Raw genomic sequence first — 57,671 nt, 5'->3', positions numbered from 1 at the left:
GGGATGCGCTGGAACAAATGGCAATAGAGGGTAGTTATGGCTATCGAATTAGAGATGTTATGGAACATATTATACATAACTATGATAGAGCTTTTCGCATTGAGGAGCTTGCGGAAATAGCGAATATGAGTGCACCGTCGCTTCATAGACACTTCAAAGAAATCACCGCTATGAGTCCGATTCAGTTTCAAAAAAAAATTGAGACTGCAGGAAGCAAGGCGCCTCTTATTGTCTGAGTCAACAGATGCCGCTGATGTTTTGGTGAAATAATGAGAAAAGTAGTACTTATTCAAATGGAAATTACTAGATACACTTACTAGGCTTAGATCGGACTCTGTTAGATGTAATTCAATAGATCATGTCGATGCAATCGGAATAAATTTTCTAATTGAGAGAAGTTATCCGATGATTGATCATCTGTCTCAAGCCAATTACGCCAGTTACCATCTGGATTTTGCTTGATAAAGTAGTTTATTTCAAATCCTTTATTTAGAACTGGAATAAGAATAGATTGCTTCATTAGCTCAATTCCTTTCACACAGCAACTTCAACTCTCGAATGAACCAGATGCACGTGTAGGACACAAAACGGCGGATTCCTCAATCTTTGGTTATAAGACACATATTGCAATGAATGAAGAACGTATCATTACGGCTGCTATCGTTACAACAGGTGAAAAAAATGATGGGAAGCAATTGCAAACCTTGATTACTAAAAGCCAAGAAGCAGGCATGGAGTCCGACGGGTGCTATTAATTATCATCTTTCACAATATTTTGGCGAAATGATATTGGAATAAATAAACAGCCTTAGCCGGTTGGGCAAGGCTGTTAGACTGTAGGCAAACTAGTGTTTACTAGTTTAGCCAGTATCCTAGATTTTGTTAATTTAATCATATTAATAGTATGACTACTCTTAACTAATCATTAACATGACGATGACGCAGCGTTAACACAATAAAATTATAGTAGTTGTGTAGACGTTTAGACAAATGCAAGGGAAGGAGAATATTTTGAACAGCTTAAGAATGAGTTTGAAATTACATCCCAACATGACTTATTAATGATTAAAATCTGTTTATTTACATATTTAATTTCATTATCATACAATAAAAAAGGTGGTATGAAATTTTTAAGAGAACGATCACTCAAGCTTGTTATCCCCATATTTTTGGTTTTCCTTTAGTTACTCTCCCTCTCCATTATTTATATCACATTTATTGTTTCCCTCGCTACATATGGAATTAGAATTTGGTATCCCCTTGATTATTGGGAAGGTTTTTTGGGGGGCATTCAAGCAGAGTATGCTAATTTTCCTAAATATGCTTTTTACTTTATTGTTGGTATTTTAGCATATAAATACAAATGGTTTAGTAATTATCCTAAGAAAAAGGGATTGATATGGTTATGTGTCGGTATCGTTTTATTTGTAGCATCAATTGCTGGAAAGGGCATGTTTGATGTTGCAATGGCATCTGGAGGGAACAATTTGAATGCTTTGATTTGGTCAATTTGGGACAACTTTCTTTGTACATCTTTAACGATTGGACTAATGGTGTTATTTAGAGAAAAATTCAATGTTACTAATAAGTGGCTTGGCTTATTATCGCAGAATACGTTTTCTGAATACTCCTTTATTTATTAAAGTTAGCATTCAACTTATATTGGCTGTTATTTTAAGTTTTCTTGTTAGTCATTGGAGCAGAATGTTGATTAGATGGGTAAAAGGCACAGTATTCAATAAGAGAATTAATATTAAAGGAAATATTGGAGGAACATATGAACAAAAATAATCAAGAATTGCATGTTGTAATTGGTAGAGGTGCACTAGGTAAGGCTGTGATACAAGAACTTAATGGGAAAGGAAAGAAAGTGAGAAACATTGTAACGACTAAAGATGGCTGGTCTCATCCGAATGTTGAGACGATAGTAGCCGATGTATCAAACATTGAACAAGCTAAACATTCATTTGAAAATGCAGATATAATTTATCAGTGTTCTCAACCATCTTATACAAAATGGCCAGAATTATTTCCAGATCTTATCAAGGGGGTTATAGAAGGTGCAGCTTTTAATAATGCTAAGTTGGTCGTAGGGGATAATTTGTATATGTATGGTGAAGTTTTGGCACCCATGCATGAGAGACTACCCTATAACGCTACTACCAGGAAAGGTAGTGTGAGAGCTAAAGTAGCAGAAAATCTTATAGCGGCACATACTGCTGGGAAAGTAAAAGTAAGTATTGGACGTGCTTCAGATTTTTTTGGTCCACATGTGCTCAATTCTGCGGTCGGAGAACGCGTGTTTAATAAACTGGTGACTGGAAAAAAAGTAGTATACGCGGGGGATCTGGATGCATTACATACCTATTCGTTCATTGAGGATTTTGGAAAAGCACTAGTGATATTAGGGGAAAACGAGGAAGCACTTGGAGAAGTATGGCATATTCCAAATGCTAAAACTGTAACGACACGAGAGTTTTTGGAATTGGCATTCAATACGATTAAGAAGTCACCGAAGCTTAGCACAATGGGGATTGGAATGATGAGATTTGGTGGGTTATTTATACCGGAAGCAAAAGAAAGCATCGAAATGTTGTATCAGTTCAATAAATCTTTTGTAGTAGATAGTTCAAAATTTGTTAAACAGTTTGGCGATATTTCAACACCACTTGATGAAGCAATTTTCAAAACGGTTGAGTGGTATTTACAACGTCATTACTAATGGAAGATCAATTGAACAGTTAGACTTATAAATTTAATAAATAGAAAGAGAGGAAAACATATGTTTAGACCAGTAGCAATTGTTGGATATGGATGTATTTTTCCACAGCTACTCGTAAAGTATCCTAGAGTCCTTGCTAACAATCGGATAATCACAGGATCCAATCAGCTCTGGGAAGCCGATATCAAGTATGGCTGGATCGATGGAGAACATCGTTTTTTCTTCATCATGTGTATCATAGATGTGTTTGACCGTGCCATCATTGCTTACCATATCGGATTGACATGTGAAGCCAAACACTTGGTTCAAATCATGCAGGAAGCGCTGAAGAAGCGAATGCTCATTAGCAAGGAAGACAAGCCTGTTATACACTCTGACAATGGCCCACAGTTCATTAGCCATCTATTTGAAAAGGCTAGTGTCTCTAACGGAATGATCCATGAGCGCATCCCACCAAAGACACCAAATAGTAATGCACACATCGAATCCTTTCATTCTATATTGGAGTTGGAGTATTACCGACGCAATGAATTTGAGACTTATCCGCAAACGTACATGATTGTGACTGCATTTATTCAATATTACAATCAAAGACGAATCCACGGTAGCATCTATGATCTATCTCCCTATGAATATAATATATGGATACGATAGAGATGCAGCCATTGAACCATTAGTTTTTATATTCCATCTGTAATTTTTTAGGAGAAATATTGTATTCCTTTTTGAACAGTCTATAAAAACTAGAATAATCAAGAAAACCACATTTCAAAGCTATATTTTCTATAGAAATTTGATTCTCTTTAATCATAGTTACTGCATAAGCTAGACGTTTTAGTGATACATAACGGTAAAACGATAGGCTCATGTTTTTGGTGAAATAATGAGAAAAGTAGTACTTGTTTAAATGGAAATGACTAGATATACTAACTAAGCTTAGATCGGACTCTGTCAGATGTAATTCAATATGTTCTAGTATTGATAAGAACCTTTGGTCTAGTTTATTATTGTTGTTGAGGCTTGGTTTACTACTAGCCGGATCGAAGATAATTTCAATACATTGAAATAATAAGTAATTTGTTGAGAAGGAAAAAATATCTTTATCCATCTTTACTTTACTATTTAGCTCTTGAAGTAACGTAACAATATGTTGAAACTTTTTGGAATGTAGATGTAACACATAAGAATCCTGTGTCTTGTGATAAACAATATTTTCTTTCATAGATGGTGAGCTAGCAAGAAAGTCATCCAATAAATGCTCGCTAATGCTAACAATAATTCGCTCATAGCTAGAAAAATTTTTAACAGTAGCTTGATGAACGGCATAAGGAGGGATAACGACAACATCACCTTTCTTGAGTGAATAGGTCTTACCCTCACAGAAAAATTCACAATCCCCCTCTAAAAATACAAGTAGCTCCATTACATCATGTCGATGCAATCGGAATAAATTTTCTAATTGAGAGAAATTATCCGATGATTGATCATCTGTTTCAAGCCAATTACGCCAGTTATCATCTGGATTTTGCTTGCTAAAGTAGTTTATTTCAAACCCTTTATTTAGAACTGGAATAAGAATAGATTGCTTCATTAGCTCGTTTCCTTTCATTCAGCAACATTTACAATATTTTTAGCAATATGCGTCAATTTTTTTCGATAAATTGTTGTTATGATAACAGTATACAGCAAAGTAGACTTAGATAACGAAGTAATGCAGGAAGTTTAATCGGCATCGAAGATAAAGTGAACTTGGGAAGTGCGGGACACATGTGCCAATAACGTACATTTATTTGTCATAAGTGAGAGTTAAATGGAAACCATAGGTATAACAGCTAGCAGAAGACAAGCAATAGATTGATCTAGAGGTTATTTATAGGGGAAAATTTTTTGTTACTGAGAAGCATTTCTGGAAGCTACAAAAAAGTTTTGGGAGGCGTAAACGATGGGAGTTAACGTAAAACAACCTGATTTGGAAGTTAAATCGAAGAATATCATTGAAGTTGATGGATTGAAATTTAAAGATCTGAATAATGATGGGAAGCTAGATCCATATGAAGATTGGCGTTTAAGTCCGCAAGAACGTGCGGAAAATCTAGTCTCCTTAATGAATATCGATGAAAAGGTCGGTATGATGCTTATTAATACTCGTCAGATGGGACTTACTCAAAAAGATAAAAGTATGACAAGTTATAATGGTGTGTTAGATGAAGGTATTGTGGAAAAGGGCGAAAGTATTTTTGCTATTACTAAAGTAATGGGCACGACGCATACGATCGAAAAAATGAATTTGCGACATTTCATCTTGAGAGATAACTGGAGTCCAGCTCAAATGGCGGAATGGGTTAATGCAATGAATGAATTAAGTGAGGGAACGCGTCTTGGTATTCCTTGCTTGATCGCTTCAAATTCAAGAAACGAAAATACAGAATTCATCTTTGGTATGAATGATGCAGCTGGGATTTTTTCCACATGGCCAGGAACTTTAGGACTTGCAGCAGCGGCGAAAGGTGATATTAAAAATGGCGGTGATGCATCGCTTATTAGTCAATTTGCTCAAATTGCACATGATGAATGGGATGCTACTGGAATAAGAAAAGGCTATATGTATATGGCTGATACCGTTACAGATCCTAGATGGCAACGTACATATGGTACGTTTGGTGAAGATCCAGAGTTTATTGCTGATGCCATCGGTCGTATTATCGATGCTTTTCAAGGTGAGAGATTAGGTAAGCATAGTATTGCGATGACAACAAAGCATTTCCCAGGCGGAGGCGCAAGGGAAAATGGATTTGACCCTCATTATAAAGAAGGAAAGTGGAATCTATATCCAACACCAGGTAGCTTGGAAAAGTATCATTTACCACCATTCCAAGCAGCGGTAGATCATGGTACATCATCGATTATGCCGTATTACTCTATGCCTAGCATCAAAAAGAGTATGGTGCAACAATTTGAGGGAGAAGATATCCCTTACGAAGAGGTTGGTTTTACATTCAATCATTATTTCCTTAATCATATACTTAGAGAGAAGATGGGCTTCAAAGGCTATGTAAATAGCGATAGTGGTATTACGAGCAAAATGAGCTGGGGTGTTGAAGAACTAAGCGAGGCGGAGCGTTTTGCTAAAGCAATCAATGCTGGTACAGATATGGTTGCGGATACGAATGATATTGAAAATCTAAAAATAGCGATCAACAGCGGATGGATCAGTGAAAAACGTATCGATCAAGCCAATGTACGATTACTTACGGAAATGTTTGCTCTAGGACTATTTGATGATCGTACGTATGTGTCAACGGAAGGTGCTGCATCAACAGTGAATAATCCAGCTAACTGGGAAGCCGCTTATGAAGCACATAAAAAATCAGTAACCATTCTTAAAAATCAACAGGAGACATTACCTTTAACAGCTGAAAAAATGGCAGGTAAGAAGGTTTATGTGGAGGTGTTCCACAAAGATGCAGCACGAGCAACTTCTTATACTGAAAAAGCAAGGAAGGAATGTCAAGAACTTGGACAATTCAATTTAACCCTTAACTATGAAGAAGCCGATGTTGCTATGTTGTTCTTGAATCCTCAATCGGGTGCTTACTTTAATGCAACACCAGGGCTCTTGGAGCTTGAAATATGCGAGGACAAAACTGAAACTGCGTTAGATGGTTCTTCGTATCAAGAAACTACTTTGCTTCGTATGGAACATCTTAAGGAAATTGCAGAAAATATTCAAAAACGCGGCGGAAAAGCAATTATTAGTGTCAATGTTACATTGCCGTGGATTGTTGGAGATGTAGAGCCTTTGGCAGATGCATTGATCGCTGGATATGATACCTTCTATAAGGCACAGTTTGAGGTTATGGCGGGCAATAGCCAACCAGTAGGTGTGCTGCCGTTGACATTGCCAGCGAGCGAAGCAGTTATTGCCGTTGATGCCAATGGAGACTGTATATCGAGAAATGATGTAGCCGGCTATGACAAGGACAAATATATGCCTGAAGGATTACGTTATGCATATGAGGATAGTGATGGTAACATCTATACACTTGGTCACGGACTAACTTATTAAGAACAAAAAGCTCTGTAATAACAGTAAGAGGTCTCTCGAATTTCGAGAGACCTCTTTGCATTTACCACGATCCATTCCGCTTCAGCACTTTTTCTACCTTTTGCAAATGTGCCTGCATCAGCTTGCTAGCAAGCTTTACATTTTGAGCAACGATCGCCTCAAAAATAGCTCGATGCTCGTTCAGCAGCAATGTACTAGACGATTTATCCTCAAAAAACCACAGCTGTCTGGTTTTGCCCATTGTCGCAGTAAGTTTGCTCGTTAGTGAGCTCATTAATGTATTGAGCAGTTCATTATGTGAAGCAGCCGCAATCGCTAGATGAAAATCAATATCTGCTTGTTCGCTCATTTGAGTATGATCAAGCTCCACAGCCTGCTCCATCGACGATATAATATGCTGTAGCTTTGCTACATCCTCATCGCTACGATGCTCAGCAGCCAACGATGCTGAACCGCTTTCTAGCCAAATCCGAACTTCTAAAATTTCTTTTATATCATCTGCTTCCTCAAAAGGATCGCGTGAGCTACCTTGTAAAGTAGGGAGTACCTTGCTGACAAATGTACCGCCACCATGCTTAACCTCTATCCATCCCATTGCCTTTAATGCACTAGTCGCTTCACGTATCGTCGAGCGACCTACTCCGAAGGAGGTGCTTAAGTCTACGACTGACGGTAATTTTTGGCCTGGCTGCAGGCTGCCATCCTCGATTTGTGATAGGATTACGCGTTGAACAATTTCATGTCCTTTTTCTGTTTCTACCTTTATCGATTGCATAGCTTTCCTCCAAAAAAATTGTATTGACTATACTGTACAACGTAATTAAGCTATAATCAACACAAAGTCATCAGATGACCTGTCTACTTTAATGATGGAGGGATTGTTCAATGTTGAATGAAGCTATAGGTAAGCAGTTGCGAGAAATTGTCGGAGACAAGTATTTTAGAACGGATCAAGAGGCGTTAGTCGCTCATTCTTATGATGGTACGCCAATGCTGCAGGGATTGCCTGATGGGGTTATCTATCCAGAAACGACAGAACAAGTATGTGCAATTATGAAAATTGCCAGCAATCATCTTATCCCTATTATAACAAGGGGATCAGGTACTAATCTTTGTGGAGGTACTACACCATCACAAGGTGGAATCGTTATGGTTATGCACAGGATGAACAAAATCATTGAAGTAGATATGGAAAACTTAACGGCAACGGTTCAGCCGGGCATCATTACTGGACAGTTTATTACACATGTTGAAGCGATGGGACTGTTCTATCCACCAGATCCTAGCAGTATGAAAATTTCAACAATTGGCGGCAATATAGCCGAATGCTCAGGTGGACTGCGCGGACTGAAATACGGTACGACGAAGGATTATGTGCTAGGCTTAACCGCAGTATTACCGAATGGCTCTGTTATTCATACAGGTGGAAAGCTGACGAAGGATGTCGCTGGCTATGATTTAACTAAGCTGCTTGTTGGCTCCGAGGGAACGCTTGCTGTTATTACGGAAGCTATTCTCAAGCTCATACCACAGCCGAAAACGAAAAAAACGATGATTGCGATGTATAAAGATATTTATGGTGCGGCTCGTACTGTTTCTAGCATTATTAAGCAGCAAATTATTCCGGCAACATTGGAAATATTGGACAATACGACGATTCGTGTCGTAGATGATTTTGCCAAAATCGGATTGCCGCTGGATATGGCAGCAATACTTATTATAGAACAAGACGGTGAGCCAGAAATGGTCGAGCGTGATATTGAACAAATCTTTAACATCTGTAAGGTAGAGCAGGCGGATCGGATTGAAATTGCTGCAAATCGCGAGGAAGCAGAGAAGCTACTAACGGCACGCCGTAGTGCATTTACTGCACTTGCTCGCTTGCGTCCGACGACCATTCTTGAGGATGCGACTGTGCCACGCTCCAAAATTGCCGATATGGTGCTTCGAACAAATGCTATAGCGCAAAAATATAATGTAAATATTGCGACGTTTGGACATGCTGGAGATGGAAATTTGCATCCTACGGCAACGACAGATGCACGCGATCATGAAGAGGTGCATCGTGTTGAGCAGGCATTTGCCGAAATCTTCGAAGCTGCGATTGAGCTAGGCGGGACAATTACAGGGGAACATGGCGTCGGTGTTGTGAAAGCACCTTATTTGGAATGGAAGGTTGGAGCAGCAGGGATTGAAGTAATGAAAGGGATTAAAGTAGCGTTCGATCCGCTAGGTATATTGAATCCTGGTAAAGTATTTGCCAAGGAAACGAAGAAGAGAGTGGTGGTCCAACATGGCTAGTACACTAGGTAAACCTAATATCGAGCATTCCAATCCGCTAGCTCGCACACTTTTAGAAAAGCTCGATTATGATCAGCTTACCAATTGTATGCGCTGCGGCTTCTGTTTGCCTGCTTGTCCGACGTTTAAGGAAACGGGGATGGAGCCAGCATCACCACGTGGTAGAATTGCGTTAATGAAGGCAGCTGTTGATGGACTAATGGTGCCCGATCAGCAGTTTGAGGATCAGATGAATTTATGCTTAGGCTGTCGTGCTTGTGAACCGGCATGTCCTGCTGATGTTAAATATGGTCAATTAATTGAGCAAACGAAAGAAGCAATAGAGGAGCATGCGACGCATTCCCTACCTGTAAAAATAATGCGTAAAACATTGTTTAGAGCTGTGTTTCCGAAGCGTGGAGCTTTGAAGCTACTCGGGGGCTCGCTTGCACTTTATGAAAAGTCAGGGCTGCAAAAGGTTGTTCGGAAGACCGGGATGATGAAGCTATTTCCAGATCATTTGGCAGAGATGGAAAGCATTTTACCAGCAGCTAGCGCCAAAGGTGTAGTAGAACGATTAGGTACGTTTTATCCGGCCAAAGGTGAAGCGATTGCCAAGGTTGCGATGTTCCGTGGCTGTATTATGGATGTAATGTTTGCCGATACGAATGTTAATACGGTTGAGCTATTGGCTGCGGCTGGCTTTGATGTATATATTCCAGAGAGTCAAGTATGCTGTGGTGCACTTCATGCCCATAGCGGTGAAATGAATGATGCTAAAGAGCTGGCTGCAGTCAATATTGATGTATTTAAGGCGCTTGATGTCGATTATATTGTATCTAATGCAGGGGGTTGCGGTGCATTGTTGGTTGAGTATGATCATCTGATGAAGGAGGATCAGAACTATAAGGAATCTGCAGCATGGTTTGCTACTCGTGTCATTGATGTAAGTACATTAGTCGTTGAAAAGGGAAGGATTCCACAATTTGACCAGAAGCAAGCAGCAGACCGTTCAGATAAAGTAACGGTAACCTATCAAGATTCCTGTCATTTGCGCAATGTGATGAAGGGGGCGAGCGCTCCTCGGACGTTGATGAAGGGAATTGCTAATGCTGAGTATATCGAAATGGTAGATGCAGATAGCTGTTGCGGTTCAGCAGGGGTATATAATGTGGTGCAGCCGGAAATGGCAGGAGCGATATTGGAGCATAAAATGGAGCATGCCAACCAAACATCCGCTAGCTATATGCTAACGAGCAATCCTGGTTGTTTATTGCAAATGAAGCTTGGCATTGAAAAGCATAAGCCCGAGCAACCAATGAAAGCGATGCATATTGTTGACTTTTTACATGAACGAATGATACTCTCAAAATAGTTAGAAAATTTTGTGTGATTTTTCTTTTGAATGACCTCTATGAGGTTAATAATAACTAGAGTAGGTAGATTATGAGTCTAAATGACAACATCCTAATTAAAATTCGCGAAATGCGAGATAGTCTTACGCCAGTAGAACGAATGGTTGGGGACTATATACTGGGAAATACTGAGGAAATTCCTCACCTATCGATTAAAGAGCTTGCTCAAAGCAGTAAAACGAGCGATGCATCTGTGCTCAGATTTTGTAAAACGATGGGGTATAGTGGCTACCGAAATTTTATTGTGAGCATATCTGCTTCTCTAGGTTCTCGCGATGAGGATCCAAAGGCTCAATATACGGATATTCAGCCAGGCGATGATCTGTCGACAATTATTTCAAATATATCTCTCAATAACTGCAAGTCTATTGAAGATACGCTTAGCGTAATTGATCGTAAAGAAATTGCCCGAGCTGTAGATTTATTATGTCATAGTAAGCGCATCGTGTTTTTTGGTGCAGGTGCTTCTGGATTAATATGCAAAGATGGGGAACAGAAATTTACGCGAATTAACAAAATGTGTCATGCTTATACCGATAGTCACAGTCAGCTTACTGCAGCAACGCTACTAGAGAAGGATGATGTTGCCATTTTCATCTCTAATTCGGGTATAACGGTTGAAATTATTGATGCTTTAGAGATCGCGCTCAAAAACAAAGCAAAATGTATTGCTATTACTAAATATAATAAAAGTCCGTTAGCTGAACAAGCAGATATTGTACTCAGCATTTCGACACCCGAAATTACGATACGTAGTGGCGCTATGGGCTCACGTATTGCGATGCTCACTATTATTGATATATTGTTTGCTGGTGTTGCAAGTGCAGAATACGAGCATGTTAAAAAATATTTAACGAAAACGCATAATATATTAACGAAAAAGCTGAGATATTAGATGAATATCTTCGGCACAATGAATAGGGATGCCCCAAAAGTTGGTTATTAACTAACTTTTGGGGTGTTTTTTATTTAGTTTTATGAACCCTATTGTAAGCGCTTTATAAACGATGTATAATAATGCTTATGAAACTTTATTGGAATAAAACATCGAAATATTAAATCTTATTGAAATTTTATTTCAAAAACTATTGACTAGATGTAAGCGCTGTATTAATGTGTATCTATAAGGTATGTGAATAAATCTAACATTCCTCGTAAGAACAATTTCATAATTAACTAACATGAGGAGGATGAATATGAATGATTACTTTGCGGGATTGACGACAGAAGCAGTTAATCCAGAAACATTCATCATTGATGATTGTACGACAGAGCAAATGGTACAGCTAATGAATGTGCAAGATGCTATGGTGCCCGCAGCTGTAGCCAAGGAAATTCCGCATATTGCAAGGGCGGTAGATATTCTACATCATAAATTATCTAATGATGGCAGAATGTTTTACATAGGAGCTGGCACTTCGGGGAGATTAGGTGTACTAGACGCCTCCGAATGTCCTCCGACCTTTGGCACTGACCCTAGCTTAGTTCAGGGGTATATCGCAGGCGGTGATGTTGCATTGCGACAAGCTGTTGAAGGATGTGAAGATGACGCTGAAGAAGGTATCGCTTTAATCGAAAGTATTGGGGTGACGGAAAAGGATGCAGTAATCGGAATTTCGGCAAGTGGTAGTGCGAATTTTGTTATTGCAGCTTTAACGAGGGCAAAGGAGCTTGGAGCGGCAACAATTGGTGTTTGCAACAACAAGGATTCCAAGTTTGAACCGATTGTCGATGTTTGTATCTCACCTGTAGTAGGGGCAGAAGTAATAAGTGGCTCTACTCGATTAAAGGCTGGTACCGCCCAGAAGCTAGTGCTTAATATGCTAACTACGTGTACGATGGTCAAATTAGGTAAAACTTATAATAACCTAATGGTTGACCTGAAGGCGAGCAATATTAAGCTAGTCGATCGTTCTGTTCGCATCATTATGAATGCAACGGATGTAGATTCATCAATCGCCAGAGTTGCACTGGAAAAGGCATCTATGAATTGTAAGCTAGCAATAATGATGATTAAGACGGGGTTAGATGCAGTTAAAGCAGAGAAAGCGCTCAACGAAAATGAAGGACGCTTGAAACAAGCGATGAAATCCCTCAGTAAGAGCGGTGAAAGTGAGAAAGCTATTTTGTAATTAAAAATCGAGGGGGTACTATCTATGAATAAGAAATTTCGCGTAATGACTCTATTTTTGGCAGTAATAATGGTTGTTTCACTATTGGCGGCTTGCGGAAGTAAAGGGAACAACGCACCTGCTCCAACTGATTCTAACAAAGGCAACACGACAGACAATGCTGGAAAAACAGAAGAGCTGGAAAAGGATACAATTGTTGCATTATTACCACCAGCATCAGCTAACTACCAAGCTCGCTTTGGTGATATGGAAAAAGAATTCAATGCATTATATCCACATCTTACATTAAAAATCGAACCATCAAGCTGGGAAGATATGACACAAAAACTTGATACTCAAGTTAATGCTGGTTCTCCACCAGATATCGCATGGGTTGGTTCAGCTGGACTTTCTAAATATGCTGCTCTTGGTATGTTGTTAGATGTTAACAATGCTTTATCTGCAGAGATGAAAGCGGATTATGATGAAATTCCTTTGAAAAGTTTCCAACTTGGTGATGCACAGTACGGCGTGCCTGCATACATGGCTGTTCACTCCATTGGTGGTAACAAGCAGTTTCTAGAGGAAGCTAACATTGATTGGAAATCCGTTCAACAAAATGGTTGGACATTTGATGAATTCCGTGAAGCGATCAAAGCTGGTGTAGTGAAAGATGCTAAAGGCGACACTACTCGTTATGGTTTTGTCTTCGCAACAGCTGGTGTAACTTCTAAAGACTATTTGAGCATTATGGCTAAATCTGCAGGCCTTCCTGAATATTTTGATGAAAACTTGAAGTTCTCTTACACAAGTAAAAATTTCTTAGGTCTTCTAGAAGCGATTCGTACAATGGTTGATGACGGTTCAATGCCAAAAGAGCTAAGCTCTATCGATGCTGGTAAACGTTGGAATATGTTCCTAACTGGTCAAACAATGATTACTGGTAAAGGTCTAGCAAGCTTTGAAAACTCTGCACGTTTGAACAATGAAAAAATTAAAGCTAATGACGGTTCTGCAGTAGCTGAATCTATCGAAGCAGAATATGTTCCACTTCCTGTACCATCATTTAACGGTGCTGACTACATTCCGACTACTATTGTTGATGGTTACATCGCATTACGTGGTAAAAAGGAACCAACGGATGAGCACACTAAAAATATCGCTTTAGCTATGTACTACCTATCTTCTGGTTCTGTAGCTGCAAACTATAGCAATGAATTGTTCTTGACTCCAGTTACTGAAACAGGTAGAAATGGTGAAGTTCTAGAAGTGTACCCTCGTAGCGAAGCTAACGTTACAGCAGACGGAATTATGATGTCTAAAGCAGTTGCTGCACGTACAGACATTCCTACTGATCTTGCTGCTGAAGCAATCAAAATCGAAACTGAGGTTATCATTCCGAAATTACAAGGACTACTAGCAAACGAAATTACACCACAACAAATGTTTGATGCTGTTAAAGCTGCTGCAATCAAATCCTTCGGTGAAGATGGAGTAGTTGTAGACTAATCTATCGTAGCTTAGGATGCTAGTAATAAGAGCTGTACGTCAAAGCATGTACAGCTCTTATTATAAATACGAAGAAGTGTTATTGATCTAAGAAGAGAGGTGCGACCTAATGAATCAAACATTACCGAGAAGAAAGAAATTGAAAGTCGAAAGTGATTCAGGATGGGGATATGCTTTTATCGCAGTAGCACTTATTGCATTTGCTTTGTTTACCGCATATCCAGTCATCAATGCGTTCATTATTAGTTTGCAGGATTACAAACCACTCGGGTCCACTTATGTAGGCTTAGAGAATTTCAAAGAGTCCTTAATAGATGGACTTTTTTGGAAGGCACTTAAAAACACAGGGATTTACACATTATTAACCGTTCCATTAAATATCTTTTTGTCATTTGCAATAGCAGTATTAATTCTTCCATTCAAGAAAAGAACACAAACTATATTTAAAGCGATTTATTATTTGCCGGCAGTAGCATCAGGCGTAGCACTTGCAGTAGTATGGCTTTGGATTTTTGATCCTATGAAATCAGGTATTGCCAATCAAATTGTTATGTTTTTTGGTCTAGAGAATCAGAACTGGCTTGGTTCCAGTGCAACAGCAATGTTATCACTTGTAATAATGTCGTGGTTATCTAGTCACGGTACAGCCATTATTATTTACCTAGCTGCACTACTTGGTATAGACAACAGTTATTATGAAGCAGCTGAGATTGACGGTGCAAACTTCTTGCAAAAGCTATGGTTTATCGTCATTCCTTTCCTTAAGCCAACAACGCTCTTCTTACTAGTTACAGGTATGATTGGATCTTTCCAAGTGTTCCAAAACGCTTATCTAATGACAGGCGGTGGACCAGACCATGCAACGACAATGGTAGGATTGTTAATATTTAACAACGCGTTCACATATTTCGAATTTGGTGAGGCAGCAGCACAATCTCTAATGCTTGCAGCAATTATTGGAATTATTTCATTCATTCAATTTAAGTACTTAGGCAAAGACATCGAATACTAGGAAAAGGGGTGAAATAGATGGCTTTATTCAACAGCAACTTTAGAAGCAAATGGCAGTTATTTTTACGTAATGGTCTTATTATTACGTTTCTAGGCCTGTTTGCGCTTGCAACCATTTTCCCTATTTATTTTATGGTTATTTCATCCTTTGGTGATCCAATAGAAGCTGGTGCGATGAGTTACTCCATTTTCCCGGGCAAAATATCGTTTGAATCGTATAAATTCTTTTTTAATTTTAATGATCATACCTATGATTGGTTGTTAAATTCACTAATTGTAGCAGCTTGTATAACTATTTCGAACGTTTTGTTCGCTACATTGGCTGGTTATGCCTTTGCAAAAATGAAATTTAAAGGTAGAAACGTTCTATTCGCAATTTTACTAGGATCTATGATGATTCCTGGACAAGTAACGCAAGTACCACTATATATTTTGATCGTTAATGTTTTCGAATTACAAAATACGTATGAAGCATTAATTATGCCGAGTATCGTAACGGTATACAATATTTTCTTAGTTAAACAGTTTATGTCCTCTATTCCTAAGGAAGTTATCGAGGCAGCTAAAATCGAAGGATGTTCTCAACCAAAGATTTTCTACTACATCATCCTTCCACTATCCAAAACAGTTATGGCTGTTTTGGCAATCCTTACGTTTATGGCAGCTTGGAATGATTTCTTCTGGCCATTCCTAGTAACTCAAACGATGGATATGCAAACGATTCAGGTCGGCTTGAAAAATTTCCGCTTTGCGAATACAACATACTTCGCGCCAATGATGGCAGGTGCAACGATTTCAGCAGTTCCAATGTTTATTCTATTCTTCAGCTTGCAAAAATACTTCCTTGAAGGGGTAACAGTTGGAGCGGTGAAAGGCTAATGGACAATCAATCAAAAGCAGATGTGAAATACGTAGTTGGCCTAATGTCTGGTACATCGGTAGACGGTATTGATGCAGCGGTAATCGAAGTGGCTCCAGCCGATGAGGGAGACCGAGCAATAGCCGTTCGTTTACTAGCCTTTGAAAACACCCCATTTCCTGAAAGCGTTAGAAATCAAATATTTGAGCTGTTTCATCAAGCAAACGCTACCATTGATAAAGTAGGTGCGATGGATATGTGGCTTGGAGAATTATATGCTGATGCCGCATTATCTGTTATTAAGCAAAGTGGGCTTCAGCCTTCGCAAATTGCTGCAATAGGCTCCCATGGTCAAACGATATATCACGCACCAGAGGCGCATTGGGTGGATGGATACAACTTGCACTGCACTGTACAAATTGGTGATGGTGCTGTTATTGCAAATCGTACAGCCATCGCTACCGTAACCGACTTCCGCGTTGCAGATATGGCAATGGGAGGACAGGGGGCTCCATTAGTACCTTTTACGGAGTATTTATTGTATACGAATGAAGCGCAAACATTGCTTTTACAAAATATTGGTGGGATCGGCAATATAACGGTTTTACCAGCAAATGCATTACCCAGTGATGTGTTTGCCTTTGATACAGGTCCAGGCAATATGATTATTGATGGGATTATATCAGAGTTATTCGAACCGATGACAATGGATGTAGGTGGGGAAATTGCTGCTCAAGGTACGGTTATTGATGAGCTGCTGTGCTGGCTCAAAGAGGATGAGTATTATACGCAGGTGCTACCGAAATCAACAGGTAGAGAACGATTCGGCAAGCAATATGTTGCGAAAATATTAGCAATGATGAAGGCTAATGACTGGAAATCGGCTGATGTTATTGCGACAGCTACATACTTGACGGCATGGAGTATCGCTGATAGCTATGAGCGCTATATTGCTCCGAAGCATCGTGCTCAGCAACTACTTATTGGCGGCGGTGGTAGCTATAATAGCACGTTACTACGTAATTTAAAACAATTGTTTGCACCGTATCAGGTGGAAGTACTAACGCAGGAAGATATCGGTGGAAACAGTGATGCTAAGGAAGCGATTGCCTTTGCTTTACTTGCTTATTACACGATGGAAGGGTTAGCGAATAATATTCCACAAGTAACGGGGGCATCAGCACCTGTTGTTATGGGGAAGATTTCTTTGCCGCATCATCGCCCAACGACAGGAGGCTAGCAACATGCAAATAAGACCTTTTATTGAAGAAGATAGCTCTGCGGTAGTAGAGCTTTGGAATAAAGAAGCAACGAAATATAACTATAAGCGATTTACCGAGCTTACGTTTCGTGAAGTCTTTATCGATCATAACTATTACGATGAAGACTGTATGTGGGTAGGTTGTTATGGTGAGAATATAGTCGGCTTTGCAGCAGGATGTAGTGGAGATGACCTTCCACTTGGTGATGTTGCCGGCTATATTACTATGGTTATCGTTGATAGTGATATAGCTGAAGCGAAGCATTATGAAGCTTTACTAGAATGCTTAGAGGAAAGATTTATCGCGCTGGGGAAGAAACAAAGTGAGGTTTTATTTTTCAATCCAGTGAAGCTCAAATGGAATATTCCTAGTAACCCAAGTCACGAGCATAACAATGCACCTGGTATAAGTAAGGATAATCCGTTATATGATCGCTTACTAGCACGAGGTTATGTCGATCGAGCAACGCAATGTGGGATGTATTTACCACTCGGTAACTTCACTATTCCTGAGGATATTGTAGAAAAAGAAAAAAAGGCAATAGGGTTAGGGTATCATATTACATTATTTAACCCTTCTGTTCATACTAACTTGGAGCTTTTATTGAGTGAATTGCAAAACCCTCAATGGGAAAAAGACGTTATATATTATGCGAAGCAGGATGTCCCGATCGTAATAGCTGTTCAAGGAACCGAATGCGTTGGATTCGCAGGGCCTATTATCCGTGAGGATAATGGTCGAGCATTTTTCAGTGGGATTGGCATTCATCCAGAGCATGAGGGATGTGGTCTAGGTAGTATACTTTTTTTCCATATGGTTAAAGCTTTTCAGCATGCAGACTGTCATTATATTTCATTGTTTACGGGAAGCAATAATCCCGCCATTCGAATTTATCAAAAAGCAGGTTTTACTGTAGAAAAGGAATTTTCTATACTGCGGAAGGAGCTTAAACATGAGTGAGAAACTAACGATTTTAGCAATTGGAGCACATGTCGGTGATGTCGAGCTTGCGTCAGGCGGCGTACTTGCTAGTCATAGCTTAAAAGGAGATCATATCGTAACGTTAGCTTTAACTGCTGGTGAACGTGGTGTTCCAGCTGGACAGGATATGAAGGAATATCGCGGGCAAAAGTTTCAGGAAGCTGAGCAATTTGCGACCATGCTTGGCGGGGAAGCGGTAGTATTTGATTATTGCGATGGCGAGGTTCCTGATACTCAGCAAATTCGTATGGAGGTTTGTGATGTTATACGTCGCGTAAAGCCGAACATTATTATTACACATTGGAAAAATAGTATGCACAAGGATCATGCACTTACACATCATATCGTCAATGATGCACGATTTTTCGCAAGCTTGCCGACTTTTGAACGAGAGTATGCTGCACATTTCGCAGCAAGATTGTATTACTCCGAAAACTGGGAGGATGCTGTAGAGTACGTCCCTTACGTTTATGTGGATTTTGATCAAGCGGCATATGATCTATGGATTGATGCGCTTAGCAAGCACTGGTTCGTAACGAATAGCAAATCATTTAAGTATATGGATTACTATAAAGCATTAGCGGTTGTACGTGGCTGTGAAGCGAGAAAAACGTATGCCGAAGCGTTTATGGTAGCTCCAGAAACGATGAAGGTTAGACAGACTAGTCTTTGGTAGCTGTTCGCACAATGATATCTATTAGAGGGAGTGTTTCTTGTATTCATATAAGAGATATTCCCTCATTTTATACCTTTTCATAACGAGAAGCCTAATTGGAAGCTATGAAAAGTTTAAGGAGGCAGCGAATTATGGTGTTAAATGGAATAGATTCTATTTTGAATTATCGTCATTTATTTGAAGGTAAGCGTGTAGGGCTAATTACTGCACCAACAGGGCTTACAAGGGATTTTGAATCGACGATTACGATTTTACATGAAAACTTTCAGCTTGCTGCTATGTTTTCTCCAGAGCATGGTGTAAGAGGTGATCTCGATGCAGGTGCTTTAGTTGATACGTATATTGATCCCTTTACAGGGGTTCCTGTTTATAGCTTATATCGTAAAGACTCTAAGCGCTTAACAGCTGAAATGCTAGAGGAAGTAGACATTATCGTCTATGATATTCAAGATGTTGGCGTGCGCTATTATACATTTATTTATACGATGCTGTATGCGCTAGAGGATTGTGCGAAGGCAGGTATACCATTTGTTGTACTCGATCGTGTTAATCCGTTGAATGGTACAACCGTTGAAGGCAATATTTTGCAGCCTGGCTTCAAATCGTTTGTCGGTAATTATGAGCTAGCTGTTCGCTATGGTTTAACTGCAGGTGAAGTAGCGACGCTGGCTAATGATCAAATGAACTGGAACGCTACGTTGCATGTTGTTCGTCTGGAAGGCTGGGAACGTAGCATGTCCTTCCCACAAACAGGCTTAACATGGGTTCATCCTTCCTTAGGGATGCCTCGCTACGAAACGGCGTTATTATATGTAGGAACTTGTTTATTTGAAGGTACGAATTGCTCGGAGGGCCGTGGTACGACATTTCCATTTGAGATGATCGGTGCTCCATATATTAGAGATCAGCAATTAGCAGATGAGTTGAACGCAAAAGGTCTCGCAGGGGTTCGCTTCCGCCCTGTACATTTTAAGCCTAGTGCATCCAAGCATTCAGGCGAGCTATGCGGTGGTGTACAAATTTACATTACAGATATCGAGGCGATTAAGCCACTTGATGTTGGCGTTACGATGCTATTTACGATTAGAGATTTATATGAGCAGTTTTCATTTTTACCGCCTGTAAAGGAAGGCTCGCGTCCATTTATAGATTTACTCGGTGGGGATAACATCTATCGTAGGGAGCATGTTCAAGTGCAGGAGCTGCTTGAGCAATTTGCCGAAGAAAGCAAACAATTCGCGCAAATGAAGCAGCAATACCATTTATACAAATAGAGGATGGAGTGAGAACTGATGAAAACAATCGAGCAGATGACTTTACGTGAAAAAATCGGACAAATGATTGTTACGGGCTTTCCATCGACAGAAATGTCACAAGAGATGCAGGAAGTAATTGAGCACTATAAAGTAGGGAATGTCATTCTATTTTCACATAATATTGAAAATAAATTTCAGCTAGGTGAACTTGTAGCACAATTACAGCAATCATTCACGAAACATACTGATATTCCTGGCTTTATTACGATTGACCAAGAAGGCGGACGAGTGACACGGATGCCGAAGGATGCGACCAATGTTGCTGGTGCGATGGCGATTGCTTCATCTGGGAGACCGGAAAATGCATATGCTGCAGGTCAGATAACGGCTCGTGAGCTGAAGGCATTAGGCATTAACTTTAACCTTGCACCTGTTATGGATATTAATAATAATCCGCTCAATCCTGTCATTAATGTTCGTTCCTATGGTGATAGTGTAGAAACTGTACAGCAATATGGAATTGCGATGATGAAAGGGCTGCTTGACGGCGGCGTAATGTCATCCTTAAAGCATTTCCCAGGACATGGCGATACGAATGTAGATTCCCATATCGGACTCCCTACCATTGATAAGTCACTTGAAGAGCTGGAGCTGTTGGAGCTACGTCCATTTGTAGCGGCGATTGAGCAAGGCGCACAAGCGATTATGAGTGCTCATATTTTGTTCCCGCAAATTGAAAAGTCTGGATTACCTGGCACGATGTCGTATACGATTATTACTGAGTTATTGAAGGAAAAGCTGGGCTTTAAAGGGCTAGTTGTATCTGATTGCTTAGAGATGGATGCGATTAAACGGTACTATGGTACAGCACAAGGAGCGTTAGGTGCAATTAAAGCAGGGATTGATCTAATCTTTATTAGCCATTCTGCTTCAATTGTGAAGGATGCTGTTCATCTCATTGAAGCCGCTATAGCAGCAGATGAGCTGGAAGAAGCAGTTATTGATGCAGCTGTTAGTAAAATATTAGCTTATAAAGCTCAGTATTGCGAGGTCGAGGCTCTAAAATTTACTATTGTAGGCTGTGATGTACATCGCCGCGCCAATGAATTGATGCGCACGGAAACGATTAGTGTTGTTAAAGGTGAAATCGAGCAGGTTCGAGCTGGAGATGAGCAAGTATTGATGATTGGTACTTATTCGTATCGCAGTGATATGGCGTCGAGTAGTGTCAATAAGGATGATAGCTTCGCCCAGCATTTGGGAGAGCATTTTGATGTCGCCTATGAAATTATTGATATTGATCCGAGTGTTGAGCAAATTGCGGCCGTACTAAGTAAAGCCGAGCGCTATAACCATATTGTTATCGGGCTATTTAACGGCCGTGAAAATAAAGGGCAGCTGGAGCTCGTGAAGCGAATGATCGCATCAGGCAGTAAAGTAACAGCTATTACACTCGGCAGACCATATGATTTATCGTTAATTGATGGTTCATTTACTGGAATTGCAGCATTCGAATATTCGGTTAATGCCTTCCGTTCAATTATTCCTATATTAAGTGGTGAACATCAGCCAACTGCACAAATAACGATTCAGCTGTAGAGCAATTGGATAATAAGGAGAAATGAAATATGGCATATGTCGTTGGGATTGATGGAGGCGGTACGAAAACAGCTGTGACGATCGCGGATGAAGCCGGTGACATTGCATTAGCATTTACTGTGGGAGCGATTAATATTAATGGTGGTGATCGAGCAGCTATTACAGCATCGTTCGTAGCGATGTTCGAGCAAATAAAAGGTTGCTGTAGCTCGCTCGAAAATATTGCACATATTTGTATTGGCGCTGCTGGTGTCAGTAATCCAATCGTTACAAGCTTTCTTGAGCATAATGTACGTGATAATGGATATGCTGGTCAGATAACGATAACTGGTGATCAAGAAACGGCATTATATGGTGCGCAAAATGCGATGCAAGGAATTATTGTTATTGCAGGCACAGGTTCTATTTGCTTTGGTGTAAATGAGCAGGGGGAAAGGCATCGGACAGGTGGCTTTGGTCATCTCATTGATGATGAAGGCAGTGGTTATAGCATTGGGCGTGATCTACTATCTACATTAGTACAGGCTGAGGATGGGAGAATAGCTGGAACGATCATTCCAGCTCTTGTCTATGAGCAGCTAGGGATGCGAACGGTGCAGGAAATTATCGGCTTTGTCTATGATAAGCAAACGACGAAAAAGGATATTGCGAAGCTAGCACCGCTTATGACGCTTGCATGTGAACAGAGAGATCAGTATGCGCTTGAACTTGCCGAGCGCTGTGCCAATTCCTTATATGAGCTGATCGTTCCTGTTATTGAACGATTGAAGCTAACCGATAGTCCAATCGCGATTGCGGGTAGTGTACTGCACAAGTCTTCTTTTGTACGTGAGGCATTAGCGCGAAAGCTGGCTCAAAGCTATCCGTCAGTGAAGCTAATGATGCCGATTAAGGATGCGGCGTATGGTGCAGTATTAATGGCAATGGGCAAGAGGTAGTTCAAAAAGCGGGCTTTGATAACGATGATTGGTTTCGTAGTGTATTCGACGTCGCATCTGAAACGAACTTGGAAAGTACGGTTCGCATGTACCAACCACGTACATTTGCGCTTCCGCCTTTCTCAAGTAACGCTTCACCTGCTCGGTTCTGAAAGCCCGCATTTTGAACCTTCATTGAAAGTTTCGGGCATGTCCGCTCGTGTACTTGCACCGTACACATTGCTGGGTATGATCACGATGAATATGCTACTGTAGCATATTCGACGTCGCATCTGAAGCGAACTTGGAAAGTATAGCGTAAGCTTCCGATGTATGTTTCTTGCAGAAACATTGTAGGTTCGCGTATACGCAATCATGTACACTTGCGTACACGCCTTTCTCAAGTAACGCATCAATAAGCAGGGGGTGTTCCTATACGGGAACACCCCCTGCTTATTATATTGCTCAACGATTAGAAACGATCGGATATATAGAAGGTCGCATTTTGCTTAGGGAATAATGCTTGTAAAATACGAGAAGCTTCATCTCCAACAATAACTTCCTCATTTCCATCATTAGCTGCCTCATAACCCCAAATAATATAAGATATTAATTGAATCTCATCGACGACAAACGGTATATACGTAGCGTCCTGCGCGCTTACTTGAGAAATGGTTAGCTTTTGCTGCTCATAATCCAAATAAATATGCTCATCGGCGCTATATAGATCAAGATGAAGCGATTGCGTCACAGTATGCTCATTACGCTGAAGTCTAGCTTCTAATTCAGGCTGTAGCTTATTGAATGTAGAAGCGAAGCTGATTTTTTTCCACATAGCGATGTCGATCATATGCTCCGTTGCCGCCTGCTCCTTGAAATAAGCAGTAATGCGATGATCTTCAGCAAGCATCGAGAAAATTTGCTGTGCCTGAGGGCTTCGCTGGCATAATGCTAGTAATAAATCTACAACATCTTCTTCAGCTTCTGGTAGATAAGCAAATTCATGAATGAAAAGGCTATCTTTATTTGCCTTTTCCAGAATGCCATATGCAACAATGTGGTTGTCTTTACGAATCAGTAAGCAATCATTATTTTTCCAAAGCGGCCATTTAATTAGATCATCCCAATACGCTTCATCACGAATAACGGTATAGGTGCGCTCATTATTAAATTGCTCGTAGATAGCACGCAAATCGTCTAAGTAAGCAGGATCAAATGGAATGATGTCTAAGCTAGCATTGCTCGGAGCTATTGCTGGACGTGTGATAGAATACGCTTTTTCGGGAATTAGCTTCCAGCCAACCTTTTCATAAAAGGTATGAATGCTTGCGAGCAACAGGGTAAGATCATAATCTTCATTTTTCATCCAATCCGTTTGAGCATTGAGTATTAAGTGGGCTAGTCCCATGCCGCGAAAGTTAGGGTTTGTGCCAACGCTACCCATCGCTCCAATCTTTAGACTAGCGTTTCCGACACGAATATGAAGCGGGAAAATTTGTACACTTGAGGCAACCGTACCATTAACGGTGGCAAACCAAGTCGTAGCGGCATCGTATGACGAATCGAAATCCATTCTTTCTTGAAAAAAAGCACGACCTACCGAAAAAACATCACCTAGTATATCGTAAATAGACTCAAGCTGCTCCCGCGTAGGGCTTTGCGAAACAATAATTTCTTGCTTTGATGTCGTCATCTGTTATGTCCTCCTATAAAAATGAATGTAGATAAAGTATGCTATCTTGGAGTCATTATAATATAAAGGATGTCATATTGTAATATAAACCTTGAAAATAATTACCTTAATTACTATAATTATTATGAAAACAATTTTCTGATCGTAAAGGGGAGTGTAATAGTTGATGGCATCAATTGAAAGTCATAACCATTATGTGATCGGAATTGATATTGGCGGGACGAAGACTCTAGTAGCTCTTGTAAATAGAGCTGGAAGCATTTTGAATCAGATAGAATTCAGAACGTTGCCTGAAAACGGTGCAGATGATACGATTGAAAAAATTCATGAGGCGGTTCGTTCATTGATTGGTGATATTCCTCAGGATGGTCAGTTAAAAGGGATTGGCATTGTCTCGGCTGGTGTAATTGACTCAGAGCGCAAGACCATTGTCTATGCTGCAAATCTTGGATGGAGTAATAAGGACGTAGGCTCTGAGCTTGAGAAAAGCTTTAATGTACCTGTTATACTAGGTAATGATGCTAATTTGGCGGCTGTTGCAGAATATGTGTGGGGTACGAACAAGAGCGTTAAAGATTTAATATATATTACGGTTAGTACAGGAATCGGAGCTGGCATTGTTAGTGACGGTCGGCTAGTGCAAGGAGTTACTGATAGCGCAGGCGAGTTTGGTCATATTATGATTGATCTTAACGGTGCTAAATGTGGCTGTGGTAATGTTGGTTGTCTTGAAAATTATTGCTCTGGTACAGCGATTGCTCGTATTGCTAACGAGCGATTGCCAGCGAAGGACAGCGCTTGGACGAGTAAAGATGTACTAGATGCTGCGAATGCAGGTAATAATGACGCACTCGACATCGTGAAAACTGCGGGCTTCTACTTAGGCAATGGAATTGTGACGTTGATTCATCTATTTAATGTTTCGCAAATTATATTAGGTGGCGGCGTAATGAGCAGCGACAATATTATTTATGAGGAAGCAAAGAAGATTATTGCCGAGCGTTGTCTGCCGGAAATGTATAAGCAGGTAGAAGTACGACGTACTGAGCTTGGTAAAGAAATAGGTGTGCTTGGAGCAGCTGGATTATTTTACATGGATTCAACAAGTTAATTGAGCATTATGCTTACGGAGCAACTTTTTGTTGGTATAGAAGTAACAAAGAAAGAAGACAAAAAGTTTTAGCGTATGCTTTCGATGCTACTTTTTGTTAGCAGGACGTACTTCAAAGTAGATAAAAAAAAGTTTTAGGAGGAGTTGCCTTGAGCTTAATGCAAGCACTAAGGGAGCAGTTCGACCAGATGTCACCAAAGGAAAAAAAACTTGTTAGTTTTTTGCTTGAGCAGCCAAGAGAAGCTGTGCAAATGTCAATTACAGAGCTAGCAAAATTATCGGGAAGCAGTACTTCAACAATTTCCAGATTTTGTCGCTCGTTTCATGCAGAAAATTTTACAGAGTTTAAGGTTAAGCTGGCGATGGAGCTATCCGAGGAGTCTATGACTAGTACATATCAGGATATTGTTGCAGGGCAGTCGCTAGATCATATTGTATCTGCAATTACAGCTAACAATGTTCGATCGGTTTCGGATACAGCGAATCTGCTTGATTATGGACAGCTGCGAGGGGCGATTGCTGCCTTGCATCATGCTAAGCGGATTGATCTTTATGGTGTAGCTACCTCGGGTGTCGTCGCCGAGGATTTCTATCAAAAGCTAATACGAATTGGTAAAGCGGCAGCTGTGTTTTCAGATCCACATATGCAGCAAACGTCTGCAGCGTCACTCGGTCGTGGAGATGTAGCGATTGGATTCTCTTATTCCGGAGAAACATCTGAAACAATCGAAGCGATCATTAGTGCTGCTGAGCAAGGAGCGACTACAATTTCAATTACGAATTATGATGCGAATAGATTAGCGGATATTGCTGAAATCAGCTTATTTATCTCATCCTCTGAGGCAGGCATGCGTCGGGGAGATATGGCTTCGCGAATGGCCCAGTTGCATCTCGTTGATATACTCTTTGTTGGACTTGTTAGTGAATATTTTGATATATATGTACCACGATTAGAACGTTCTTATCAGAACGTAAAACGATTTACCGACAAAAAAGGAGGAAATTAATAATGAAAATTTTAACGTTTAATACAGAAGAGCAAATTAACGAAGTAGGGGCAGCTATTATTGCAAGTGTTGTACAAACTAAGGCTGCGGCGGTGTTAGGCTTAGCGACAGGCGGTACACCAGTTGGCATTTATAAGCAATTAGTAGAAACGCATCAGCGTGGACTAGTCAGCTTCAAAGATGTAACGACATTTAACCTTGACGAATACGTTGGTGTTGCTCCAACTCATCACCAAAGCTATAACCACTATATGAACGAAAACTTATTCAATTATGTTGATATTGACGCTACACGTACAAATATTCCATTAGGGCAAGCGAGTGATTTACAGGAGGAATGTCGTCGTTATGAGCAAGCGATTGAGACGGCTGGCAGCATCGATATTCAGTTGCTTGGTCTAGGGCATAACGGTCATATTGGCTTCAATGAGCCCGCAGCTAATTTATCAAGTAACACGCATGTTGTTGAGTTAGCTGAAGCGACAAAGGTTGCTAATGCGCGTTTCTTTACAGATGAGGAAGAAGTACCGAGTTTAGCGATTACGATGGGCGTTGGTACGATTTTGAAAGCGAAAATGCTGCTACTAGTTGTGAAAGGTGAAGATAAGGCGAAAATTGTTAAGCGTGCGCTAACGGGCCCGATTACGACAGATTGCCCGGCCTCATTGCTACAAACTCATCCTAATCTAGTTGTTCTATTGGATACTGCTGCAGGGAGTTTACTATAATGAACAGCGTTTGTATTAAAAATGTGAATGTTGTATTGCCACATACTGTACATGAAAATAGCTGGGTGCTCGTGGAGGAAGGTCGCATTGCCGCTGTTGGAGCAGCGGATGCAACGCCTCCAGCATATCAAGTAGCTACTCGTGTGCTTGATGGCGACGGTGGTTATGCTGTTGCTGGCTTTATTGATATTCACGTACATGGCGGTGCAAGCGGGGACTTTATGACTGCGAAGGAAGAGGAGCTTCATACGATTACTCGCTTTCATATGGAGCACGGAACAACGACGATGCTAGCGACAACGGTTACTGCGTCGCGTGATGAATTGACGGAAGTGATTGATACGGTTGCTGAGTATCAGCGTAAGCCAATGCCATATGCTCAGCTTATCGGTGTTCATCTTGAAGGTCCATTTGTTAATCCGCAATGGAAGGGTGCGCAAAATGAGAACTTTATGGTCACACCACAGTTAGAGTGGCTCAATCAGTGGGCTGAGCAGTATCCCGGTATTGTAAAGATGCAGACATTAGCGCCTGAGCTAGAAGGGGCTATACCATATATTGCTGCACTGAAAGAACAAGGGATTGTTGCGGCTTGTGGTCATACGGATGCATTATATGAAGAGATCGAGCATGCAGCCCGACATGGCTTAACGCATGCTGTGCATACATTCAATGCAATGCGTGCGCTGCATCATAGAGAGCCGGGTACGGTTGGAGCTGTGATGCTGAACACAAGCATTACAGCTGAAGTTATTGCAGATGGACAGCATGTTCATCCAGCGGCTATTAAACTATTAGTACAAGCTAAAGGTGCCGATCACGTTGTACTTGTTACAGATGCAATGGCGGCAGCAGGTATGCCTGATGGTGAATATCTACTTGGCATATTACCTGTTATCGTAGAGGGCGGTATTGCTCGCTTGAAGGAAGGCGGCAGCTTAGCAGGCAGTACGCTCACGATGATTAAAGGCTTCCAATATCTTATACAAGAGGTTGGCGTATCGATAGCGGAAGCTAGTCGGATTGCAAGCCTCAATCCAGCTCGTGTGATCGGAATAGATGAGCAATATGGTAGTCTTGAAGTAGGTAAGCGTGCGGATCTATTGCTGCTTGATAAGGAGCTGGCGATGAAATCGGTCTATATTGCTGGAGAGCAGACTTTGATAACGAAGTGATACAGGATGGTTACTAGGCATCATAAGATAATTATTATAATATAATGAATAAGGAAAACTAATCTTCTTATTGTGCAAAAAACACAATGCTAGAAGATATAGGTTTCCTTTTTTTTATTGTTAGCTATATTAGTTTATATAGATTCTAGCGGCTTTTTCTAAAGAAAGGCGGATTAATTAGATCAATATCACTCCAGTACACGTATATATGCAATAGATTCATCATTACTAATGAAGAGGTGTATATAGGATGGCAGAGTATCAAATGTCTAGTCTAATAGGAAAGAACGTTCAGCTTGATAGAGGTGGACCAGAGTCTAGAGTAGGGCTTGTATTAGCAGTCGGGGACGATTACTTGGTGTTGTTAACTGTAAATGAGGGAATCGTTTATTACTATCTTGATCATATCAAAAGTATTACACTTGTAAAGAATGAATCCTCACAGGATGTGATAAAGCCAGTATCTCGACTGAACTTTGTAAAAACTGGAACGATGAAAGATGTCTTTCAATCGATGAAGTACAATCGAATTCAAATCAACCGTGGCGGTCCTGAAAGCGTCAAAGGTGTATTAACTGAAGTTTACGATGATTATATTACGATCGTATTAAAGGACGAAGTTCTTCTAATCCTCTACTCTCATATAAAAAGTTGCAGCTTCATTAGCGCGGAGAGTTCGGAAGAAAGCAACAAAGATAGCAACAAAGATAGCAACAAAGATAACAACAAAGATAACAAGCAAGATAGTAACAATGCGAGCAAGGGTAGCGACAACCAAAAAGATAATAAAAATGGCAATCAAAAATCTAGAAATAATAACAAGAATAAAGCTAGCAAATATAATAATAAAGTGAAAAAGTAACTATGTAGAAACCAGACAAGTTTTGTTTAGCTTCGTCTGGTTTTTTTATTACATTCAATTCTAAAGTAAGACTGTAATACATATTTAACGCAATTGTTGAAATGAATTGGTTTATTACACTCTATTTTGTGTACAATAGCAATATCACATCTAAAGGAGCGTGCAATATGCAATCAATTACAGGAAAAGTAGCATTAATTACAGGAGCAGGACGAGGTATTGGACGGGCAACAGCAATCGCTTTTGCACAAGAGGGGGTTCACGTAGGTCTTGTTGGGCGTACGCTGGAAAATTTACAACAAGTAGCCCAGGAGCTTCAGCAATATGATGTAAAGGTAGCGATAGCTGCGGCAAATGTTGCGGATTTGGACTCAATAACTTCAGCGGTTCAGTCGATCAGAGATGAGCTTGGTGCAATTGATATATTAGTAAACAATGCGGGAATTTCAAAATTCGGGGGCTTTATGGATTTAACGCCAGAAGAATGGACTAATATTATTGATGTGAATGTAAAGGGTGTATACTACACAACACGCGCTGTATTGCCTGAAATGATCGAGCGCAACAGTGGCGATATTATTAATATTTCATCAACAGCAGGTCAACGAGGCGCACCAATTACTAGTGCATATACAGCTTCCAAAGCAGCCGTTATCGGGTTAAGTGAGTCATTAATGTTAGAAGTACGTAAGAAAAATATTCGTGTGACGACATTAACGCCAAGTACAGTTGCAACGGACATGGCTGTTGAATTGAATTTAACAGACGGCAATCCAGAAAAAGTGATGCAGCCTGAAGATTTGGCAGACTTAATGGTTGCCCAGCTTAAGCTTCATCCGCGTGTTCTATTAAAGCATGCTGGTCTTTGGTCCACGAACCCTTAATCGTAGCGGTTAGGTAATTTTGTACGTCATTAATAACAATCATTTATAAGTTAGGGGATATGCCCGTAGTCAGTTTTATAATGACTATGGGCATATCCCCTTTATTTGGCATTCATTTCGAAGTGAAGGGCTATACGTCTCAAATTGGCAGTAAGTGATGATAATGAAAACGGTTTACAATTGATGGTTAAGTCGATATAATAAAGATATGAACGCGTGTTCATAATAATTTGTAATAGATTATCTAGCTTGTGAATGACATATTCATATAAAAAACTACGATAGATCACATTGAGGAGGCACTTCATGAGTAAACAGCGAGTAATCGTCACTGGAGGCAGTGGCTTAGCGGGAAAATGGATATTGAAGCATTTTGTTGAACAAAATTATGAAGTTATTAATTTAGATATAAAAGCTCCCGACGAGCAGATCTGCCGGACAATTATTACAGATCTAACGGATTTGGGACAGGTTCATAATGTTCTTTCACAATATGCAGGTGGACATCGGGAAAAAGTAGCTGGCATCGTTCATTTTGCTGCAATCCCACAAGCGTATACACATCCGAACGAGGTGTGCTACCGCAATAATGTGATGACTACATACAATATTCTTGAAGCGGCAGCAAATTATAATATCGATAAAGTTGTTATTGCATCAAGTGAGTCCTCGTATGGTATTTGCTTTGCAAGTGAATTTTTTGAGCCGAACTATTTACCGATGGATGAACAGCATCCTCAGTTGCCAGAGGATAGCTATGGATTATCGAAAATTGTAAATGAAGTAGCAGCAGAAACATTTCATCGTCGTAGCGGAATGCAAGTGGTTAGCTTCCGTCTAGGAAATATTTTAGTACCCGAGCGTTACGCGGCTGTGAAGGCACGCTTTGATCATCCAGAGGATCGCCTCCGCATTTTGTGGAGCTATATTGATGCAAGAGATGTAGCATCTGCTTGTCAATTAGCGATCGAGACCGATGGACTCGGAGCAGTTGCTTTGAATCTAGCTGCAGATGACATCTCTTCAGATCAGCCAACTGCGGAATTAGTGAAGCGCTACCTGCCAGGTGTAACTGATATTCGTGAACCGCTTGAAGGTAGAACGACGCTTCTATCGAGTGCTAAGGCGAAGCGGTTGTTAGGTTGGAAAGCAAAATATAATATTATGGAGCAATAGAGGTAGTTCAAAAGTGAAAACCCAGCTGTCAATCTACATCGGCAGCTGGGTTTTATTTTTATTCATTACATTGCTACCGTGTGAAATTCCTAGGTTCTTGGAATGAATATTTATTGGCTAACAGTAGGGAAAGAACCATTTAAAGGGAAATCGCCTATTCAGTTATAAAAAACAAAAATATATAATGTAAGATGGAGCAGCCTGAAAAGTCATGAATAATGATCTTTTTAGGCTTTTGTTTAACCATTTTTGAGAAGTCATTTATAGAACATGTCAACGTATATGAAGGTTATTGAACTTGGCGGAGGAGATAAACAATGATTTACTTTATTAATATGATGATAGCTTTATTATTCTCTTATGGTCTATTCGTATTCAAAAAATATTATGATCAGCAAAAATACTCATCGATAATTTATTCTATTCATCGAAAAGAAATTGTAATATTCCTTCTATCTACAATTTTATTATGTGGAGTAAGTATCTTTTTTAGTTATGACTTTATAAAAAGTGGAAAAGCATTTCTAACGATACTAAACAGTGAAGTTTTAATTTTCGTACTAATATATATTTCTTGGATCGACGTTCAAAAGCATCTAATACCAAATAAACTATTGCTATTCTTATTCGGATTCAGATTAGTAATAATGATAATTGAGCTAACTCAGTATCCTGATCAGATGGAAATATTGATTATCTATCCAGTAATGGGAATGCTAATAGGTGGAGGTATGTTATTCATAGCTATGTTAGTTTTACGCAAAGGTGTCGGAGCAGGCGATGTGAAAATGTTTGGTATTATTGGTTTTTTTGTAGGTAATTACTATATATTAAATGCAATATTATTTTCATTCGTGTTCACAGCACTTGGAACAATTATTTTACTAGCTTTGAGAAAAATTAAACTAACAGATAGCATTCCAATGGGACCTTTTGTTTTGCTAGGTGTAATAGGAACCATTATTTTATATTTGTAGTTTACTTCGAGGTGTTATTCATTCGCTGTTAAGAATACTGCCTGAATCATTAATCGGAAGAATGATATTGCAACGATAGTTACAGTAAATTGAAAGGGAAAGTAAAAACCCCAATTTAGACTGGATATAGAGCCAAATTTTGTTGTAATTCCCTTTGTTTTGAATTAATATGAGTATAACAGTTAACAAAATTTGTATGATTTTATATTAAATATAATAAGGTGATTCTATGAGCAGCATACTTGTAACCGGAAAAAAAATCGATGTGTTATTTTCTCAAGGACAAATAAAAGAAAAAACATGTAACCAGAGACCACTGATGTTATTGGATATTGTATCTTTTATTGATGAAATTCCCCCTACCTATACTGTGATATTGATTACTGACGAGGGATTATCAAACAATAACTATCAAAATATCGAACAGCTGGAATTATTAATGAAAAAATTGAATCAACTTCAAAGTACGAAAGAAATCCTAGTTCACATAATCAGTAGGAATATCCAATTAAAAAGAGAGATATCAGATATATCGACGAAATATAGCAATTTAGTATTTGAGTTTCATCCATATACGAGACCAACTATTACTAGAATAACTGAGATATTTAATAGTTTTAATAAACTCGGTGTGAATTCGGTGAAAGTACCTGAAAATGAAAAAAAATCAGAAAAAACTATTGATTCACTGCTAACTACCGAGAAAAAACTGTCGTTATTCGAAAGATTTCGGGGGAAAACAAAAAAAACAGAAGAAAAAGCACCGAGAAATTTACTAGACAAAGAATTTGAAAAAATAAGTCGAGTGATGAGTAGAATTATAGCAGTTTCTGGTCATAGAGGAAGTGGAGTAACTAGTTCATTAGTGAATATAGCGAGTGAAGCTAGTAAACGTGGCTTATCTACGATTATCATTGATCTCGATGTTGATTATCGAACGACCAATATGTACTTTGATCGATTTCATGAGCAGACTAAAAGAGATGAAATCATTAATGGTTCATTATTTCGTACGTTAGCTAGACCGCAAGACTATATGACTACGGCATATCATTTAAAGGAAGAATTATGGTTAACTTCACTTGGATACTCCTTTAAAGATAAACTTCTATTCGATCAATATTTTCATTCTGCCAAATTAATTTCTCTCTTAACTGTATTACGAAGTAAATTCAATCTGATTTTATTAGATATGCCTATAGATGTGATGGGGAAGTTTCAAGAAGCGCTCATTCATATTGATACGGTTGGTTTGTGTGTCTCTAATAATATTCATTCTGTAATTTCTACTTTGAAAAATATGGATGCTAAGTTAAACACTAATACGATTGCATATTTGAATGCGAAATCAAAGGTCATCGTAACGAAATATAATGATCGATCTCGTTTCCAGAATGAAATATTTAATCCCGAGGAGGTTAGTAAAGTATTAACATCAGGGTTGTTAGATAACTATCAATATGACGTTAAAGTTGCAGGTTTTGTTCCGTATTCGAATGAGTTTGATTCACAGATAGAAACAGATTTACCAATTATTTATACTAGTAGGGATCATGAATTAGCATATGGAAACATACTTCTTAGATTAATGGAGGGAACGAAATAAATGGATTTGAGCAGCTTAAAGAATACAAAACCTAACAGAAATCTTTTTAAGAAAATATCTGCTTTTGCATTTGCGCTATTTATTGTTATTGCTTCCTATTTGTATCTAGATAATGCCAGTAAAGAAGCTCAAAATGTCGTTCAAGTTATACGTGTTAAGAGTGATGATGGTATACCTGCCTTTACGCCGCTTACTAAGAAGAATATTGAGACGTATAACTTAATTGAAAAAGAGTATACCGAGGATATGATATTAGCAAGTGAGTTAGATAGTATTTTAGATCAACTTACAAAGTACTATTTGAGGAAAGATAATCTAGTGTATAAAGATCAATTAACAGATGTAAAACCGCTTAAAAATGAGTGGTTGTATGAAGTAGAAGAAGAGAATGAAGTCGTAACATTACCTTACAATTTTTTGGAGGTAGGTGGCGATATATTAGTGCCGGGAGATAGAGTTCGTATTAGGGTGTCGTATGACTATGAGCAAACGGAGAGTAGTGGCGACAATCCTAATATGCAATATTCTTCGACTACTACTGTAAGGGAAACTGAGGTGCTATTTGATAGCATTGTCATTAAAGATATGTTGAATGCAGATAGTCGTTCAATATATGAGGTTTATAAAGAAGTACAGAAGCTCAATGAAGGTAAGATGCAGGAAGTAATGAAAAGTAAGGAATTTATAGCAAGTATTAAGCCAAGAGCATTATTACTGGAAGGAACAAGTGATCAGATTAATACTTTTGCCCAGTACTTAGGCTACGAGAATAAATCATTTCTTATTACAATATTAAGTCGTAAAAGTAGTGTGTTAGTTTTGGATCAGCTACCAACCTTAGAAAATGAGGTAGAATCATGGATCGAAAAAAAGAAGGATTAGGAAATATACTAACAAAGGTTACAGCTAGAGATCTCATTGATATCGAAATAGTAGATAGTACATTAATCTATAGTGTCATTAGTTTCATCCCTGCTTGTGATGGTGTTGACAATGGGATGCTAATAAGTAATTTAGCATTTTTGCTTGCTCAAAAAGGTCTAAACACTTGCATTATTGACCTTAAAGTTTTTTATCCAAATCTCTATTATTATGTCGATGTAGTGCCACCCAAAAAAGGTGACGGACTAATTAAAGTGTTGAAAAGTGACAAAATAGATATTCGTGATGAAATTCAAAAAACAAAATATGATCGACTATTTCTCTTATCCCCTAGTCCACAGGATTTAATGGAGGAATATTTCGATTTTGATTTCGACCATATCGAAAGAACAATTAGTTCCTTGAAACAAATGTTTGACATCGTCTTAATCGATGTGCCGAACAATCCGCCGCTAGAATTTTGTTTAGGAGCAATGAAGTTTTGCCATATTGGATTTCTTACAGCAACAGAGCGAATGGAAGCTATTGTGAATATGGTGAAATTGCTTGATTTTGCTAAAACAGTTGGCATAAGTACAGCCAAACTAACGAATGTTATTATGATGAATTTACAAGGTATTGACTATGATTTTAATGTATTCAAAGAGAATGGATTTAATATTGTGGCAGCACTACCTTATGTGAAAGATGGAGTAGCCCGCGCGAACAAGGGAGACCTTTATGTAAAGGATAATCCATTATTCAATCGTCAATTCATGAAAGAAATAGGTCGATTAGCAAAACAGCTTGCTGATCAATAGAAGGGAGGAACTGCGAAATGCTTACGCGAGGTAAAGTTAGTGATATGCAGCAAAGAGTATTTCTTCAGTCGCAAAATCAAGACGGAGTAGAGTCAGCGAGAAATAAATTTACGACGATTACTTTTGAAGAGGCATTAGAGCTATGTCAGAAGTACATAACCAAAGTGACTACTCATGCATTTAGACGTGAAAGTGATCCCGTTCGCAAGCGAGAATTGACTAAGTCTTATATCAATGAGTTTGTTGATTCTGAACAACCTATCGTTGAAGGTTATTATGATCTGAATTTATTAAATAACGCCTTAACAAATGAAATCACCCACTATGGCCCAATTACAAAAGCTATGGAAGATCCATTAATCGATGAGATTAGAGCAAATGGACCCGATCAAATCTTTGTTGAAAGTGGCGGAAAGACATTGAAGTGGGATCAGCAATTTACCGATCGAGAGCATATGGAGAGAATTATCTCAAAGTTGATTGGTATATCTAAAGTGAGACTTACTCCCAAAATCCCGATGGTTAATGCTCGAACAATTGAAGGATATCGAGTGAATGCTACTCATGCTGAAATATCGCCTTATGATAACCCAGCGTTCGTTATTCGTAAGTTCAGTAAGAAAACAATCTCTCCTAGAGTACTTATTGAGAATGAATCCTTCTCCGTTAATATGTATCGGTTGTTAGCGCTTATTCCAAAGTCCGACTTATCTTGGATTACTGTTGGTGCAACAGGAAGTGGCAAGACAACGCTCAATGAGATATTAGTTAAGGAAATTGATCCGTTGTCACGTATTATTACGATTGAGAATCCGTCGGAGATGCGTCTACAGCAACGAGAAGGCAATAGCATGCATGGTTCGATTATTAATGATGTATTGCAATATGAATCGGTGTCAGAGGATGACGATGCAAGTCCAGCTACGATGGAGAATTTACTAATTAATGCAATGAGACAGTCTCCACATTGGATCGGACCTGGAGAGTTAAGATCACCAGGAGAATTTGCAACGGCTTTGAGAGCGGCACAAACAGGCCATTACTTCTTCTCGACGTTACATGCCGAGGGAGATAAGGAAGCCATTTATCGATTCCTTACTGCATATCTGATGGTATCCAATGAACCTGCTGAATTAGCACTTAGAAATATATGTAGCGCAGTTAAATTTGTTATATTTCAAGAAAAACTAGCTGATGGAACACGTAAAGTTACCGCGATATCTGAAGTGATTGGGTCAGAAGGGTTAGAGCCAATTATTAATCCAATCTATCGGTTTGAGTGTGAGGATGTATCCGAAGAAGTTCACAATGGTGTGAATAGAATTAAAATTGTTGGAAGGCATAGACGAGTAGGGTCGATATCTAGCTCCATTCAACAAGCTATGCTGAAAGCGGGGATTAAGAGAAGTAGATTTGAGTTCTTTACGAATGAACCTACGGAGCATGAAGATGAGGTGTATACATCAGATGAATACAACATTAATTATTAGTATACTACTTGGTTTGGCGATGTTCAGTGTAATTAATGTCATGTTTAATGTTCAGTTCTTCAAAGGTTCTCTAAGATTTTGTTTGGATATTGTGGATACGATTGCTGAGTATCTTGGTAAATATAATACAAAGCGATACGTAGATCGGATCAAAAAAGAACGAATACTCAAACAAAAAGAAAATGTATACGCCAAATATAATCGATTAATTGAAGGGTTAATATTAGATTTCAATTTACCGTTCACGTTAGAAAGCTTTACTTCTATACTCTGTATTATGTTCGCAGTCATTGTATTGATAATCGTAGTTTTGATGAAAAGTATTACACTATCTGTAGTCTTCACCATTTCTTTCTTCATTGGCATACTAACTTTCTTCGTTATGCAATCCCGCTCTATTAAAGCAGAACAAATGGAAAGCATAATGGATGCAGAAGATATTATCTGTCCTTTGGCTCGAGAAGGCGTGCTCATTGCTATTAAGAAGGTAATGGAAAGCGATGAGTATATTAGTTCTAATATACGACCTTACTTCCAGCAATTCATTGATAATTGTGAGAACAATGGCTATAGCTTCAAGCAAGCCATAACAGTACTTAACCGACAACTTGGCACTAAGTTTGATAATTTCACTAAAAAAGCAATTGTATTTGAGTACAATGAGCGCAACGGAATGGCAGACATATTTCTCGATATCGTCGATGAAAATGCGGTGTTACGAGAGATTAATATGAAGAAAGATCGTATATTCCGTAGAATGAATCGTGATTTTTTACTTAAAACTTGTATCATTCTATTATTCTTTCTATATGCACTATCTGTAGAAGACTTCCGTGAGTTTATGTTGTTCACAAGCTACGGGAAAATAATTAATACTTCATTAATCAGTCTGATCTGTATAAGTTTCGCTCGTACACAAGTACTACAAGGCAATCTTGGTGAAGGGGGAAGCAGAAGATGATTACTATATCTAAGTTTATAGCCATGGTATCGATTTTCTATTTAGTGAAGGTATTGTTGTTTCCCCTTTTTAAGCCAATTAGTAGAAATCAGAAAAAACGTGCAAGACTATTTATGAAAGAACGAAAGAAAGAACTATCCAAAAAGAAGTATAAACAATGGAAACAGAGATTTGCAGTAACCTATGGCAAATATATTCTTAGTTCAGGTGAAAGGCTGCGGCTTCACAAAATGATTGATCGTCTTGATCTATCGATAAAACCTGAGGAAATTAGATTGAATCAGCTCATATATGTAGTCGTTGCGCTATTGGCGACGATGTTGATGGTCAAAGTACATGTGCTATTAGGATGTGGAACAGCAATATTTATTATTCTAGGCTGGCTGTATCCGGTTGAGGAGCTAGAGAAGAAGATTGATAAGAAGAACAAAAATATTGCCTTGGATTTTCCGATGTTCTACAGCATGGTTTACTATCAATACGCTAAGTCGGTCAACATTCATTTGGCGGATGTGATTAAAGATTACTTACCCAATGCAAACCCTGATATCGGAGAAGAATTAGGAGTAATGCTTGATAATATTGATTTTGGTGAAGAGTATGCTTTAAAGCGTTTGAAAAAAAGAGTTCCTGTTTATTACATCATTAAATTTTGTGACATTATGGAAACACGACTTAAAGGTTATGATAATGTATCTCAAATGTCATATTTGAAAAATGAACTTGATAGTTTTCGAGTTAACGCACTAGAAGACGAATTGTTAAGAAGAGAGCGTGCCAACGGTCGTATTCAAATGGTTCTCATCGTAGTACTTGGTATTTATATCGCAATCTATTATACATTCACGATGTTAAGTTCAATGCAATTATTTCAATAAATTAAAATGGAGGAATTGAAAATGAAAAAGCTATGGAAACAATTATTGAGTGACGAAAGAGGAGAATTTGGAATCAAACAAATCGCAATTACGGTTGCAATCATTATTGTTATTGGTGCAGTGATTGTTATTGTACGTGGAGAACTTGATGAGTGGATCGATTGGATCTGGGATAAATTCACAGACATGATTGATAATACGATTAAATAAGTAGGGGGTCATTGTGTGCAAGGGATAGCAAAAGCCATACTCATTACAATTGTGAGCTCGATTATTATTGTGCTCATAAACAATATGTCGTTTTTCTTCCCTTGGTATTTGACGTTAATCTCAGAAACTTATTATGTGTCACAAGTTGCTGCTAATGATAACTACTTATCCAGGGCCGATTATGAAGACATACAATCTAACTTGGAAGATAAACCCATATTCTCGAAGCGACAAGCTGAAATTCACATCTGGGTTCATAAATCAGATAACTATAATTATTCATCAGATACGGCAATTGCTAGTACTGACGCTAGTGACTACAGTAACTATACGTACGATTCAGATAAACCATACCGGCAAAGAGGAGAGCCAATATATATTAAGATTGAAGCCGTCTACCCTTTAACAGTTACGCTATGGGGTAAGGAATATTCAAAAGATATTCCAATGTCCTTCGAAATGACAACGGTTGGATTGAAGCATTATAAAGATCTTCCTTACTACTAGAATGAATAGGATGGTACGGTTGTGAGAATCTACGTAATCTCTATATTAGTTGTTTTGCTTGCGTCTATTGTTCTTCTGCCGATGGTAGAAATGGCTATTGTGTATCGAGAGAAAATAGTACTAGATTCGGCACTTAGAAATTCAAGCAAAGTTGCAAAGGATATCTCTCTTCAACGAGAAGCAATTCAGAATTTAGATGCCGAGATTGATGAAGAAGTTTTCATAACTTACTTCTCTGATACTTTCGAAGATGTTATGAATGTATATAATATTTCGACGATTGGTAACACGATGACGTTTACTTCTAATGACGGGAAATACGATTCGCTTACTGTAAATTTAACATTTGATCGTGAAATGAGGCTAGAAGGCGTAGTGACATCAGTTAGAGTGAAAGCTAACGCTACCTATAATTTCAAAACAAAATTAATGCAATTAGCTCAGGACATGAATCCTGCAATTGATTATCAACTAGAATCAGAACGTGAATATAAATTAACGGTAACCAATTGAAGAGAGGGACAAAGCTATGGATTATATATTGATTTCTTTTCAATCAGGAGATAAAGAAATGATTGATCTTCGAGTTCCACTCTTTACGACAGTAGAAGAACTTTTATCCATATTTCATGAAGTGTTAGGAACGCCTAATCATCGTGAAGCCATGTTACAAGCGGAACCACTAGGAAGAATTCTTAACAATAATCGGACATTAGAGCAAGAAGGGGTTACGCACGGCTCCCTACTAACGCTCGTCTGAGAAAGGATATTGAACAATGGGTAATATTTCTAATGGTGGTCTTATTATTCAAAGTAAGAATAAAATATTTCTTACAGATATTAAGCATTATACCGGTACGAAACTAGTGTCGATCGACACGAATGAAACTAGTGTAACCAAGATTAACGGTTTAATGTGGTATATGAATGGTGATGGTGAGGCTGTTTATTATAGCGACCAAAGAAATGGGCATGTCATGTGTAGACTATTTCTTGATACGATGCATGAAGAGCTGCTAATGGAGAAACCTTGCTGTAATCTTGTCTTGCAAAAGGAATGGATATATTACATTGATGAACGTAGTCAATATGTGCATCGTTGTCTGCACAATGGAACGAAAGAACAAGTAGTCATAGAGGAAAAGGTTTGGAGCTACATATTCTATAATGACAAGATTATATATTCAACGGCGAGAGGAATCCAAACCTGTAATGAACTAGGTAAATCTCAAGAGTTAGTTACAGATGCAACAGGATATAGTCTTATACTAATTGGTGATATTATTGCATTCTCCAATGAAAACAATAGCAATATGTTAACTATGATGAAATTGGGTGAATCAGACCTTATCATAGTGGAAAGTATACAAGCAGCAAGTCTAAATACAGATGGGGAATATATTTATTGTACAAACGCTTTAAATAATTGCAGTATCTATCGTGTAGATCCGATGAGCTTGCGAAGTATACGAATATCAGGTGATAGCGCTGATTATTTGCACATTGTTCAGAATATCCTCTATTATTGCGCCAATCGTGAGTGGTATCAACTACAACTCGGTGGAGGAGAAGCTAGCAAAATCATTCTGTGAGGTGCTCATATCGTTGAATATTAACTTTAGTCGTCAACCCCGGTTTCTTCCGGATATTCCGCAAGGAACATTGGACATTCCTAACCCGCCTTCGTTAAATGAGAAGCCGGAAATTAGTTGGTTTGGCTTATTACTGCCACCATCTGTCATGCTAGTCATTACATTACTTATTATGATGACAACTAATTCTATATTTATGTTAATTTCAATTACGATGACCGTTATGACATTAATTGGCTCGCTAGTCGGAGCAACAACTCAAATCAAAAAATATAAGAAGAAAAAGCGAGAACGTGAACAAAAGTATCTTCAATACATTGCAGATACAAGAAGTGAGCTCGCTATTGCGAAGGAACAGCAAACGAAAGCTATGAATGAAATGTATCCAGCTCCCGCAGAGTGCCTTAATAGAATCAATCGGACAGATAATAAGTTATGGGAAAAGACTCCTAACCATACTGATTTCTTATCATTAAGATTGGGATTAGGTAGTGCTCCTTTAGAACTGAAAGTGAATTATACAAAGCAAGCCATCATCCTAGAAACAGACCCTCTACTTATGGAACCTCAAAGAATCGCACAAGAATTCGAAAAAATACCCCAAGTGCCAATCACAATAAATTTGCTTGAAGCTGGAATCTGCGGTATCGCAGGGGAAAGTGCAGCAACAAGAGATTTGTTGGAATTAATGCTTCTTCAGATCGTTACACATCATGGTTATGACGATGTTAAAGTAGTTCTTCTTCTGTCGGAAGATAATGTAGACAGATGGAACTGGTTAAAGTTTTTACCGCATATTTGGGATGATAACTTCAGTTTGCGTTTCTTATTATGTGGTAATGCAATGGCACATCAAAGTCTATCCTCATTTTTCAATATGTTGAAAGAAAGAGAAATGAAATCTAAAGGGGGAAGAGTACTTCCTCATTATGTATTTATAGTAGAAGACCCAACTTTACTGGAAAATGAGCAAATTAGTAAATATCTCTATAACCATTCAGCTGAGATAGGAGTATCAACTGTATTCATCTCTCAGCATACATCGTATCTTCCTATGAATTGTAATGTGGTCGTCAACTTACAAGGGAAAAATGCGGAAAAAGCGGATAGACGATCTGGCGAGAAAATTGTATTTATCCCAGATACTGTACAATCTCTGCAATTGGAGGAAGCTGCAAGGAAACTTGCGCCTCTTAAAATTAAAAACACTAGTGCCAATTTCAGTCTTACTACTTCGATAACATTATTAGAAATGATGCAAGCAAAACAAGTCGATGAAGTGGATGTAACATCATTCTGGAATAAAAATAAGACCTATATGGGTATGAAAGTGCCAATAGGAGCACGAGCGGGCGGTTCAGCTTTTTTCCTTGATATGCATGAAACTGGGTTTGGTCCACATGGTTTAGTAGCTGGAACAACGGGATCAGGTAAGAGTGAATTATTGCAAAGTATTATTATTTCTCAAGCGATACATTTTCACCCTCACGATATAGTCTTTGTTCTAATTGACTACAAAGGTGGAGGCATGGCCGATGTATTTAAAGGGATGCCTCATCTGGTTGGGACGATTACGAACTTAGATGGTAATCAAACGACAAGGGCGCTTCTATCTATTAAAAGTGAATTGATGCGAAGACAAAGAGTATTCTCACAGTATGGAGTTAACAATATCGATAAGTATCAAAAGGTGTACTACAGCCATACCATTCAAGGTATGCCGGCAATTCCTCACCTAATAATGATTGCAGATGAATTTGCTGAATTAAAGCAAGACAAACCAGACTTTATGAAAGAGCTTGTAAGTACAGCTAGGGTAGGTAGAAGTCTTGGAGTGCATCTTATTCTAGCTACACAAAAGCCAGCAGGTGTTGTGGATGAACAAATCTGGAGTAACTCTAAATTCAAAATTTGTCTGAAAGTACAAGATGAAGCTGACAGTAAAGATGTTATTAAAAGACCAGATGCAGCATTTATTAAAGAACCTGGTAGAGCATACATCCAAGTTGGAAATGATGAAGTATTTGAACTGTTCCAGTCGGCTTATTCAGGTGCTAATTATAATGGTGAAGGTACGCAAGCGAAAGAACAGAATCAACCAAAGCGAGTGTTTCAACTTTCTTTGAATGGTCTGCAAGAGCAAATCTACCCATTATATGAAGAGAAGATTAAGGATGATAATGTCACCACGCAATTATCAGCAATGGTTGATCATATTACAAAAGAGGCTCGAAAAAAACATATCGAAGCTCTTTCAGGACCATGGTTACCACCGCTGGAAGATAAATTATATTTGAATGACATTATTGCTGAAGTGCACAATCATAATCAGGATGCGAATGAGAATAGAAATCTTCTTTCAATTCCAATTGGTATATTAGATGATCCACGATCACAGTTACAACATACATTAAATTTGAACTTTATTGAGGATGGAAATCTATTTGTATACGGGATCTCCGGTACCGGTAAAACTTCATTACTACGTACGCTATGTATTGCCGGTAGTTTGCAATATTCACCCAAAGAACTTCATATATACATTATAGATTTCGGAGGCGGTAGCCTAAGAATGCTTGAGCAACTCCCTCATGTTGGCGGCGTAGTTACGTTAGAGCAAGAGGAGAAACTTCAGCAATGTGTATTGTACTTATTCCGGTGCATAGAAGAACGTAAAGCATTATTCGAGAAATCCAAACAAGATAGCTTTGAACATTATAGAAATGCTGGATATGAGTTACCTGCCATATTTGTCATGATTGATAACTATTTTGCATTAACGGAAACCTATGAAAATATTGATGAACGTATCATATTACTAGCTAGAGAAGGAATTAAATATGGCATTTATATTATTGCAACAGCCGTAAACTCATCATTGGTAAGATATAAACTTTCTATCAATTTCAAACAAGCGATATGTTATGAACTTTCTGATCCATCTGATTACAATCAAATTGTTGGTAGAACCGAAGGATTGGTCCCATCCAAATATCCAGGTCGTGGTTTGATTAAAGGTGATATACCATTAGAGTTTCAAACCGTTATACCGACATATGAGAATCGCACGCTAGATGAAGTCATGACTGAAATTGCAGAATCAACAGATACGAAAGCTATTCCAATTCCTATGATGCCTAATCTATTATACTTATCAGATATTCAACATTCTAACCAGTCTCAACTAGCTATTGGGCTAGCTCACAATGATTTACAGACGGTATTATTGGATATCAATACAACATCAGTAGTTATGGTTTGTGGAGATTCAGAAACAGGGAAAAGCACAATATTGAATTCATGGGTGAAGTCACTTCATAACCAAAATGAGAATTTGAGAGTATATGCACTAGATTCTAGTTCAATGGGGCTCTATCCCATCATGAATGAAGCTTACGTTACAAACTTAGCTGAGATTGAAGAAATGAATGAATTGGTAGAACAGATAGCCGCGTTACTAACGGACAGAAAGTCGCAAATGATAGCCTATCGTAATGCCAAAAAAGATCTCTTAGAGCTATATGGAAGTTGGGAACCTATACTATTTGTTTTTGATGATTTCGCTAAATTTACTGATAATAATATGTTTGAACTGCATGAACTATTAGAAAGATTAGTGAAAGAAGATAAAGGGCTAAGAGTAAATATTGTAGCTGCAGATACGCCATCCAATATGAGTTCCAATTGGGCCTCACTGGCCAAGAAGATAAAGGATGAGCAGACTGGAGTATTACTTGGAGCAATACGTAATCAAGATTTATTTGATATCCGACTACCATATGAAGTCCAAGAAAGAGTAAGTGAAAAGGGGGATGGATATTTTATTGTCAAAAATAAATATACAGGCATGCGCTTTGGTATTTTACAAGATGCACAATAGGTAAAGGAGGAGTGAAGTTGTGTATGATGCTGTTGCAAGATGTCTTATAGCAAGCGGTAATTTAAACGATGAGATAAGAAAAATCGAACAAATCAAAACCAATATAGATAAATTATTCTCTGGATCCTCTTCCTATTGGGATGGTGATGCACACGATGCATTTATGGATCAGAAAAGTAAAGTTGCTAAAGGCTTCACAAAATTAGAAGAAGCAATGAGAGAGAGCTCTAGAGAAATAATAAAGTTATCTAGAGCTAGTGCTGAGGCTTTATATGCTCGTGAACTTCTAGAACGTGAGCGAGCAAAACAAGAATTAGAAAAGAAAAAAAATAAATAAAAAAAACTTTGAGAGGAGGTGATATAATGTCGAGCCAAATTAGATTTGATTCAGCTAATGCAACTTCTGCTGCAAAAAGCATTAAAGCAAAGGCAGAAGAAGCAAATGGGACTATTCAAAAATTAACTAAAGAGATTAACGCACTTAGTTCTTGGTGGGATGGTGAATCTCAGAAAGCATTCGTAGACCAATACAATGAGTTAAAGCCTAGCTTTGATAAAATGGTTGAATGTGTTAAAACAATTAGTTTAAACCTTACAGAAGTTGCTCGTATTAAAGACGAAGCAGAGAAGCAAATGGCAGCAAAATTACGTTCGAAATAATTCAAATGGATTGGCAAAGCAATTATACTTTGCCAATCCATTGAATTTATTAATTCATTTGGTAGGAGGATCTACAAATGTTATTAACTGAAAAGAAATTTTGGGACTTACTTCAAGAGCATGTAATAGATGGTCGAATTAATGATCCTCAGTTCAATTATATAGAAAACTACAAATATAAAGAGTTAGAGTTACATGTCTATCAGACGAGTAATGATAGCTATTTTGTCGTTACTACTTATTCTTCTGATGATCTTTACGAAAGTCTTTCCTTTTTGAGAGACATGATGAATCCAGAGTTTGATAGCTTATACTTATTTGTTCAGAAGTATGCTCAGTACAATTCAACTTACATTACAGGCTATGGAATGGCAGGCGCAATAGCCCAAATACTTTCTCTGTCCATAAGGGAAGTTAATGGAGTAGTGTTCGAATCGCCTGGAATTCAAGGTCTTATAACTATGCAGATTCTCGAGAATCCCTCGATTTATAATATTATCTCGGCTAACGAAGCACTTACACTCATAGGAAATCAATTAACAAATGTTAAACATGCATCGACTATAGATGATACAAGTAACTATATGTTTGATGAACATGGCAACATGCTGCTAACAGAACCTACAGAGTTATATGGAATTATGCAACAATTCAACAGTTCAGATTTCATGAACCATAAATTATCTCGGAAATTAGTTTCTTTGCTCACGAGCGATGAATCAAAGCAAAGTGGAAAACTCATTAATGAAGAAGTTCAATTTTATTATGAGATGACGAATATAACAATGTCACTAATGATATCAAACATGCCCAAATTACTTGAATTTTCAAGAGTTGAAATGTTATCGATGATTACGATATGGGAAAAGGAAATGACAGATATAAAAGACGATTCTATATTACTAGACTTGGATGAATTTATGGAAATAACGAATAAAGCAATTGAACAATTACAGTCTTTTATTATAGATATTCAGGATAAGATGCAATTTTTAATAACCTTTACATTGTTTAAGTCGAATAATCAAACAGAAGATGGAGATAAAATAGTGCATATCTTGAATAAACTTGAAGTAGGGCTTCAACATCATTCCATGGAAACATTAAATGTATTACAGCATAAAATCAATAGCATTATTGATTCAAAACTAGAATTATTGAGGTGAGCCTATGAAAAAACTACTATTAAGTAAGAGAGTGAAAAGTGTTGCCCTATTGTTGCTTATAATGCTTATCAGTACAGCATGCTCTAACAATAAAGAGGACAAAAAAGCGTTAGAACAGGCATTGTATGAGAAGTACGGCGAAGAATTTGTGGTGAAAAAGTTAGAAGGTGGATCAGGCACCTATGATGATAATACACTAAAAGGTACTGCAGCACTGAAAAGTGATCCGCGTCTAGCATTTCCAGTAGAGATCGCAAAGGATCATAGTGTTGTGTACGACCAATATTTGAATGTGAGAGTAGCCGAAAATATTCGTGGAGATATAACGGAGAAGGCAAGAAAGTACTGGGATTCAGCAAAGGTAAGTGTTAGTAATGATACGCTATATGCTTATCCTACGGAAACAGATACAGATATGAGTTATGAACAATTTTTGGAATATCACCCATACAATGAGTTACTTGTAACCATATTTCTAAATAATGAAGACTATATGGATGGAAATGGGGATATGGATGAGGTTAAAGAAATTGAAAGTTACAGGGCTCTAGTTAAGGATTTTCAAGAAGCAAAGTATTTAAGTTCAGGTATATATTTTGTCTATTTATCTAATGAAGCATATCAACGCTATGATGAAATATTTGAGGAGAAATTATATCCAGATAATATATATAGAGAAGAGACAAATCTAAAGGGTAAACGGAATTATATTACACGTAACTTAATAAAAATTGATAAGGATGGGGAAGTAAATCTTAAGGATTCAGAAATACATGAAGTGTTTGAAAAATGGAAAGTAGATAGATTAGCTTATCTAGAATCCAAGGAATAATTCATTTATTTTTTGTTAGATATAATTTAATAAGGATTTTTCGTGATTGTGGATAATCATGTATAAAAGGAGGTACGAGTATGAATAAGATTGATGATATTATATTTCAACAATTGTCTCAATTGGTATATTTAGAGGTAAAGAGTATTGATCAAGAGAGTGGGAATATTAAAGATACAGATACTTTGAAAGAAATAGATTTTAAGGACTTTATTGATTACTACTTAGGTGAAAAAGGATTGCAAGAATTGAAAGAAAGATATCCAGACGAATGGACTGATGAATCAAGTGCTACGGATGGATTAACTCCCTTAAGTGACGCTGAGGAAATTGAAAAAATGCTATTAGAATTAAAAGAAAATCCAAATGTTAGTGATTGGAAAATTACAAATATCCAACCTAATACGTCAACAGGCTTTGCGGCATTCACTGTCGAAACGGGAGCTGACGATAAAATTGTTGTTTTCAGAGGAAGTGAAATGCCTGAAAGTTTAACGGATTTTAATAGAATGATGGATTGGGTAAATAATTTTCTAAGTTCCGGTACTACTCGTGATCCGCAACAATTAGAGGTAGAGAAGTACATGGAAAAAGTAATGAATCGATCAGATATAAATGGAAACATCTATTTTACAGGTCATTCCCTTGGAGGAAATCTAGCAGCATTTGCAAGTATGATTCTTGATGAACAATATAGAGATCAATTAATGAAAGTCATAACTTTTAACGCACCAGGTTTTACAGATAGATTGATTAAAGAGTTTGAAGATGAAATCAATGACATGGTTGATAAAGGTCTGATTAAAGAATATCGATCAGTAGGCGATATCGTTCCTTCGCTTTTTTACAGTCTTACAGATGGGATTTATGTAAAAATGAAAGAGTATAGAGCCGCTGGTTTTGGAAGTCATAGTATGCTAAGTATGGAGATTGATGAGGCCACGGGAAATATAGTGCTTGCTGAGAATCAGGAATTTTCCGAAATTCCCAAACTGATGAATGTTATATCTCAAGGGTTTTCAGCAGGATTATCGCCTTATCATGAGTTTGTATTACAACAAGTTAGTGCATTATATGCTGGTGAATTAACCATGAAAGGGGTATTTAAAGACGTACTGAAATTGTATCCACCTTATGCTACATATCAGCATATTAAAGAGTGGAATAGTTACATGTTTAATGATTTTATACCGTATGCCCTTGAGAGTATAAGGGATTATGTTCTTGTTCCGTTCTTAGCTGGAGCGTCCATTACCTTCGATGCAATTAAGCAGTACTCGAATGAGTTTAAGAAATGGGCTACAAATAGCTTTAATACATTTGTTGATAACTCAAAACAATTATTTACAGACTTAAAGGACAAAATGGTAAGTGGATTCAATTCTATGATGGATAAGATAGATGATATTGTAGATAAAACCAAGGAAAAACTAGCAACATGGAAAGAAAAAATAGTCTCTGCCTTGTTAGCGATAAAAGATGAGGTTGAATTAGTGATTTCTGAAGCAGTAGATGACTTCAAGAAAGAAATTAAAGAACGAAAAGTTGAATTTTTAGATAATGTAAAAAAAATATCGAATAATGCATTGAATAATGTAACAAATACTACGATAAAGATGGCTCAAAACATGGCGGTAGGTGCAACTTTATACAAAGGGACCAAGAAGATACTAACTGACATGACAGGTTTATTAAAGTTAGCAAAAAATATACGCAATGAACGAGATGATGTTTTATCTTATTTCAAGAAAGGATATAAAAAACAACTAGAATATATGCCTCAATTTGCACATCATTTTCCAGAATCCTCTGTTATTTCTGCTCGCATAGCAGTTGAGAATAAGCATGATATAGCTGTCACTTACTTGAATCAGCTAGATAAGCTACTTACTCAGTTAGCGACGAATGTACAAGAGGCGAATGAAACCTATAAAGCGTTAGAAAGTACGGTGAAAAAATCATTTAGGTTGTCGCTTAAGAACGTCACGTTGCTCAGATAACAAATTATCGTAGAAAGAAGGATGAATTGAACATGAATAAGAAAAGGATTTACCTAAGGAGTGTATGGCTTGGATTGGCATTACTATTGTTGTTAAGTAGTGTACCCGCATCTGCTGCTTTCTCACTACGTGTAGTTGTAGATAATACGAGAATCTGGTTTCCAGATGCAGAGCCATTTGTTGATAAGAATCAACGTACGATGGTACCCGTTCGCTTTGTAAGTGAAAAGTTAGGAGCCAAAGTTAATTGGGATTCAGCGAACAATAAGGTAACGATAACCGAAGGTGCGAAAAAAATTATATTAGAGATTAACAAAAAGGAAATTCGAATTGATGGTAAAACAGAAAAAATGGATACTGCTGCAGTATTAAAGGATAATCGGACATTCGTACCGATTCGCTTTGTCAGCCAGGCATTAGGAGCAACGATTAAGTGGGATCAAGCGATAAGTACCGTATACATAACAACAGGCAAACCAGTTGTGGAAACTAACGGTGAAACGAAAACTGTAGGTGAATTTACTGTACCTAAGAAGTTTGTTGCATATGAAAAAGAATATGGGGATCAAGATGCTGTGTTTTTTACCTTGAGTTACTTTTTTAGAGATTATGAGACACAAGTGAATGAATTAGCAGATATATTAGCTCAGAAGTTTAGTGATGAAGTGGTTGAAGAGGTCGTGAAACATCTAATGAAGAAAACAGAAGATGGTGTGTATCTAGAGTATATGGCTATAGATATCAACATATCTACAAATGAATGTATTATTATCAATGAGTCAAGAGAGGATTCAGTTCAAATCTATTATCTTTTACCTAAAAAATAAATCAATCAAAGTTATTTTTGTAATAGGTAACTATTAATTGAAATTGGAGGATGAATGTGAGAAGGATAACTTTGTATGGAATTACTTTTGTACTTCTCCTGTCATGTTTTTTTGACGGATATATAAAAGTTAGTGCTGCAACTCAACAAATTGAAGAACAAATTAAGCAAGCGAACGATTTTTTGAAAGATAAAATGAATTTTGAATCTAATGTATTTAAGAGCACATCATTTTCGGGAAAAGCAATCAATGACAAATTAATTCTGGATGGAGGATCTGATTTTGGTCACTTACCTGTCTTTGTATATGGTAAAGCAAGGGATGGAGCGATAGAAGGAACGAAGTATGGTAATGATGATCGTGTAGAAGATGATCAAGGTGATTTAAGAGCTATAGGATTTTCCATTCGAGATAAACCTTATCCTAATCCAAGCTTTCATATTGATAGCGTAGATTATGTTAGGAGATGGATCAAAGAACCTTGGGATCTGCCTACTAATAAAAAAACCAGTATAAAGAAAGAACTAGCTTCTGATAATAAAAATGATACACATACATCGCAATGGTTAGACTATCAACCTAACACTTTTGCTTCTTCCTATAGTGTAATGAATCAGTGGATGTCATCAGCTGCCTTTTTACCAGATACAATTGAATCACTAACAGGTGATCGTAAATTATTTAATAAAAGCATCGAAAATGTGCCGAATGCGATTAAGTCCAATCCAGAAGATTATATTTATATGGTACAGCCACCCACTTATAATTCATGGGGGATTGGGATTGCCTTTTACTATTATGGTGGTAATGGTGCAGATAGTATAAATAAGCCGAACTATTATTTATACTATGAATATTTTAGGTATAAGCCATTTATGTTATTGGCGAATGATATATCAGCAGCGTTCGAAAAGTTGCCAACCAATGCTAATGCGGGTGATAAGGTTGAACTATCTATCGTTTTGAATTCTACATTCAAACAGACACAAGATACAGATTATCTCTGGACGATTAAGCCAAGCAATGGTGAATCATTACAGGTAACTTATTCAGGCCATGGAGTGTCTGACAAAGGCAATATAACACTTCCTACTGAAGGAGAAAGATTGTTAAAGGCGAGCTTTCTCATGCCTAAAAGCGATGTAAAAGTTCAATTTAACGTGAATACCACAGAAAAAAAACCAGTGGAAAGTAATTTTACTAACAATAACTTAACAACAACCATTCGTCATCTTGAACCAGGACCTGCTCTCCAATCAGAAATAGAATTAGATTATAATGTTCTATCGAAGCAATTTGCCTATAAGATTAATGGTGGAAATAATATTTCTGCCTCGATAACTAAACAAAATAATTGGACTTGGACAAGCAATACAACAGGTAACTTAGATGTTGATTCTGCAAATAAGGACTTATTTCGTAATCTTACAATAAGTAATAATCCAACGATTAATGATGATATGCTCACTATTAATCGTACTCCTGTTGCAAATTTCCAAGTATTGCGAACTGATTTTGGTGATGATCCGGTACAAGGGAAATGGTTAAGTTGGTCTAAGCCATCTATAGCCAAATTAAGATCAGGTCAATTCTTATCTAGTGGATCTATTATGCGAAATTATGAAGCTAGTAATCGACGTTGTTGGACAACAAAAGATGATGATGGAAATGAGTCTGAAGAATGCGAAACCTATACTACAACTGGTTCAACAAGTAGTTCATTTCCTAATAAGACCGATATCTTGAATGTTGGCGTTAAGATTTATAACGGGATGAAAGAGTTACCCGATCTCACTTATGATAATAAGATCGAAGGAAATTCAACGAATACCGCTCTGAAAAAGTTATATTGGAAGAATGAAAAATATCCATATAACGTAGTAAGATGGATGGCACATGAGGATGTATCGGGTAAAAAGTTCAATTGGACACCTGTTACAGGGCAGTACATAAGATCATTTACTCATCAAGCAAGTGGTGAACTTGAATGGAAAGTGAATTCATCATTAGTAAATGTATATAAGAAGAGCAGAGATGCTGCAAGCAAGAAAAACAGTGCCCAAAGTGATTATGATATGGCAGTATTTGCGACGGATAAGGAATTACAGGAAAACCCGTATCCTATTAAATCAGGTTATTACTTTAATCCTGGAGGTGAATATACATTTACGATTGAAACGGAGATGTATAAACAATCTACGAGTGCAACGAAGGATCATGAAGAGTTAATCAATAGTATTATCGATTCAATCAGTTATGAAACTAATCTTGTTTACATTAATAACAATAAAGACGCTGTTAATCTAAGTAACAAAAAACTCTCACAAAAAGGGAATATTCCGATTGCTGAAACAGCTGTTATAACTAGAGATCAACCATACGGTGTGAATGGTATTAAGTTATTTCATGTTGATGAAAAATACACGAAACAAACGAATATTATGACTGCAACCCACGAGCGTAATGGAACTCTCAGCAAAGAGTGGAAAATGGTACTGGAAGGATATACTGAATCCAAAACTCAAAGTAGTAATATACAATATGATTATGCTGAATATGTGAAGTCAGGTCAGCCGACCATGTATCGTGTTAATGAATCAACGACTGTTACAATAAAGATTGGTGCAGAGAACGGTTCTAAGCTATACACGCATTCCAATATGCCTAACGGAACGTACAATATTCGAGTTCGAATAGATGATGTTTCTTTATCTGGTAAAAACTATGCATATAAGACATTGCCGACAATTAAAGGACTAGATCTAGGTAACAGCAATGATATAGAAATTACGGTAAAAGGTTCCATGTATGATGATTTGAACAGCTAATCAAGGCTCAACATAACCATTTTAAAATATCGGTAAATTTATTAAAGGCGGATGATGAAAAGTCATTTTCATCATCCGTCTTATTTTTTTACTAACTATCTATTACATGTATTGAGGTGAACTTATGAAAAGATCATTCAGTAAGAGAGTGATATTTGTTGTTCTATTGTTGCTTATGATGCTTACTAGTACAGCATGCTCTAACAATAAAGAGGACAAAAAAGCATTAGAACAGGCGTTATATGAGAAATACGGTGAAGAATTTGTCGTGAAAAAGTTAGAAGGTGGATCAGGCACCTATGATGATAAAACGCTAAAGGGCTATGCAGAATTAAAGAGTGATCCTCGTCTAGCATTTCCAGTAGAGATCGCGAAGGATCATAGTGTTGTATACGATCAATATTTGAATGTAATGGTTGCAGAAAATATACGAGGAGATATAACGGGGAAGGCGAGAAAGTATTGGGACTCGGCAAAAGTAAGTGTAAGTAATGATACGCTTTACGCCTATCCTACAGAAACAGATAAGGATATGAGTTACGAACAATTTTTAGAGTACCATCCATACAATGTTTTACTTGCGACCATATTTGTGAATATTGAAGACTATATGGATGAAAATGGGGATATGGATGAGGTTAAAGAAATTGAAAGATACAGAGCTCTAGTTAAGGATTTCCAAGACAAAAAATATGTTAGTAGTAGCATCTATTTTGTCTATTTATCTGACGGTGCATATCAACGTTTTGATGAAATTTATGAAAAAGAATTATACCCTAACAACATATATAGAGAAGAACAAAATATGGAGGGTAAGTTGAATTTTATTACACGTAACTTAATAAAAATTGATGAGAATGGGGAAGTAAATCTTAAGGATGAAGAGATTACTGAATTGTTTCAAAAATGGCGTGTGGATAGGATGAAATATCTAAAGTCTAAGGAGTAAGCCAAGATGATTAGTATTAGATAAAGGAATTATATATCCAAAGTGATAGGGAATTATCGAGGATAAGGGAGGTAAGAGAATGAATGAGATCGACGATATTACATTTCAGCAATTATCGCAACTAGTGTATCTAGATGTTAAGACTGAAAAGACAGAAAAAGAAGGGATTTCTGATTACGATACGTTGAAAGAAGTCGATTTTAAAGACTTTATTGATTACTACTTAAGTGAAAAAGGATTGCAAGAATTGAAAGAAAGATATCCTGACAAATGGACTGATGATTCAGGTGCTACGGATGGATTAACTCCCTTAAGTGACGCTGAGGAAATTGAAAAAATGCTATTGGAACTAAAAGGGGATCCAATTGTTAGTGACTGGAAAATTACAAATATCCAACCTAATACGTCAACAGGCTTTGCGGCATTTACTGTTGAAACGGATACTAATGATAAAATTGTTGCTTTCAGAGGAAGTGAAATGCCTGAAACCTGGAAAGACGGTACTGCAATAATGGATTGGGTTAACAATTTTCTTAGTTCAGCTACTGATCGTGATCCGCAACATTTAGAAGTAGAGAAATATATGAAAAACATGCTGCAAGACTCACAAATCGATGGAGGTATTTATTTTACAGGTCATTCACTTGGCGGTAATTTAGCTTCATTTGCTAGTATGGTACTTGATGTAGAGCTTAGAGAAAAATTGCAAAAAGTCATTACCTTTAACGCACCCGGCTTCACCGATAGAGTTAGACGAGAATTCGACGATGAGATTAATGGCATGATAAATAATGGCATCATTAAAGAATATCGCTCCGTTGGTGATGTGGTCCCGTCATTTTTGTATGTACTTACAGAGGGGATCTATATAGATGTGAAAGCACATAGATCCGAAGGACTTGCTAGTCATAGTATGCTATCAATGAAAATTAATGAAACTACAGGAGAATTTCAACAAGCTGATATTCAAGGTTTCTCCAATACTCCTAAGCTAATTAATGTCCTAACTCAAGGCATTTCTTCTAAAATATCACCGTATAATCAATTTTCTTTACAACAAATAAGTAGGATCATAGCAGATCAATGGTCGATTAAAGATTTATTTCGTGATTTAAAGCAACTCATATCATTGGGAAATCTCTTCGAAAATAGAAAAGAATGGGGAGATTATTTAACGAATGTATTTATTCCATACGTTTATGATCAATTAAAAGTTGTAACTACAACAGCGATTAATGAATCTGCTGCATTCATTAAACAGAAAGCTATTGAGTGGAAGGCGAAGATTATTTCAAATGTAGCTCAAATCACTTCCAGTGGACTAGAAAAAGCAAAAACAGCAACGGTAAAAGTGGCTCAGACGATGGTAGCAGGTGCAATGGTATACAAAGGGACCAAGAAGATATTAACTGACATGACAGGTTTATTAAAGCTAGTAAAAAATATACGCAATGAACGAGATGATGTTTTATCTTATTTTAAGAAGGGATATAAAAAACAACTAGAATATACCCCTCAATTTGCACATCATTTTCCAGAATCCTCTGTTATTTCTGCTCGCAAAGCAGTTGAGAAGCAATATGAAGTGGCAGTCACTTACTTGAATCAGCTAGATAAGCTACTTACACAGTTAGCGACGCATGTACAGGAGGCGAATGAAACCTATAATATGTTAGAAAGTACGGTGAAAAAATCATTCAGGATTTCGCTTAAAAACGTCACTCTGTTGAGATAATAAATTATTGTAGAAAGAAGGATGAATTTATATGAATAAGAAGAAGATTTACCAAAGAAGTTTATGGCTTGGAATGGCGTTACTATTGCTGTTAAGTAGTGTACCTGCATCTGCTGCTTTCTCACTACGTGTAGTTGTAGATAATACGAGAATCTGGTTTCCAGATGCAGAGCCATTTGTTGATAACAATCAACGTACAATGGTACCGATTCGCTTTGTCAGTCAAGCATTAGGAGCAATAATTAAGTGGGATCAAGCGGTAAGTACTGTATACATAACAACAGGCAAGCCAGCTGTGGAAACTAACGGTGAAACGAAAACTGTAGGTGAATTTACAGTGCCTAAGAAGTTAGTTGCCCATGAAGATGAATATGCTGGTCAGGAAGCTGTATTTTTTACATTAATTTAGTGGGAGGTGTTGACTATTCACACAATTAATTACGATAGAAAAACATTTGTATCGATAGAGAACGCAGACAATGGTGAAGTTACGAGTGAGACAGTATTTAAGTATAGACAACAGGATCGAATGGTTTGGGCGGATTATTCAGGTGGTGAGATACTACTAGGTCACTTAGTTGGAACGGTTGATGATAGTGGAAAACTTGATATGAGATATCATCATATTAATGAAAAGGGTGAATTAATGACGGGTGTATGTAGTTCAACCCCTGAGCTACTAGTTGATGGGCGAATAAGAATTTATGAAAGCTGGCAATGGACATGTAAAGATCAATCTAAAGGACAATCAATAATAGAAGAAATAAAAACATAGAAGCGGTATAAATAAACTCAAGTATTTTACAGGGCTACTGCAAATGTCACACTCAAATCCACTTTCAAAAAAAGGTGGATTTTTTTGTCGCGCCTATTTACAAATGATAATCACTAGTGTACTATTTAACTCATACACTAACATGCGAAAGGCGGTATATTGTGAATCAAGTTGAAAATAACAAAGATAATATTATTTTAACGGTAGACCAGCTGACTAAGAAAATCGGTAAGCAAACACTTGTCGATCAATTAAGTTTTCAAGCTCGTAAAGGTGAGATTGTTGGTTTGCTTGGTCCAAATGGTGCAGGTAAAACTACGACGATTCGAATGATCGTTGGACTGATCAAAATGACGAGTGGCGATGTGTTCATTCAGGAGAAAAGTATTCGGAGCCAATTTACAGAAGCGATTAGACATGTAGGGGCAATTGTCGAAAACCCAGAGTTCTATTCTTATATGACGGGTCTAGATAATTTGAAGCAATACCAAAGAATGTCTGAAGGTGTTACCGAAGAAAGAATGCAGCAGGTAGTAAAGCTTGTTGGACTAACTGATGCGATGAACAAGAAGGTGAAAGCATATTCTCTTGGCATGCGTCAACGTCTAGGAATTGCACAAGCACTGCTGCATAATCCGAGTATCCTAATTCTCGATGAGCCTACGAATGGTCTTGATCCAGCTGGTATTCGTGAGATGCGTGATTATTTGAAGCAGATTGCAGCGGTAGAGGGGATCGCAATTCTAGTATCAAGTCATCTGCTATCTGAGATGGAGTTGATGTGCAGTCGTGTCGTAGTTATTCAGCAAGGTAAAT

Annotated in this window: 53 protein-coding genes and 2 pseudogenes (2 of these 55 running past the window's edge); 51 read left to right on the top strand and 4 right to left on the bottom strand. The window is 37.9% G+C overall.

Annotated elements, in window-relative coordinates; all coding sequences use genetic code 11:
- Positions 1-258 (top strand): annotated as a pseudogene (locus AC1TO5_RS10320) (AraC family transcriptional regulator); its annotated part reaches 388 nt to the left of the window's first position; the annotation flags it as partial.
- Between the two features lie 79 nt (positions 259-337).
- On the opposite strand, the gene AC1TO5_RS10315 reads toward AC1TO5_RS10320, so the two are convergent.
- The gene (locus tag AC1TO5_RS10315; RefSeq protein WP_482062725.1) at positions 338-520 is read right to left on the bottom strand and encodes a hypothetical protein; all 183 of its coding nucleotides are present in this window, start codon (positions 518-520) and stop codon (positions 338-340) included.
- A 19-nt stretch (positions 521-539) separates the two neighbouring features.
- On the opposite strand from AC1TO5_RS10315, the pseudogene AC1TO5_RS10310 reads away from it, so the two are divergent.
- The 4 genes and pseudogenes from AC1TO5_RS10310 to AC1TO5_RS10295 form a co-directional block, all read left to right on the top strand.
- Positions 540-743 (top strand): annotated as a pseudogene (locus tag AC1TO5_RS10310) (transposase); the annotation flags it as partial.
- A 537-nt stretch (positions 744-1,280) separates the two neighbouring features.
- Complete coding sequence (locus tag AC1TO5_RS10305) at positions 1,281-1,643, top strand: hypothetical protein (protein WP_482062724.1); 363 nt, start codon at positions 1,281-1,283, stop codon at positions 1,641-1,643.
- 134 nt (positions 1,644-1,777) lie between these two features.
- Positions 1,778-2,722, top strand: a complete 945-nt coding sequence (locus tag AC1TO5_RS10300; protein ID WP_482062723.1) for an NAD-dependent epimerase/dehydratase family protein — start codon at positions 1,778-1,780, stop codon at positions 2,720-2,722.
- Positions 2,723-2,782: 60 nt separating this feature from the next.
- Positions 2,783-3,376: a transposase gene (locus AC1TO5_RS10295; RefSeq protein WP_482062722.1), complete on the top strand. Its 594-nt coding sequence runs from the start codon at positions 2,783-2,785 to the stop codon at positions 3,374-3,376.
- 19 nt (positions 3,377-3,395) lie between these two features.
- Here AC1TO5_RS10295 and AC1TO5_RS10290 read toward each other — a convergent pair whose 3' ends face one another.
- Positions 3,396-4,313, bottom strand: a complete 918-nt coding sequence (locus AC1TO5_RS10290; RefSeq protein WP_482062721.1) for an AraC family transcriptional regulator — start codon at positions 4,311-4,313, stop codon at positions 3,396-3,398.
- A 351-nt stretch (positions 4,314-4,664) separates the two neighbouring features.
- Between AC1TO5_RS10290 and AC1TO5_RS10285 the strand changes: the two genes are divergently transcribed.
- Positions 4,665-6,788: a glycoside hydrolase family 3 protein gene (locus tag AC1TO5_RS10285; protein WP_482062720.1), complete on the top strand. Its 2,124-nt coding sequence runs from the start codon at positions 4,665-4,667 to the stop codon at positions 6,786-6,788.
- Positions 6,789-6,849: 61 nt separating this feature from the next.
- On the opposite strand, the gene AC1TO5_RS10280 is transcribed toward AC1TO5_RS10285, so the two are convergent.
- Positions 6,850-7,563, bottom strand: a complete 714-nt coding sequence (locus AC1TO5_RS10280; protein WP_482062719.1) for a FadR/GntR family transcriptional regulator — start codon at positions 7,561-7,563, stop codon at positions 6,850-6,852.
- A 110-nt stretch (positions 7,564-7,673) separates the two neighbouring features.
- On the opposite strand from AC1TO5_RS10280, the gene AC1TO5_RS10275 reads away from it, so the two are divergent.
- From AC1TO5_RS10275 to AC1TO5_RS10215, 13 genes are all read left to right on the top strand, one after another.
- On the top strand, positions 7,674-9,089 hold the full coding sequence (locus AC1TO5_RS10275) for an FAD-binding oxidoreductase (RefSeq protein ID WP_482062718.1): 1,416 nt from the start codon (positions 7,674-7,676) through the stop codon (positions 9,087-9,089).
- Complete coding sequence (locus AC1TO5_RS10270) at positions 9,082-10,443, top strand: (Fe-S)-binding protein (protein ID WP_482062717.1); 1,362 nt, start codon at positions 9,082-9,084, stop codon at positions 10,441-10,443. Before AC1TO5_RS10275 ends, AC1TO5_RS10270 begins: the two co-directional genes overlap by 8 nt.
- 71 nt (positions 10,444-10,514) lie before the next feature.
- Positions 10,515-11,378, top strand: a complete 864-nt coding sequence (locus tag AC1TO5_RS10265; protein WP_482062716.1) for a MurR/RpiR family transcriptional regulator — start codon at positions 10,515-10,517, stop codon at positions 11,376-11,378.
- Positions 11,379-11,679: 301 nt separating this feature from the next.
- Complete coding sequence (murQ, locus tag AC1TO5_RS10260; protein WP_482062715.1) at positions 11,680-12,615, top strand: N-acetylmuramic acid 6-phosphate etherase; 936 nt, start codon at positions 11,680-11,682, stop codon at positions 12,613-12,615.
- A 24-nt stretch (positions 12,616-12,639) separates the two neighbouring features.
- Positions 12,640-14,103: an ABC transporter substrate-binding protein gene (locus AC1TO5_RS10255; RefSeq protein WP_482062714.1), complete on the top strand. Its 1,464-nt coding sequence runs from the start codon at positions 12,640-12,642 to the stop codon at positions 14,101-14,103.
- Between the two features lie 109 nt (positions 14,104-14,212).
- Positions 14,213-15,115, top strand: a complete 903-nt coding sequence (locus AC1TO5_RS10250) for a carbohydrate ABC transporter permease (protein ID WP_482062713.1) — start codon at positions 14,213-14,215, stop codon at positions 15,113-15,115.
- 17 nt (positions 15,116-15,132) lie between these two features.
- On the top strand, positions 15,133-15,993 hold the full coding sequence (locus AC1TO5_RS10245; RefSeq protein ID WP_482062712.1) for a carbohydrate ABC transporter permease: 861 nt from the start codon (positions 15,133-15,135) through the stop codon (positions 15,991-15,993).
- On the top strand, positions 15,993-17,213 hold the full coding sequence (locus AC1TO5_RS10240) for an anhydro-N-acetylmuramic acid kinase (RefSeq protein WP_482062711.1): 1,221 nt from the start codon (positions 15,993-15,995) through the stop codon (positions 17,211-17,213). The genes AC1TO5_RS10245 and AC1TO5_RS10240 overlap by 1 nt, the downstream gene beginning before the upstream one ends.
- Before the next feature lie 4 nt (positions 17,214-17,217).
- Positions 17,218-18,195, top strand: a complete 978-nt coding sequence (locus AC1TO5_RS10235) for a GNAT family N-acetyltransferase (RefSeq protein ID WP_482062710.1) — start codon at positions 17,218-17,220, stop codon at positions 18,193-18,195.
- Positions 18,188-18,892 carry a PIG-L deacetylase family protein gene (locus AC1TO5_RS10230; protein ID WP_482062709.1) on the top strand — a complete coding sequence of 235 codons (705 nt, stop codon included), beginning with the start codon at positions 18,188-18,190 and terminating at the stop codon, positions 18,890-18,892. The genes AC1TO5_RS10235 and AC1TO5_RS10230 overlap by 8 nt, the downstream gene beginning before the upstream one ends.
- A 131-nt stretch (positions 18,893-19,023) precedes the next feature.
- A complete protein-coding gene (locus AC1TO5_RS10225; RefSeq protein ID WP_482062708.1) occupies positions 19,024-20,166 on the top strand; it encodes an exo-beta-N-acetylmuramidase NamZ family protein in 1,143 nt (380 codons plus the stop codon).
- Positions 20,167-20,184: 18 nt separating this feature from the next.
- Complete coding sequence (locus tag AC1TO5_RS10220) at positions 20,185-21,747, top strand: glycoside hydrolase family 3 protein (RefSeq protein ID WP_482062707.1); 1,563 nt, start codon at positions 20,185-20,187, stop codon at positions 21,745-21,747.
- A 29-nt stretch (positions 21,748-21,776) separates the two neighbouring features.
- Positions 21,777-22,685, top strand: a complete 909-nt coding sequence (locus tag AC1TO5_RS10215) for an N-acetylglucosamine kinase (RefSeq protein WP_482062706.1) — start codon at positions 21,777-21,779, stop codon at positions 22,683-22,685.
- Between the two features lie 451 nt (positions 22,686-23,136).
- Here the strand turns inward: AC1TO5_RS10215 and AC1TO5_RS10210 are convergent, their stop codons facing one another.
- Positions 23,137-24,357 carry a GNAT family N-acetyltransferase gene (locus tag AC1TO5_RS10210; RefSeq protein WP_482062705.1) on the bottom strand — a complete coding sequence of 407 codons (1,221 nt, stop codon included), beginning with the start codon at positions 24,355-24,357 and terminating at the stop codon, positions 23,137-23,139.
- Between the two features lie 166 nt (positions 24,358-24,523).
- Here AC1TO5_RS10210 and AC1TO5_RS10205 point away from each other — a divergent pair, with 166 nt between their 5' ends.
- The 32 genes from AC1TO5_RS10205 to AC1TO5_RS10050 form a co-directional block, all read left to right on the top strand.
- Positions 24,524-25,468, top strand: coding sequence for an ROK family protein (locus tag AC1TO5_RS10205; RefSeq protein ID WP_482062704.1), 945 nt, complete (start codon positions 24,524-24,526; stop codon positions 25,466-25,468).
- Positions 25,469-25,626: 158 nt separating this feature from the next.
- Entirely contained in the window at positions 25,627-26,475 is an 849-nt protein-coding gene (locus AC1TO5_RS10200) for a MurR/RpiR family transcriptional regulator (RefSeq protein ID WP_482063105.1), read from the top strand.
- Between the two features lie 2 nt (positions 26,476-26,477).
- Positions 26,478-27,203, top strand: coding sequence for a glucosamine-6-phosphate deaminase (nagB, locus tag AC1TO5_RS10195; protein ID WP_482062703.1), 726 nt, complete (start codon positions 26,478-26,480; stop codon positions 27,201-27,203).
- On the top strand, positions 27,203-28,378 hold the full coding sequence (gene nagA / locus AC1TO5_RS10190) for an N-acetylglucosamine-6-phosphate deacetylase (protein WP_482062702.1): 1,176 nt from the start codon (positions 27,203-27,205) through the stop codon (positions 28,376-28,378). The genes nagB and nagA overlap by 1 nt, the downstream gene beginning before the upstream one ends.
- A 250-nt stretch (positions 28,379-28,628) precedes the next feature.
- Positions 28,629-29,240: a hypothetical protein gene (locus tag AC1TO5_RS10185; protein WP_482062701.1), complete on the top strand. Its 612-nt coding sequence runs from the start codon at positions 28,629-28,631 to the stop codon at positions 29,238-29,240.
- A gap of 167 nt (positions 29,241-29,407) precedes the next feature.
- Complete coding sequence (locus tag AC1TO5_RS10180) at positions 29,408-30,124, top strand: 3-ketoacyl-ACP reductase (RefSeq protein ID WP_482062700.1); 717 nt, start codon at positions 29,408-29,410, stop codon at positions 30,122-30,124.
- Between the two features lie 306 nt (positions 30,125-30,430).
- Complete coding sequence (locus tag AC1TO5_RS10175) at positions 30,431-31,300, top strand: NAD-dependent epimerase/dehydratase family protein (RefSeq protein WP_482062699.1); 870 nt, start codon at positions 30,431-30,433, stop codon at positions 31,298-31,300.
- A gap of 317 nt (positions 31,301-31,617) precedes the next feature.
- Positions 31,618-32,277 (top strand): prepilin peptidase, encoded by a 660-nt coding sequence (locus AC1TO5_RS10170; RefSeq protein WP_482062698.1) that lies wholly within the window; start codon positions 31,618-31,620, stop codon positions 32,275-32,277.
- Between the two features lie 229 nt (positions 32,278-32,506).
- A complete protein-coding gene (locus AC1TO5_RS10165; RefSeq protein ID WP_482062697.1) occupies positions 32,507-33,883 on the top strand; it encodes a nucleotide-binding protein in 1,377 nt (458 codons plus the stop codon).
- Entirely contained in the window at positions 33,884-34,765 is an 882-nt protein-coding gene (locus tag AC1TO5_RS10160; RefSeq protein WP_482062696.1) for a CpaB family protein, read from the top strand.
- Entirely contained in the window at positions 34,741-35,565 is an 825-nt protein-coding gene (locus tag AC1TO5_RS10155) for a CpaE/TadZ family protein (protein WP_482062695.1), read from the top strand. The genes AC1TO5_RS10160 and AC1TO5_RS10155 overlap by 25 nt, the downstream gene beginning before the upstream one ends.
- A gap of 17 nt (positions 35,566-35,582) precedes the next feature.
- Entirely contained in the window at positions 35,583-37,055 is a 1,473-nt protein-coding gene (locus AC1TO5_RS10150; protein ID WP_482062694.1) for an ATPase, T2SS/T4P/T4SS family, read from the top strand.
- Complete coding sequence (locus tag AC1TO5_RS10145; protein WP_482062693.1) at positions 37,033-38,016, top strand: hypothetical protein; 984 nt, start codon at positions 37,033-37,035, stop codon at positions 38,014-38,016. Before AC1TO5_RS10150 ends, AC1TO5_RS10145 begins: the two co-directional genes overlap by 23 nt.
- Positions 38,013-38,894: a hypothetical protein gene (locus AC1TO5_RS10140; protein ID WP_482062692.1), complete on the top strand. Its 882-nt coding sequence runs from the start codon at positions 38,013-38,015 to the stop codon at positions 38,892-38,894. The genes AC1TO5_RS10145 and AC1TO5_RS10140 overlap by 4 nt, the downstream gene beginning before the upstream one ends.
- A 21-nt stretch (positions 38,895-38,915) precedes the next feature.
- The gene (locus AC1TO5_RS10135) at positions 38,916-39,104 is read left to right on the top strand and encodes a hypothetical protein (protein WP_482062691.1); all 189 of its coding nucleotides are present in this window, start codon (positions 38,916-38,918) and stop codon (positions 39,102-39,104) included.
- Between the two features lie 15 nt (positions 39,105-39,119).
- The gene (locus tag AC1TO5_RS10130; RefSeq protein WP_482062690.1) at positions 39,120-39,611 is read left to right on the top strand and encodes a hypothetical protein; all 492 of its coding nucleotides are present in this window, start codon (positions 39,120-39,122) and stop codon (positions 39,609-39,611) included.
- Positions 39,612-39,632: 21 nt separating this feature from the next.
- Positions 39,633-40,124: a hypothetical protein gene (locus AC1TO5_RS10125; protein ID WP_482062689.1), complete on the top strand. Its 492-nt coding sequence runs from the start codon at positions 39,633-39,635 to the stop codon at positions 40,122-40,124.
- A 16-nt stretch (positions 40,125-40,140) separates the two neighbouring features.
- Positions 40,141-40,371, top strand: a complete 231-nt coding sequence (locus AC1TO5_RS10120; RefSeq protein WP_482062688.1) for an EsaB/YukD family protein — start codon at positions 40,141-40,143, stop codon at positions 40,369-40,371.
- Positions 40,372-40,387: 16 nt separating this feature from the next.
- The gene (locus AC1TO5_RS10115) at positions 40,388-41,203 is read left to right on the top strand and encodes a DUF5050 domain-containing protein (protein WP_482062687.1); all 816 of its coding nucleotides are present in this window, start codon (positions 40,388-40,390) and stop codon (positions 41,201-41,203) included.
- 13 nt (positions 41,204-41,216) lie between these two features.
- A complete protein-coding gene (essC, locus tag AC1TO5_RS10110) occupies positions 41,217-45,083 on the top strand; it encodes a type VII secretion protein EssC (protein WP_482062686.1) in 3,867 nt (1,288 codons plus the stop codon).
- Positions 45,084-45,102: 19 nt separating this feature from the next.
- Positions 45,103-45,420, top strand: a complete 318-nt coding sequence (locus AC1TO5_RS10105) for a WXG100 family type VII secretion target (RefSeq protein ID WP_482062685.1) — start codon at positions 45,103-45,105, stop codon at positions 45,418-45,420.
- A 26-nt stretch (positions 45,421-45,446) separates the two neighbouring features.
- Positions 45,447-45,743, top strand: coding sequence for a WXG100 family type VII secretion target (locus AC1TO5_RS10100; RefSeq protein ID WP_482062684.1), 297 nt, complete (start codon positions 45,447-45,449; stop codon positions 45,741-45,743).
- Positions 45,744-45,820: 77 nt separating this feature from the next.
- A complete protein-coding gene (locus AC1TO5_RS10095) occupies positions 45,821-46,909 on the top strand; it encodes a hypothetical protein (RefSeq protein ID WP_482062683.1) in 1,089 nt (362 codons plus the stop codon).
- A gap of 4 nt (positions 46,910-46,913) precedes the next feature.
- Positions 46,914-47,741 (top strand): hypothetical protein, encoded by an 828-nt coding sequence (locus tag AC1TO5_RS10090; RefSeq protein ID WP_482062682.1) that lies wholly within the window; start codon positions 46,914-46,916, stop codon positions 47,739-47,741.
- Between the two features lie 80 nt (positions 47,742-47,821).
- Positions 47,822-49,741 carry an Mbeg1-like protein gene (locus tag AC1TO5_RS10085; RefSeq protein WP_482062681.1) on the top strand — a complete coding sequence of 640 codons (1,920 nt, stop codon included), beginning with the start codon at positions 47,822-47,824 and terminating at the stop codon, positions 49,739-49,741.
- Positions 49,742-49,773: 32 nt separating this feature from the next.
- A complete protein-coding gene (locus tag AC1TO5_RS10080) occupies positions 49,774-50,568 on the top strand; it encodes a copper amine oxidase N-terminal domain-containing protein (protein ID WP_482062680.1) in 795 nt (264 codons plus the stop codon).
- Between the two features lie 56 nt (positions 50,569-50,624).
- Complete coding sequence (locus AC1TO5_RS10075) at positions 50,625-53,396, top strand: hypothetical protein (protein WP_482062679.1); 2,772 nt, start codon at positions 50,625-50,627, stop codon at positions 53,394-53,396.
- Between the two features lie 124 nt (positions 53,397-53,520).
- Positions 53,521-54,345, top strand: a complete 825-nt coding sequence (locus tag AC1TO5_RS10070; protein ID WP_482062678.1) for a hypothetical protein — start codon at positions 53,521-53,523, stop codon at positions 54,343-54,345.
- Positions 54,346-54,424: 79 nt separating this feature from the next.
- Complete coding sequence (locus tag AC1TO5_RS10065; protein WP_482062677.1) at positions 54,425-56,080, top strand: Mbeg1-like protein; 1,656 nt, start codon at positions 54,425-54,427, stop codon at positions 56,078-56,080.
- Positions 56,081-56,111: 31 nt separating this feature from the next.
- Positions 56,112-56,489: a stalk domain-containing protein gene (locus AC1TO5_RS10060; RefSeq protein WP_482062676.1), complete on the top strand. Its 378-nt coding sequence runs from the start codon at positions 56,112-56,114 to the stop codon at positions 56,487-56,489.
- A gap of 9 nt (positions 56,490-56,498) precedes the next feature.
- Complete coding sequence (locus tag AC1TO5_RS10055) at positions 56,499-56,855, top strand: avidin-fold protein (protein WP_482062675.1); 357 nt, start codon at positions 56,499-56,501, stop codon at positions 56,853-56,855.
- Between the two features lie 161 nt (positions 56,856-57,016).
- Positions 57,017-57,671 carry the 5' portion of an ABC transporter ATP-binding protein gene (locus tag AC1TO5_RS10050; protein WP_482062674.1) on the top strand. The gene runs 305 nt beyond the window's last position, so 655 of the gene's 960 nt are visible here — the first part of the coding sequence; its start codon is at positions 57,017-57,019; the stop codon falls past the right edge of the window.

Source organism: Paenibacillus sp. Y930, assembly GCF_056786375.1.
This window is presented reverse-complemented; position numbering and strand designations above follow the sequence as displayed.

Excerpts from the sequence above, each read along its gene's own strand:
- AC1TO5_RS10315 (WP_482062725.1), bottom strand. The coding sequence starts at position 520 with ATGAAGCAATCTATTCTTATTCCAGTTCTAAATAAAGGATTTGAAATA.
- AC1TO5_RS10300 (WP_482062723.1), top strand. The coding sequence starts at position 1,778 with ATGAACAAAAATAATCAAGAATTGCATGTTGTAATTGGTAGAGGTGCA.
- AC1TO5_RS10295 (WP_482062722.1), top strand. The coding sequence starts at position 2,783 with ATGTTTAGACCAGTAGCAATTGTTGGATATGGATGTATTTTTCCACAG.
- AC1TO5_RS10290 (WP_482062721.1), bottom strand. The coding sequence starts at position 4,313 with ATGAAGCAATCTATTCTTATTCCAGTTCTAAATAAAGGGTTTGAAATA.
- AC1TO5_RS10285 (WP_482062720.1), top strand. The coding sequence starts at position 4,665 with ATGGGAGTTAACGTAAAACAACCTGATTTGGAAGTTAAATCGAAGAAT.
- AC1TO5_RS10280 (WP_482062719.1), bottom strand. The coding sequence starts at position 7,563 with ATGCAATCGATAAAGGTAGAAACAGAAAAAGGACATGAAATTGTTCAA.
- AC1TO5_RS10275 (WP_482062718.1), top strand. The coding sequence starts at position 7,674 with ATGTTGAATGAAGCTATAGGTAAGCAGTTGCGAGAAATTGTCGGAGAC.
- AC1TO5_RS10270 (WP_482062717.1), top strand. The coding sequence starts at position 9,082 with ATGGCTAGTACACTAGGTAAACCTAATATCGAGCATTCCAATCCGCTA.
- AC1TO5_RS10265 (WP_482062716.1), top strand. The coding sequence starts at position 10,515 with ATGAGTCTAAATGACAACATCCTAATTAAAATTCGCGAAATGCGAGAT.
- murQ (WP_482062715.1), top strand. The coding sequence starts at position 11,680 with ATGAATGATTACTTTGCGGGATTGACGACAGAAGCAGTTAATCCAGAA.
- AC1TO5_RS10255 (WP_482062714.1), top strand. The coding sequence starts at position 12,640 with ATGAATAAGAAATTTCGCGTAATGACTCTATTTTTGGCAGTAATAATG.
- AC1TO5_RS10250 (WP_482062713.1), top strand. The coding sequence starts at position 14,213 with ATGAATCAAACATTACCGAGAAGAAAGAAATTGAAAGTCGAAAGTGAT.
- AC1TO5_RS10245 (WP_482062712.1), top strand. The coding sequence starts at position 15,133 with ATGGCTTTATTCAACAGCAACTTTAGAAGCAAATGGCAGTTATTTTTA.
- AC1TO5_RS10240 (WP_482062711.1), top strand. The coding sequence starts at position 15,993 with ATGGACAATCAATCAAAAGCAGATGTGAAATACGTAGTTGGCCTAATG.
- AC1TO5_RS10235 (WP_482062710.1), top strand. The coding sequence starts at position 17,218 with ATGCAAATAAGACCTTTTATTGAAGAAGATAGCTCTGCGGTAGTAGAG.
- AC1TO5_RS10230 (WP_482062709.1), top strand. The coding sequence starts at position 18,188 with ATGAGTGAGAAACTAACGATTTTAGCAATTGGAGCACATGTCGGTGAT.
- AC1TO5_RS10225 (WP_482062708.1), top strand. The coding sequence starts at position 19,024 with ATGGTGTTAAATGGAATAGATTCTATTTTGAATTATCGTCATTTATTT.
- AC1TO5_RS10220 (WP_482062707.1), top strand. The coding sequence starts at position 20,185 with ATGAAAACAATCGAGCAGATGACTTTACGTGAAAAAATCGGACAAATG.
- AC1TO5_RS10215 (WP_482062706.1), top strand. The coding sequence starts at position 21,777 with ATGGCATATGTCGTTGGGATTGATGGAGGCGGTACGAAAACAGCTGTG.
- AC1TO5_RS10210 (WP_482062705.1), bottom strand. The coding sequence starts at position 24,357 with ATGACGACATCAAAGCAAGAAATTATTGTTTCGCAAAGCCCTACGCGG.
- AC1TO5_RS10205 (WP_482062704.1), top strand. The coding sequence starts at position 24,524 with ATGGCATCAATTGAAAGTCATAACCATTATGTGATCGGAATTGATATT.
- AC1TO5_RS10200 (WP_482063105.1), top strand. The coding sequence starts at position 25,627 with ATGCAAGCACTAAGGGAGCAGTTCGACCAGATGTCACCAAAGGAAAAA.
- nagB (WP_482062703.1), top strand. The coding sequence starts at position 26,478 with ATGAAAATTTTAACGTTTAATACAGAAGAGCAAATTAACGAAGTAGGG.
- nagA (WP_482062702.1), top strand. The coding sequence starts at position 27,203 with ATGAACAGCGTTTGTATTAAAAATGTGAATGTTGTATTGCCACATACT.
- AC1TO5_RS10185 (WP_482062701.1), top strand. The coding sequence starts at position 28,629 with ATGGCAGAGTATCAAATGTCTAGTCTAATAGGAAAGAACGTTCAGCTT.
- AC1TO5_RS10180 (WP_482062700.1), top strand. The coding sequence starts at position 29,408 with ATGCAATCAATTACAGGAAAAGTAGCATTAATTACAGGAGCAGGACGA.
- AC1TO5_RS10175 (WP_482062699.1), top strand. The coding sequence starts at position 30,431 with ATGAGTAAACAGCGAGTAATCGTCACTGGAGGCAGTGGCTTAGCGGGA.
- AC1TO5_RS10170 (WP_482062698.1), top strand. The coding sequence starts at position 31,618 with ATGATTTACTTTATTAATATGATGATAGCTTTATTATTCTCTTATGGT.
- AC1TO5_RS10165 (WP_482062697.1), top strand. The coding sequence starts at position 32,507 with ATGAGCAGCATACTTGTAACCGGAAAAAAAATCGATGTGTTATTTTCT.
- AC1TO5_RS10160 (WP_482062696.1), top strand. The coding sequence starts at position 33,884 with ATGGATTTGAGCAGCTTAAAGAATACAAAACCTAACAGAAATCTTTTT.
- AC1TO5_RS10155 (WP_482062695.1), top strand. The coding sequence starts at position 34,741 with ATGGATCGAAAAAAAGAAGGATTAGGAAATATACTAACAAAGGTTACA.
- AC1TO5_RS10150 (WP_482062694.1), top strand. The coding sequence starts at position 35,583 with ATGCTTACGCGAGGTAAAGTTAGTGATATGCAGCAAAGAGTATTTCTT.
- AC1TO5_RS10145 (WP_482062693.1), top strand. The coding sequence starts at position 37,033 with ATGAATACAACATTAATTATTAGTATACTACTTGGTTTGGCGATGTTC.
- AC1TO5_RS10140 (WP_482062692.1), top strand. The coding sequence starts at position 38,013 with ATGATTACTATATCTAAGTTTATAGCCATGGTATCGATTTTCTATTTA.
- AC1TO5_RS10135 (WP_482062691.1), top strand. The coding sequence starts at position 38,916 with ATGAAAAAGCTATGGAAACAATTATTGAGTGACGAAAGAGGAGAATTT.
- AC1TO5_RS10120 (WP_482062688.1), top strand. The coding sequence starts at position 40,141 with ATGGATTATATATTGATTTCTTTTCAATCAGGAGATAAAGAAATGATT.
- AC1TO5_RS10115 (WP_482062687.1), top strand. The coding sequence starts at position 40,388 with ATGGGTAATATTTCTAATGGTGGTCTTATTATTCAAAGTAAGAATAAA.
- AC1TO5_RS10100 (WP_482062684.1), top strand. The coding sequence starts at position 45,447 with ATGTCGAGCCAAATTAGATTTGATTCAGCTAATGCAACTTCTGCTGCA.
- AC1TO5_RS10095 (WP_482062683.1), top strand. The coding sequence starts at position 45,821 with ATGTTATTAACTGAAAAGAAATTTTGGGACTTACTTCAAGAGCATGTA.
- AC1TO5_RS10090 (WP_482062682.1), top strand. The coding sequence starts at position 46,914 with ATGAAAAAACTACTATTAAGTAAGAGAGTGAAAAGTGTTGCCCTATTG.
- AC1TO5_RS10085 (WP_482062681.1), top strand. The coding sequence starts at position 47,822 with ATGAATAAGATTGATGATATTATATTTCAACAATTGTCTCAATTGGTA.
- AC1TO5_RS10080 (WP_482062680.1), top strand. The coding sequence starts at position 49,774 with ATGAATAAGAAAAGGATTTACCTAAGGAGTGTATGGCTTGGATTGGCA.
- AC1TO5_RS10070 (WP_482062678.1), top strand. The coding sequence starts at position 53,521 with ATGAAAAGATCATTCAGTAAGAGAGTGATATTTGTTGTTCTATTGTTG.
- AC1TO5_RS10065 (WP_482062677.1), top strand. The coding sequence starts at position 54,425 with ATGAATGAGATCGACGATATTACATTTCAGCAATTATCGCAACTAGTG.
- AC1TO5_RS10060 (WP_482062676.1), top strand. The coding sequence starts at position 56,112 with ATGAATAAGAAGAAGATTTACCAAAGAAGTTTATGGCTTGGAATGGCG.